The following is a 57,671-nucleotide window of genomic DNA, read 5'->3' on the forward strand; positions in this document are numbered from 1 at the left end:
CGCCGACGACCCCGATCTCCGCGCACGCATCGACGGCACGGTCGCCTACGTCCTCGCTCAGACGGGGGAGCCGGCAGCCGCCGAACAGCTGTGCCGCGAAGCGCTCGGCCGGCCCGGTCTGCGGAGCGAGACCATCGCGGTGCTCAGCGGACAGCTCGGCACACTGCTCATGCACGGTGGTCGGCTGGCCGAGGCGGAGATCGAACTCAGCCGTGCGATCGACACGATCAGCGCGATCGGAGACGAGACGACCGAGCTCGCCAACTGCCTGATGAACCGCTCGGTGGTGCGGATGCAGCAGCGCGAACTCGAGACCTGCATCGAGGATCTGCAGCGTGCGGTGGCCGTGTACGAGGCGAACGGCGACGAGGAGCCACTCGCCGAGGCCAGGCACAACCTCGGGTACGCGGCCCTGCTCGGAGGAGACCTCGTCACCGCGCTCACGCTCATGACACGTTCCCGCCCGACGCTCGCCGCGATCAGCGATCTCGCTGCAGCCATCAGCGACCTCGATCGCGCGGAGGTGCTGCGCGACGCGGGACTCACCACCGAGGCCGAAGCACTCCTCGAGCAGGTCGCCGCCCAGTTCGGTACCCAACGGATGCGACAGGCCAGAGGCGAGTCGGAGTTCCATCTGGCTCGCTCTCTCCTGCGTCATGATCCTGCCGCAGCCGAACGCGCAGCACGCACCGCAGCGCGACGCTTCACCGCGCTCGCGAACGACGGGTGGGCGGCCCGAGCAGAGGCGGTGCGGCTGGAGGCGCAGCAGCGAGCGAAGCCGCATCTCCGCATCGACGACGCGGCGTTCGCGCGGACGGCGAAAGCCCTCGAACGGAGCGGCTTCCACACCGAGGCCACGGGGCTGCGGCTGAGTGCACGCCGTGATGGCTCCGGCCGCCTGCCGCGAATCGCCGACACCGCCCCGACACCGCTGCGCATCCGCGCCCAGGAGGTGCGTGCCGCGCGCGCCGCGGCTGCCGGCCGTGACCGCGACGCCCTGCGCGCCGCCGCCGACGGCCTCGAGCTGCTCACCGCCTGGCAGCAGGCGTTCGGCGCCCTCGACCTCCAGGCCTCCGTCGCGATGCACGGCAGCGATCTGATGTTCGCGGGGCTCTCCGCTGCGGCGCGATTGCGCGACCCCGCCACGCTGTTCGAGTGGTCCGAGCGTGCGCGCCACCTCAGCCAGCAGGTCGCCCCGGTGCGACCCCCACACGATGAGTCGCTCGCGGTGGACCTGGCCGAGCTGCGGATGCTGCGCGCCGAGCTGGCCGGGGGCGACTGGACGACGGATGCCAGAGTGCGGGAACTGCGCGACAGGGTACGCGAGCGGCAGTGGGCGGCGACGGGCTCCGGCGGCACCAGAGAGCGGCTCGGGCTCGCGGAGGCGACGGCGCTGCTCGCCCCCGACCTGGCGGTCCTGTCATACATCTTCACCGGATCCGACCTGCAGGCCGTGGTCGCGACATCGGCCGGCGCGACCATCGTCGACCTGTCGTGGCGGCGGGTGCAGACGGCGCTCGACGGCCTCCGCGCCGATCTCGATATGGCCGCGCTGACGCGTGGGGGACTGATGGGCGCGGTCACCGAGCGGGCGCTCACCTCACGGCTGGCGGTCCTCGACGCGGAGCTGCTCGACCCGGTGAGGTCCGCCGCGCCGTCCGCAGCTCGCTTCGCGATCACGGTGCCCGGTGTGCTCGGCGGCGTTCCCTGGGCGATGCTCCCCGGAATCTCCGGCGTCCCCTTCACCCTCGCGACGTCGGCCTCCCGCCTGCTGGGCGTCCCCTCTCGCACGACGACGGCACCGTCGATGATCGGCTTCGCCGCCGGGCCCCGGGTAGCGCGCGCCGCCGACGAGATCGAGCGCGCGGCGGCGACCTGGCGGGGAACCGGCCGCACTCCGCGAATCCTGGTGCCTTCGGACGCGACGGTCGCCGCCGTCACCGAGCTCGCAGCGGCCACCGACGTGCTCCACATCGCGGCTCACGGCAGGCACGCGGTGGACAACCCCCTGTTCTCCGGTTTCGAGCTCGCGGACGGCGTGCTGTTCGGCTACGACGTCGACCTGATCCCGAAGGTCCCGTCGACCGTGATCCTGTCGGCGTGCGAGCTCGGGCGCTCCTCGGTGCGGTGGGGCGAAGAGGCGTTGGGCATGACGCGGGTGTGGTTGCACGCGGGTGCCGACTGCGTGATCGCCGCCCCCGTCGCCGTTCCGGATGACGTCGCGGCCGAGCTCCTCAGCGCCGTGCACACCGGCCTGTCCGAAGGTGCCGCACCGGCCGTCGCGCTCGCGCGGGCATCCGCCGAGACCGGCCTGAGCGCCCCGTTCCAGTGCCACGGCAGCGGATTCTGAAACTTTTCCTCCATTCGATGTATCAGAAGGGAGGCCGCTCGCTCCTGTTCTTCGGAAGGTGCCATGCGAAGGGCCTCGAAGGGAGAGGCGCGAGGGAGGCGCAGTCGGATCTGGGGATCATGCGCACTGGGGAGCGCGAACACGACACGGACACCATCTGCTCGAGGATGATGCGGCAGGCCGCCGCGGCACCCTCAGAGGGCCTCGACGATCTGGGGACGTCGGGGCCCTTGGGGTGTGCCGGGGGAGCGACGCTCTTCAGAGCTCGAGGAAGTCGCCGAGCCAGACGCGTACCGAGGCCAGGCATTCCTCCGTGACCTCACCTGCCGTCCCCGTGAGGCGGTCGCGGGAAAGCGTGCGAGGTTGCTCGGTCATGATCCACGACGGCCGGTCCAGTCCGCTCGGCCCGTCCACGACGACGTGATTCGGCCAGCCCCGGTCGGTCGTCGTGATCGGCAGCACGATGGCCAGCGTGGTCACGGCATCCAAGTATCCAGCCGAGGCCACGGCTTCTGCAGCATGCGATTGCTTGTCGGCCGCAGCCGTCCGTTCGATCGCATGCTTCAGCGACTGCAGTCTCCGACGGCGGTCCTCCGCGTCGGCAAGGTGAGCGAGATGCGCGCCGAGAGTGAGACCGTCACGCGCGGCCTGCTCCTTCAGCCGGTCGCGCAGGTCGTCGCTCACCTTGATCGTCGTAGTCATACTTTGAGTATGACCGCGCTCCGTGCGGCGGCGTCAGGCGACCAGCACCGCGTATCCAGCCGCGCGGAGCGCTGCGAGCACCTCGGTGTCAGCCCCGGCGTCGGTGATCACGGTCGGGAAGAGCTCGACGCCGCCGACGGTCGAGAACGCCTCGACGCCGAGCTTGCTGCCGTCGGTCACCACGACCGCTCGGCGCGCGCGTTCGGCCATCATCCGGTTCACCGCGGCCTCGCGCTCGTCCTGTGTGGTCGCACCGGCGACGGCGTCCATCCCGTTCACACCGATGAAGGCGATGTCGAGCCGCACTCCGCGCAGCAGCTGCTCCACGAACGGACCGACCAGTTCGTAGCTGCGCGAGTGGATGACGCCACCGGTGACGACCACCTTGATGTCGGGGCGCGTGGCGAGCTGGGCAGCGATGTTCACGGCATTCGTTACCACGGTGATGCCACCGCTCCCCGCGAGGTCGTCCCGTGCGGCCAAGGCAGCGGCGATCGCGGTCGTGGTCGTGCCGCCGGAGAGCCCGACCACCATGCCGGGTGCGACCAGGCCGGCGGCGGTCTGCGCGATGCTGGCCTTCTCATGCGTGCGCAGGTGGCTCTTGTAGCGGATGGGCAGTTCATAGGCGACCGTCTGCGCTACCGCACCGCCATGCGTCCGGGTGAGCAGGCGCTGCTCGGCGAGCGTATCGAGGTCGCGACGCGTGGTCGCCGACGAAGCCTCGAACTCCTCGACGAGCTCTTCGACCGTCACCTCGCCCTTCGCAGCCAGCAGGTCGAGGATCGCGTTCAGCCGGGCGGCCCGCTTCATCAGGCCACGGCTTCCGTCGTCTGCAACGCGAACAGCCGGAGCATGCGCGCGGCTTCGTCCGCGAGGGCATCGCGGGCCGGCGCGAGGTACTTGCGGGAGTCGACCAGGCGCTCGTCCGCGTCGAGCTTCTCGCGGACGGCGCGCGTGAAGTAGCCGTTCAGGTGCGTGGAGACGTTGATCTTGGTCATGCCGGCTCGCACGGCATCGGCGATCACGGCATCCGCGACACCGGACGATCCGTGCAGCACCAGCGGCACGGGGAGAGCCTCGTGAAGGCGCCCGATCAGGTCGAGGTCGAGAGAGGCGGTGCGGTCGGTCATCGCGTGCGAAGAGCCCACCGCGACCGCGAGAGCATCCACTCCCGTCGCTGCCACGAATGCCCGCGCCTCGTCGGGGTCGGTGCGCACACCGGGCGCATGGGCTCCGTCCTTGCCCCCCACCTCGCCGAGCTCACCCTCGACGTACACGCCGGCCTCGTGCGCACGCGCCGCGACCGCCGCCGTGAGCGCCACGTTGTCGTCGTAGGGCAGCGCCCCGCCGTCGAACATGACCGAGCCGAAGCCCAGCGCGATGGCCTCGTCGACGAGCTCCGGCCGCTCGGCGTGGTCGAGGTGCACAGCCACGGGGGTCTGCGCGCGCCGTGCCACCGCGAGAGTCGCCAGGGCGATGGGTTCGAGCCCACCGTGATAGTCGGCGCAGTTCTGGGAGATCTGCAGGATGACGGGGAGCTGTGCGAGCGCGGCTGCCCGAACCAAGCCCTCCGCCGTCTCGAGATGGATCACGTTGAAAGCGCCGATGCCCGTGCCGGCAGCAGATGCCGCGGAGACGAGGTCGCGAGCGGAGACGAGGGTCACGAGGGGTCCTTCCGGAAGGATTCAGGGTCGGGGCGCGAGATGCGCAAGTGCTGTTCGAGCTCGGTCCAGCGTGAGGAGATGTCGCCCGCGAGTGGCGTGAGCACCGCGGCGGCGGACCATGCCGTGGCACGGCGGAGGATCTGCTCGGGGTCGCGCACCCCGGCGGCGTACAGCACGGCGCACGCTGCGACACCGGCATCGCCCGCACCCGTCGGGTTGCCGGAGAGCGGCTCGTCCAGGCGCGCGTGCACGAGCTCGGCCGCGGTGACGGCGAGCATGCCCTCGGCGCCGAGCGAGAGCAGCACGAGCTCCGCGCCCCTGGCGATGAGGGATCGGGCTCCGTCGACCGGGTCCGCGATGCCGGTGGCCTCGACCAGCTCGGCCGCATTCGGCTTGAGCACGCTTGCTCCGGAGTCGGCGGCGAGCAGCAGAGCAAGGCCGGAGGTATCGACGATCACCGGCACGCCGGCATCCCTTCCCACCGCGATGAGCATGGGGATCAACGACTCGGGCGCACCGGGCGGCAGACTGCCGGAAACGACGAGCACCCGGGTGCCCGCGAGCCGTTCGACCACCTCGGCAAGCAGTGCCGCCCACTCCACGTCGGTCGGATTCACGCCGCGTTCGTTGATGATCGTGGTGTCGCCGAGTGCCTCATCGACCACCGCGATGCTGCGACGGGTCTCGGCGGCGACCGGCACCAGGGCGTGCGGGACGCCGCTCGCCCGCAGCTCCTCCGCGAACTCCTCGCCGACCCGACCGCCCACGGTGGTGACCGCGAGCACCTCGGTCCCTTCGGCATGGGCCACGCGGGCGACGTTGAGCCCCTTGCCACCCGCGCGCGCCGCTCCGGGGTCCGCGCGGTGCGTTCCCCCTTCGACGAGTCGGTCGACGCGCCAGGTGAGATCGAGTGCGGGGTTGGGGGTGACGGTGAGGATCACGTGAGCTCCCGAGCTCGAAGCGCGGCACCCAGCAGACCCGCGTTGCCGGAGAGCTCGGCCGGGACCAGAGCGGGGATGCGGTGGAAGCTGAGGCGCGCGGCCAAGCGCGTGCGCAGCTCGTCGAACAGGGCGCCGCCGGCACGCGACAGCCCGCCTCCGATCACCACGGCCTCCGGCGCCACGACGGCGGTCAGCTGAGCCAGCGACATCGTCAGAGCGTCGAGTGCCGAGTTCCAGATCTCCGCAGCGGTCTCATCGCCCGCGGCCGCGCGCGCGATCACGTCCTTCGCCCCCTCGGGGGAGATTCCCGTCGCCTCCTGATAGCGACGGGCGATGGCTCCGGCCGAGGCGACGGCTTCCAGGCAGCCGCGAGCGCCGCACGCGCAGATCGGCCCGTCCGCGATCGGGGAGTGCCCGATCTCGCCCGCATATCCTCCCGCGGTGTACGGGACGCCCCCGACGAGCAGGGCACCCGCGATCCCGGTTCCGATCACGAGCACCACCGCATCGGCGTAGTCACGCGCACCGCCGAGTCGTCGCTCCGCCCAGCTCGCCGCACGCACGTCGTGATCGAACGCCACGGGGAGCCCGAGACGCTCTGCGGCCAGATCGCGCAACGGGGAGTCGTGCCATCCGAGATTGCTCGCGAACACCCCCAGCCCGGCATCCGCGTCGACGATCCCCGGGACGACGAGCCCCACGGCCTGCGGCACGACGTCGGGGTGCGCGGCGCGGAGCTCTCCCGCCAGCACCTCGAGGCGGTCGAGGAGCACCTGCGTGCGATCGCCCTCGGCGATCGGCGTGGGCGTGCGGCGCAGCCCGAGAGCCGTGCCGTCGGCATCGAACAGGGCCGACTTAATGTCGGTGCCGCCCACGTCGAACGCCAGCACGGGCGCGCCGCCGCCGAGAGTCCGCACGGCGGCGAGCTTCTCCCCTGCGGCATCCCGCTCGACGTCGGGGACGTCGGTCGTCCCGTCAGCTCGGGTCATGGTCGGCTCCGGCGGCGGGTTGCGTCATGCATCCAGGATGACGGATCGCGTGAGGTTGCGGGGCTGATCGGGGTCGAGGCCTCGGGCGACGGCCCGGTCGAGTGCGGTGCGGTGCAGGCGCACGAGGTCGGCGAGCGGGTCGATCGCCCGCTGCTCGAACCGGGCACCGGTGGCCTCGACCTGCGCCGAGAGGCCGTCGGGCGCCTCGCCGAACTGCCAGGTGACGCGGCCCGGGGCCGCGATCGCGATCGGACCGTGGCGGTAGTCCATCGACGGGTACGCCTCCGTCCATGACTGCGACGACTCGCGCAGCTTCAGCGCGGCCTCGTGGGCGAGGCCGATGGTCCAGCCGCGACCGAGGAACGTGTACTGCTCCGCGTCGCGCAGCTCGTCGTCGCCGTCCTCGGCGAGCACGGCCTCGGCGTCGGCGATGGCGCCGGAGAGGTCCTCACCGAGCGAGGCGCGGAAGAGGGCGAGGGCCGTGGTGGCGAAACGGGTCTGCACCACCGACTTCTCGTCGGCGAACGGCAGCAGCACGGCGTCGTCGACTAGCGAGACCAGCGGCGAGTCCGGGTCTCCGATCACGCCGACCGTGGGGATGCGCCCCTTGATGCGCTCGACGAGCTCGAGCACCTCGCTGGTGGTCCCTGAGCGGGTCAGGGCGACGACGGCGTCATACCCGCGGTCGAGGAAGGCCTCGGATGCCGCGTACGCGTCGGTCTCGCCGTGGCCGGCGGACTCGCGCAGCGCCGCGTACGACTGCGCCATGAACCACGAGGTACCGCAGCCCACGACGGCGATCCGGGCACCGGAAGCGGGGAGCAGCTCCTGCTCGGCCTTCAGGTCTGCGGCCCGAGTCCACATCTCGGGCTGGGAGTTGAGCTCTTCGCGCATGTGTGCGCCGGGCAGCGATTCAGTCATCGAGGTGCCTTTCTGGCGATATGTTGCATACTTGTGATCGTTTCAAGCTTGATTCGATCATAGTATGGCGTCGAATCGAGTCGTCAACAGCTTTACCTTGATTTGTTTGTTCTCCTGACAAATAATCGGACAAGTTCCACCCGAGCCCCGGCTTGAACGATCGCGGTTGCCTCCCGGCGAAGCGGTCACCCACGCACTGTCGCGTGATGTGCTTGCGACTGTGCACCACACCCCCTCCCGACGCGGCCCCGCCGCCGAGGGTTCGGACATCACAGTGAGGAATGCAATACACATGAAGAAGTCACTGCGGTTCGGCGCCGCCGCCATTGCGGCCGTCGCCACGCTCTCGCTCGCTTCGTGCGGGTTCGGCGGTTCTTCCGGCGACAGCGGCGACGCGGAAGGATCCACCACGCTCGACCTCCTCGTCCCGAGCTACTCCGACGGCACCAAGGCCAACTGGGAGACCGTGATCGACGGGTTCGAGAAGGCCAACCCCGACATCAAGGTCAAGCTCGAGGTGCAGTCGTGGGACAACCTCGAGAAGGTCGTCTCCACCAAGATCCAGGCCGGCGAGGCACCGGACATCTACAACGGCGGGCCTTTCGCGGGTTTCGTCGGCGATGAGCTGCTCTACCCGACGAAGGACGTCGTCTCGGACGACACCTACTCGGACTTCCAGGAGTCGTTCCTCAAGAACGCCGAGGTCGACGGCACCGCGTACGCCCTGCCGCTGATCGCCTCGGCTCGCGCCCTGTTCGTCAACAACGCGCTCCTCTCCCAGGCCGGTGTCGAGGCGCCGACCGACTGGGACTCGCTGCTCGACGCCGCGACCAAGGTCTCCGCGCTCGGGGGCGGAGTCGCCGGATACGGCATGCCGCTCGGATCGGAAGAGGCTCAGGCCGAGGCCGCCGTGTGGCTGTGGGGCGGCGGCGGATCGTTCGGCGACGCGTCGGAGATCACGATCGACACCCCGGAGAACCTGGTCGGAGCCGAGCAGATCAAGAAGATGATCGACGCCGGCGCGACCCAGGCCGACCCCGGGTCCACCCAGCGCTCCCCGCTGATGGACATCTTCATCCAGGGCAAGATCGGCATGCAGGTCGGCCTCCCGCCGACGGTCGGCCAGATCGAGGAGAACAACCCCGACCTGGACTACTCCATCGTCCCGATCCCGACGAAGGACGGCTCGCCGTTCACGCTCGGCGTCATGGACCAGCTGATGGCGTTCCAGAACGACGACGACAAGAAGGAAGCGATCACCAAGTTCTTCGACTACTACTACTCGGCAGACGTGTACGTGCCGTGGGTGCAGGCCGAGGGCTTCCTCCCCGTCACCAAGTCCGGCGCCGAGCAGCTCTCCGGCGAGGAGGCCCTCAAGCCGTTCCTCGACGTGCTGCCCGACGCGCAGTTCTACCCGTCGACGAACCCGAAGTGGTCCGCCGCCGACGGTGCGTTCAAGTCGCTGTTCGGCCAGCTGCAGTCGAAGCCGGCGCAGGACGTGCTGACCGAGATCCAGGCACAGGTCGACGCGGGCTGAGCCCGCTGATCGGAGAGGTTCGGGTACCCGAATGAGCCAGAAGACAGAGTCCTCGAACCTCGCGGGGGCGGCGAGCAGCCGCCCCCGCACTCCGAAGACCCCGGATGCCACGCGCGGCAGGCCGGGCGGAAAGGACCTCCTCCAGGCGCTGCCCTGGATCGCACCGGCGCTGCTTCTCATCTTCGGCGTGGTGCTGTTCCCCGCCGGGGTGATGTTCTTCAACTCCACGCGCGACATCTCCCTGTCCGGCCTCGACAAGGGCTCGGTGGGCTTCGACAACTTCGTGACGGTCTTCACCTTCACCGAGTTCTGGCCGATCTTCTTCCGCACGATCGTGTGGGTGGTCGCGGTGGTGACCCTCACGGTGGTGATCTCGCTCGGTCTGGCGCAGATCCTGAACAAGGCCTTCCCCGGGCGTCAGCTCGTGCGCATGGCCGTGATCGTGCCGTGGGCCGCCTCCGTCGTGATGACGACCATGGTGTTCTACTACAGCCTCGAACCGTACTTCGGCATCTTCAACAAGTTCCTCTACGACATCGGGCTCTCCGACGACGCGGTGGGCTACGGCTGGACGAAGAACCCTGCGACGGCCTTCACCTGGTCGATCGTGATCGCGATCTTCGTGTCGCTTCCCTTCACCACGTACACGATCCTCGCCGGGCTCCAGTCGGTCCCGGCCGATGCGATCGAAGCCGCGAAGATGGACGGCGCCGGCCCCGCGCGCACCTACTGGTCGATCGTGCTGCCCCAACTGCGCAGCGCCCTGGCCGTGGCGATCCTCATCAACATCATCAACGTGTTCAACTCGCTGCCGATCCTGAAGGTGATGACCGGCTCGATCCCGGGTTACGGCGCCGACACGATCATGACCCTGATCTTCAAGTACATCGAGCTGCAGAAGAAGGTCGACGTCGCGAGCGCCCTCTCCGTGGTGGCGTTCCTCATCGTCATCGTGATCGTCGCGGCGTACGTGAAGATCGTCAAGCCCATGAAGGAGGTCTGATCATGACCGTGACCGAGACCGAGCTCGTGACCACCGCGGGAGGCCGCGGCCGCCGCACCACCCCTCCGACCCCCGGACGCAAGCGCCGCTACACCGAAGACCAGGTGACGCTGCCCCGCGTGATCCTGCGCACGGTCGCCGGGTTCCTGGTGCTCGCGATCTTCGTGCTGCCGTACCTGATCATGTTCTTCGGCTCGGTGAAGACCAAGGCGCAGATCCGGTCCGTCGATCCCACCTACCTGCCGACCGAGTGGCACTGGGAGAACTACATCTCGATGTGGTCCACCCCCGAGACGCCCCTGCCGTACAACCTGATCTCGACCATCGTCATCGCCGTGTTCGCGACGCTGCTCGTGCTGCTGGTGTCACTTCCGGCGGCGTACTACACGGCACGCTTCAAGTTCCCCGGCCGCATGGTGTTCCTGTTCCTCGTGATCGTCACACAGATGCTGCAGCCGGCCGTGCTGACCTCCGGCCTGTTCCGCCAGTTCACCGTTCTCGGACTCGGCGACACCTGGATGGCGATGATCTTCATCAACGCGGCGTTCAACCTGTCGTTCGCGGTGTGGATCATGCACTCCTTCTTCGCGGGCATCCCCAAGGAGGTCGACGAGGCCGCGCAGATCGACGGAGCCGGACGCTTCACCGTGCTGTTCAAGATCAACCTGCCGCTGGTGTGGCCGGGCATCGTCACCGCGATCGTCTTCACGTTCGTCGCGTGCTGGAACGAGTTCGCCGCCTCGCTGGTGATCCTGTCGACCGACAAGAACCAGCCGCTGTCGGTCGCCCTGACCAAGTTCGTCGGTCAGTACGAGACCAGCTGGCAATACGTGTTCGGCGTCTCGATCGTCGCGATCCTGCCCGTGGTCATCCTGTTCATGCTCATCGAGAAGCGCCTCGTCGGCGGACTGACCGCCGGCAGCGTGAAGTGACCGCTGATGCACATCAGATATGACCCCGAAGTGGATGCCGCTTACCTCACGGTCGGGCGCGAAGTGCAAGCGGGGGAATCTGTTGCACAAGTACCGGAGATTCGAAACCCTCACGGAGTGGGGGAGATCATCCTTGATTTCGATGCAGATGGGCATCTTCTCGGTATCGAGATCCTTCAGGCATCGAAACTTCTTCGATCAGATGACCTTGATCGGGCCAAACGCATCTCGAGCGAACCTTCCTGATGACGTCTAGGTAAACCGCACGCGGGTCCACAGCAGGGTCGTCGCCGCCTCATCCCGGAGGTCGCGACGGCCCTGCCCTTTTCGGAACGAGTGCCCTAGCTGCGCGACGTGGATGCGGCGCGCAGCTGCTCCGGGTTCCACCGCACACCCAAGGCCGAGGTCAGGGCGGCCTGCGCCGCCCCGGCCGCGAGCGACACGCGAGGATCGGCGTAGCGCACCGGCACCTGGGCGGTCCCGCGAGCGGGGTACTCGGTCTCTTTCCGCACCCTGTCGAGGAAGCGCGGTCCGAGCTCGGTCGCGGGTCCCCCGATGACCACCTCGATCGGATCGAGCAGAGCGCTGATGAGCTTGACAGCCCTGGCCAGTGCACGTGCGCCCTCGTCGAGCTGCTCTTCGTCGGCCTGCGCGGCGAGCGCACGGATCTCGGACGCGTCCATGGCGTCGGAGAACTCCTCGCCCAGCATCGCGCCCAGGGCGGCGGCCGACTCGAGGCATCCGCGCTGACCGCATCGGCACGCACGGGCCGCCTCGCCGAACACGACCTGCACGTGCCCGATCTCCCCCGCACGGTCGCGGGGCCCCGGTGCCAGCTCGCCGTCGAGGGTGACGGCCGCACCGACGCCGCCACCGAGGTGGATGAAGAGCCGGTAGCCGGACGGCGACTCCTCCATGCCGGCTTCGGCGATGGCCTCAGCGTCGACGTCGTTGATCAGCAGCACCGGCGCACCGAGCACCCGCTCGAACCGCTCCGCGAGGGGGACGCCCTGCCACTTCAGCTGCACGCTCTCGAGCACCACACGTCCGTCGGTGGTGCCCGGCAGCTGCACGCCGGCGGCGAGGAGTCGACCGCCGAACTCCGCTGCCACGGTGGCGACGGCATCGTCGAGGGTTCGGTCGCGGTTCTCCACGGAGTAGTTCACGCGTCGGCCGTCCACTTCGGTGCCGTCGAGCGCGACGAGGGCGATGTCGGCATGACGAGGCTGGATCACCAGCACAAGGATCACGTGGTGACCCGCGTCGACGCTCAGGGTGGTCGCCCGCTTGCCGCCGGTGCTCGCCGCCTGCTCCCCCTCGACGATCAGCCGGTTCTCGATGAGCTCGGCCACCAGCGAAGACGCGGTGGCGGCGGTCAGACCGGTCGAGCGCGCGATGCCCGCGCGCGTCTGCGTTCCCGGGTTCCGGAAGACCAGCTGCAGTGCCCGCCGCAGGTTCGCGCGCCGAACGGACGCCTGGGTGTCGAGGCCGTCATCCGTGCTCAGCATGTGTTCCCGTTTCCGAGGCTCGCTCCTTGCGAGCTGTTGACAGATCGCCGCGCGATCCGTAGTCTCTCCCTAAGTTTATTCATTGAACTTAGTTGGTCAATGAACCTCATGCTCCGGACGGGCGAGTGCTGCACACACCGTCGCCCGTCCGGCACCTCCTTCTCAGCGGCTCTCGGCCGCTTCGGTGTGGTGGCGGATGACCTCCGCGACCACGAAGTTGAACCACTTCTCCGCGAACTCCGGATCCAGGTGCGCCTCCTCGGCGAGGGCACGCAGTCGTGCGACCTGCTGCTCCTCCCGGTTCGGGTCCGACGCCGGCATCTCGTGCTCCGCTTTCAGATGCCCGACCTGCTGGGTGGCGCGGAAGCGCTCCGCCAGCATGAAGATGAGTGCGGCGTCGATGTTGTCGATGGTGGCACGAAGACGGAGCAGTTCGGCCTTCGGGTCTTCGGCGGCGGTCATGCCCCCTACTCTAGAGCCGCGTGACAACCTGGTTTCGATCCGGGCCACCGCTATCGTGAGCACATGAGCAACGAAGAGTCGCCGGAAACCGCGCCGCACGACGAGGACGCACCCGCCACCGCTCCCGCCGCACCGACCCCCGGGCGCCGTCGGCACTCGGCATCCGACCCCGCCGCCGCGGTGATCGCGTCGGCGGCCGACTCGCCTCGTCCGGTCGTGATCGAGCCGACGACGCCGAGCCGCTCCTTCTGGACGCGCATCGATCGTCCGTTCGTGTTCGGGTTCCTGGTGACTCTCGGCGGCCTGGGCGCGATCGTGATCGGTCTCGCGCTGTCGAACCTGTCCACGGTGCTGATCTACATCGCACTGGCGCTGTTCGGTGCGCTCGGACTCGACCCCGCCGTGCGCTTCCTGGAGCGCCGCGGTCTCTCCCGCGTCATCTCGGTCGTCATCACGATCCTCGCGCTCATCGTCGTGTTCGCCCTGGTGATCTGGATGATCGTCCCCGTGGTGATCGATCAGATCGTGAGCTTCGTGCAGTCCGTGCCCGGCATGATCAAGGACTTCACCCACAGCGACATCTACGCGACCCTGGAAGCGCAGTTCGGCGATCAGTTCCAGGACCTCGTCGCCCAGGTGCAGTCGTTCCTGACCGACTTCGGCAACCTGGCCACGATCGGCGGCGGCGCCCTCGCCGTCGGCGCCTCGATCGCCACCAGCATCTCCGGCGCCATCGTCGTGCTCGTCCTCACGCTGTACTTCCTCGCATCGCTCCCCACCATGAAGCAGGGGATGCTGCGTCTCGCCCCGGCCCGCGACCGGGCTCGCGCCGGAGACATCGCCGACCAGATCACCGACTCGGTGGGCGGTTATGTGATGGGGATGGTGATCCTGGCGTTCTGCAACGCGACGCTGGCCTTCCTCCTGTACCTGTTCCTCGGACTGCCGTTCCCGCCGCTGATGGCGGCGATCGCCTTCTGCATCACGCTGATCCCTCTGGTCGGCTCCGTGCTGTTCTGGATCCTCGGCACCTGCCTCGCGCTGTTCACCAACCCGATCGCCGCCCTGGTCTTCGCGGCGATCTACCTCGTCTACATGCAGATCGAGGCGTACGTGATCACCCCACGTGTGATGAACAAGGCGGTGTCGGTCCCCGGTTCGCTGGTCGTGATCGGGGCCCTGGCCGGAGGCACCCTGCTCGGTCTGCTCGGTGCCCTGGTGGCGGTACCGGTGACCGCGTCGATCCTCATCATCATCAAGCAGGTCCTCGTGCCGAAGCAGGACGCCAGGATCTGACCCCGCAACGACGAAGCGCCCAGACCCTGTGCGGGTCCGGGCGCTTCTGTCTGTGCGACTCAGCTGAGGTCGTTGTCGGACAGCCACTTCTTGGCGATGTCCTCCGCCGACTTCTGGTCCACCGTGCTCTGCACGTTGAGGGCGACGAGCTCTTCTGCGGTGAGCTTCTTGCTGACCGCGTTGATCACGTCGGAGATCTCGTCGGCGACGTCGCTCGAGGCGATCGGCACGACGTTCGAGGCCAGGATGATGTTCTCCGGGTCTTCGAGCGCGACGATGTCCTCGGTCTGGAACGCCGGGTCGGCCGAGTAGATGTCCGCCACCTGGATCTCACCGGCGAGCAGGGACTCCAGCGTGGTCGGGCCGGTCGCGGAGAAGCCGAGGTCGACGCCGTACACCTCCTTGGCCTTCGCGGGGCCGTAGGGGCGCTGCTCGAACTCCGGTGCTGCACCGATCGTGACCGGGGTGGTCACCTTGGAGAGGTCGCCGATCGTGGTGAGGCCGTTCTCCTCGGCGAAGCTCTTGAGCACCGTGTAGGTGTCCTGGTCGGAGGCTTCGGCGTAGTCGAGAGCGGTCAGGCCGTCGGGCAGCGCGTCCTTCAGGGCCGCGTACACGTCGTCCGGGCTGGTGGCGGTCGCGTCCTTGTCGAGGTACTCGAGCAGGTTGCCCGTGTACTCCGGGAACAGGTCGATCGCACCGGACTCGACGTCGGGCATGTAGGCGTCACGCTGGCCGATGCTGAACTGTCGGTCGACGTCGAAGCCTGCGCCCTCCAGCGCCTGGGCGTAGATCTCGGCGATGATCTCGTTCGAGTAATAGGCCTGCGAGCCGATGACGATGGTGTCGTCGCCGGAGCTCGATCCTTCGCTCGGGGCGTCGAGCGGGTTGCTGTTCGCGCAACCGCCGAGGACGAGCACCGCGGCGAGCGCGGCTCCACCGGCGAGGGCGAGACGTGACTTCCGTGCTGTGAACATGGGGACTTCCTCTTCTCTGGGACAACGGGGGTGAGGCTGTGGAACGTGTTTCGGCTGTGGTGTGTTTCAGGCAGTGGCCGGTGCCGGTGTGGCGGCGGCTGCGCGGGAGCGGCGCTTCGTGGTCGGCGCTCGCAAGCCCGCGGGAACGGCGGCGTGCTGGAGGAGGGCGAAGATCAGGTCGACGACCAGCGCGAGCACGGCCACGAGGATCGCGCCGCCGAGCACCTGGTCGAACTTGCGCAGGGGGATGCCCTGGATGATCGGCCAGCCGAGGCCGCCAAGGTTCACGTACGCGGCGATGGTGACCGTGGCGATCACCTGCAGCAGCGCCGCCCGGATGCCACCGACCAGCAGCGGGAGTCCGAGGGGCACCTCGACCTTCCAGAACACCTGCCACTCGGTCATGCCCATCGAGCGCGCGGAGTCGAGCACGCGACGGTCGATGGCCTCGAGCCCGGTGTAGGCACCGGCGAGGAGGGAGGGGATCGCGAGGAGCACGAACGTGATGATCGCGGCCTCGGGCACCCGCAGCACGCCCAGGATCAGCACGAGCAGCACCATCAGGCCGAACGACGGGATGGCGCGCGCCGCACCCGACACCGCGACGGCGATCTCGCGGCCCTTGCCGGTGTGGCCGATGAGCCACCCGAGCGGTATCGCGATGACGCCGGCGATCAGCACCGAGATCAACGTGTAGTACATGTGCTGGCCGAAAAGGACCGGCAGCGAGTAGGTGCCCACCCACCGGTCGGGGGAGAAGAGCCAGGCGAAGGCTTCCGTGAAGACGTTCATGCGGCTGCCCCCAGTGCGGCGGTCTGCTTCGCCGCGGACGGCGTCTTGGCGGCGCGCGTCCAGGGCATGAGGGCACGGCCAAGGAGCATGAGCAGCAGGTCGATGAGGAGGGCGATCACGACGACGGCGATCACTCCGGCGAAGACCTCGGCGAGGATGCGTCGCTGCAGACCGTTGGTGAAGAGGTAGCCGAGGTTGGTCACCCCGACCAGGATGCCGACCGTGGCGAGGGAGATGGTGCTCACGGCTGCCACGCGGAGACCGGCGAGCACCACGGGGCCGGCGAGCGGGAAGTCGACCGTCCAGAATCGGCGGAAGCCGCCGTATCCCATCGCGGTGGCCGACTGGCGGATGGCGGGGTCGACCGAGTCGAGGCCGTCGGACACGGCCCGCACGAGGATCGCGACCGCGTAGATCGTGAGGCCGATGATGAGGTTCACGGGGCTGCGGGCGGGATAGCCGGCGATCGAGGGGAGCAGGATCAGCAGCGCGAGGGAGGGGATCGTGTAGAGCAGTCCGGTGAGGACGATGACCGGCCCCTTGACCAGCTGATAGCGCCACGCGACCCACCCGAGGGGCAGCGACAGCACGAAGCCGAGCACGATCGCGATCGCACTCTGCTGCAGGTGGATGGCGGTCAGCTCGAGGATGAGGCCGATGTTGTCGACGATCCAGTTCACGGAGCGCCCTTCGTCACGCTCTCCTCGCTCAGGAGCGCGTCGGTCACCGCATCCGGCACATCGACGATCGACCCCTGGGTGCGCCCCTCGGAGTCGACCACGACCGTGCCGCGGGGAGTCTGCTTGAGGTGCAGGGCGCGGCGACCACGGTCGGCGCCGATGAACGCCGAGACGAAGTCGTCTGCGGGGTTCTCGATGATCTCGCTGGGGCTGCCGACCTGCACGATGCGCGCGCCCTTGTCGAGGATGACGACCTGGTCTCCGAGCAGGAACGCCTCGTCGATGTCGTGCGTGACGAACACCACCGTCTTGTCGAGCTCATGCTGCAGCCGCAGGGTCTCCTGCTGCAGGTCGGCCCGCACGATGGGGTCGACCGCGCCGAAGGGCTCATCCATCAGCAGGATGTTCGGGTCGGCCGCGAGGCCGCGAGCCACACCCACGCGCTGCTGCTGACCGCCCGACAGCTGGCTCGGGTACCGCTCGGCGAGTGCCTGGTCGAGACCCACCGTGTCGAGCAACTCCCGTGCGCGCTTGTGGGCGGCAGCCTTCTTCACACCGGTCAGCCGCAGCACCGTGGCGACGTTGTCGATGACCGTGAAGTGCGGCATGAGGCCGGAGTTCTGCATCACGTAGCCGATGCGTCGGCGCAGGGCCACCGGGTCACCCTGGAGCACGCTCTCGCCGTCGATCTCGACCTCGCCGGAAGTCGGCTCGACCATGCGGTTGATCATGCGGAGCAGAGTGGTTTTGCCGCAGCCGGACGAGCCGACGAACACCGTGGTCTTGCGCGAGGGCAGCACGAGGCTGAAGTCGTCGACGGCGAGGGCGCCGCCGGGGAAGCGCTTGGTGACGTTGCGGAACTCGATCATGGGCTGGTCTCCAGTCGGTCGATCGATGTGCGAGCGGACGAGTCTGTGCTCTTCTGATACTTACGGGGCTCTTCAGATGCCTACGGGGCTCTTCAGATGTCTACGGGCCGACCTCGACGCGCGGATCGAAGGCCACGAACCCGGAGAAGTCCTTGCCCACCCGATCGAAGGCGGAGGGGTAGGGGTTCGGATACGACCACGCGTAGTCGGTGTGGAGCTCACCGTCGGTCTGCACCGAGTAGTACTGAGCAGCTCCCTTCCAGGGACAGGTGTAGGGCGTGGGGCTCTCGACGAGCACTCCGGGCGTGATGGACGCCGGCGGGAAGTACCAGTTCCCCTCGATGCGGGCGAGATCGCTCTCGTCAGCTTCGGCGATGACGGTTCCTGCGAGTACAGCCTTCATGGTCCTGCCTCCTCGGATGTGGGTATGAGCGTATAAGACGGGTGCGACATCGTGGGTGAGGGTTGCGCCGCGCTCGTCAATATGAGAAACAATCCGGATCCTGTTCGACGCGATCACTCGAACGGATTGCCCCTGATCGCGGGATCAAGCCCTGACGTCCATCAGGCGGAGTCGCGGCCGTAGCCCTCCAGCAGTCGCAGCCAGATCTCGCTGATCGTGGGGTACGACGGCACCGCGTGCCAGAGGCGGGCGATCGGCACCTCGCCGACGATCGCCACGGTCGCCGCGTGCACCAGTTCCGCCACCTCGGGTCCGACGAACGTCGCACCGATCACGACGTCGCGGTCGGTGTCGACCACGAGTCGCGCCTGGCCTTCGAAGCCGTCTTCGTAGAGGCTCGCGCCGGCGACCCAACCCAGGTCGTAGTCGACGGCCTTCACCGCGATGCCGGCCTTCGTCGCCTGGGCCTCGGTGAGCCCCACCGACCCGACCTCGGGAATCGAGAACGTGACCTGCGGGACGGCGGCCTGGTCGGCGGTCGCGACGTGACGGCCCCACGGGGCGTCGTCGACGTCTTCGCCCTTGGCACGGGCGACGATCACATCGCCGGCAGCGCGCGCCTGGTACTTGCCCTGGTGGGTGAGGAGCACGCGGCCGTTGACGTCGCCGACCGCGTAGAGCCAGTCGGATCCGGGGACGCGGAGCGTGTCGTCGACGTCGATCCAGCGACCGGGTTCCAGGCCCACGACGTCGAGGCCAATGTCACCGCTTCGGGGAGAGCGACCCGTCGCGGCCAGCACCTCGGTCGCGGTGATCTCCTCACCGTCATCGCGGGTGATGGTCACGCCGTCCGCGCCGCGACGGACGGATGCGGTGCCCGTGCCGGTGCGCACGTCGACGCCGAGCTCCTTGAGGCCCGCGGCGACGCGTTCGCCCGCGAAGGGCTCCATCCCGCCGAGCAGACCGCTGCGGGCGATCACCGTGACCTTCGAGCCGAGTGCGGCATAGGCGGTCGCCATCTCGACGGCCACGACGCCTCCGCCGATAACGGCCAGGCTCTCGGGCAGCTCTTCGGCGCTGGTGGCCTCCCGGCTCGTCCACGGGGAGGCATCGCGGAGACCATCGATGGGCGGGATGACGGCATCCGAGCCGGTGCTGATGGCGACGGCGTGCCGGGCCGTGAGCACGCGCTCGGCGCCATCGGCATCCGTCACCGTCACTTCGCGCTCACCCGTGATGCGGCCGTGGCCGCGGGCCAGGTCGATGCCGGCCGAGTCGAGCCATTTGACCTGACCGTCGTCGGACCAATTGCTGGTGAACGAGTCGCGGCGGTCGAACACGGCGCGCACATCGAGCTTTCCGGTCACCGCCTGGGACGAACCGCCCACGTGCTGCGCGGCACGGAGCGCCTGCGCCGAACGCAACAATGCCTTCGACGGCATACACGCCCAGTAGGAGCATTCACCTCCGACGAGCTCGCTCTCCACGATGATCGCGGTGAGTCCGCCCTGCACGGCTCGGTCGGCGACGTTCTCGCCCACCGGTCCACCGCCCAACACGATCAGGTCGTATTCGTCGGTCTTCTCCGCAGTGTTCATGCGTCGCACCTCTCCGTGAGCCGATTACGTGGCCCAGTCTCGCTCATGAGCAACGCCGAGTCACGGGTGAGTTGTTCCCTGCGGCGTGGCGTCGGCGGACGAGATGGCGCTGATCTCAGCGCAGAGGGAGGTCGAGCGCCTCACGCATCCGTCGCGCCAGACGCAACACATGGTTTCGACGACCGATCGTCGATGGCAACGGAACTCGCTTGCCCTCGACACGCTCGAGCTCGATCATCCGAACCGAACCCACGAACGGGAGCCAGCCCACACCCGCTCCTCCGGCTCCGTAATAGAGCTGCATGTCGACGGCCACGATCTCTCCCGATCTGAAGAGGCGTCTGCGAAACCAGGTGCACACGACAACCGCGCCTGGCTCCACCCACACCCCGAGGAAGAGCGATCGTACGAACGCAGCCGCCGCAAATAGACACACGCATGCACCGATCCACCACGACGAAGTGCCCCAACTCACGGCGACCGTCAACACACTCGCAGCGCTACCCCAGAGCAAACTGCCCACTCGAGCACCTGCCGCCGAGCCCGCTACCTTTTCCAACTTCACCCATTGCTTCTCCGTGGCGACTTCTAACGGACCTGTTGGGAGGACCGCCCTTCGCATCCCGATCAACGTCAGGTGAACTCGGCTTGAGCGCACGCCCCCAGACGAGCCCGCACTGGCAACTAGCAGAAGGACCACTGCGCCATGCGTGATGCAGTACTCGACGATTGCTCGCCGACGCTCCACTGGCAGGCTGAGTGGCGTCTAATCGCGTGCGGTCTCCAGGGGGGAAGAATCCCCCATCAGCTTCGCGAGCTCGTGAAGCTCCCGCGCCCGAGCAGGTTCACCGTTCTCGAGCATCATCACCGCAAGATTGTGAGCGCTGTGGCCATCACCGCTGGCTATACCCGCCCTGTAGGCGGCCTCAGCTGCCTCGAAGTTCCCCGGCTCCTCGGCGAGGAGATTGCCAAGCAGAAGCGCTGCTCCGTACACGTCCGCGCGAACCAACCGCTCCAAGAGCTCGCGCGCTTCTGCCACCTTTTGCTGAGCAAGGAGAAGCTTCGCCAGCGGTACCCCAAACTCTTCGGACTCCGCAAGGCCACGCTTGAGCAGATGCTCAGCCTCACTGAACCCAACTGAGTCCCCCCCGCTTAATAGACTCTCGCCCAGGAGCCCTGCCAGACGTGCGGCATCTCCGGCGTTCGCAGAGATCGCCTTTCGTAACCAGAGCGTGGCTTCTTCGTGGTCACCGATCCAATTGAGACCTTCGCCGAGCGCTGCGAGCGCTGAACTCGAGCCGCCGCTCGCGGCTTCGCGGAACATCGAGATCGCGAGACGTTCGTCTACGTCCCAAACAGCGGCCGCCAGTTCGAACAGAGTGTTCGGGGTAGTCCCCGCGCTGAAATCGACTTCCTCAAGATCGACTGAGGGAATCAATGCTCGCATGACCGTCTGATCGAAGTCGCCTTTATCGCTTCTGACGGCGCGCAAGAAATCCAAGTACCGCCCCGCGGCGAAAGCACGCTCCGCCGCACGTCGATCCGACTCCATCAAGCCACCAAAGATAGCGAATAGTAAGCATCCCTAAAACGACGGCCAGCAGCCCAATGATCAAATTCGGGAGAATCGTGCCAGCATGAACGAGGGTCAAGTTCACCACCCCCATCCGACGTCTGCACTGCGAGAGATTGTTAATACGACCGCCGCGGCATCAGCGATATCAAGTCATTGCGCTCCTCGCATCTCACACGGGGTGTCATGAACAGTTCCCGAGGGATATAGCCACCTCCCGTCAAGCTTCGCGGCACCCTCAGTCCTGAATATCGCCGAAATTCCGTTGAGTTCGTCTTCCGAATCACCGGTGTCGACGAATATGAGCATCTTTGCGTTCTCGACAGGAATTGCGGAGTCGTATTCGACCTCAAGACCCGCTGGAGGATTTGACAACGAAAACTCATCAGCCGGCTGGAACTTGAAATCGCCCTTTGCCCGAAGCGCGACGAAGTCCTCACGCCCCGGGGTAAACGTCGCGTAGTTGATTTCAAGATATTGGAAGCTCCCCGTTGGCTCCCCGCACCAGTGAAAGACGTACCCCCCGTCTCTCACCGTCATTGACATCGGTCGTTCGTTCCCCGCGCTCCAGAGGCACCCCGAAAGCCCGACCGCCGAGAGCAAAATGAACAGGGCGGCGAAACCTCGCTTGTTAGCACTCATATCCGCCTCCTCCTAGGTTCGCATCCATCTCGAAGTAGTTACGACATGCGCGATCCTCACTCCGAAGAAGGGACTTCAAAGTCTCCCCGGCATACGCCAGAGAGAACTCCGCCCCCCCACCCTGCCCACTGCTGTGCGTGTCTGAGTTCATGGTTCAAGAGTTCGGGTCTCCTCAGAACAGTACTGGTTGGCCGGTCTGTCAAGAAGACATCGCCAAGTGTTGTCCCTCCGCCGCCCGGGCTGACGAAGCTCCCGCACACGATCAGGCCATTGCTTGCCCGCTTCCAGTCTGCTTTGCCAGCTAACGCCACCCTGAGCGCAGCTATCGTCAACGTCGAGTTCGCCTTTGCGCGAAAATTCGCGTCCACGGAAGCGCGCTGCGTGCGCTTGAGAGCTTTCGTGACCTTATTAACTCCAAAGGATCCGATCAACGAGTTTAGTCGTCCATCACCACCCGTCGAGGGCGCGAAAGACCATTTCCTCCCACTAAGGTCGGTCCGTTGATGGGATCGGTCGGCCAGGAGTAGTCGTTCGCCCCACCGCCCTCGATCGGGTCGACCTGCAGGAACCGCCCGAGAGCGGGGACATACAACCGCACCCCCATCTCCACCACCAGCGCCGAACCCGCCGACTCCGCGGGCTTCAACGCCCCCTGATGCCAGAGGGTGTTCCCCGCGACCTGCCCGGTGCCATCCGACGCGACCGTCCCGATCGCGAACGTGACCGGGTCCACCGGCTGACCGAACGGATCCCACAACAACAACCCGCTCGTCGCCGTCCCGGTGCGCGTCACCAAACCGTGCCCACCCAACCCGGGGAACGACCACGTCACCACCCCCGCCTGGTTCGTCCACGACACCCCACCCGGCAGCCCGACACTCCGCGTCAAACCCGCGCCAGACCTCTGCCCCCACGCCGCATCACCACCCGCCGCATACAGGTAGCTCGTCGTCACCGCCGGCTCCGCACCCGCCGGATCGATCGTCCGCGATGCCATGCGCCCGGTCGCGTCCCGCACGATCCGCACCGTCGTCCCATCGTCATACGTCGTCCCGATGTGCCGGTTCGCGGCGTCATACGAGAACTGCATGTCACCCAGACGAACCGTGTTCCCCCGCCCGTCGTACACGATCTCCGACGCCGACAGACCATCCGCCTACGCGTGCGGCGGGATACCCGTATCGGCGACATCCCAAGGATCATCGGGATCGAATCTCGTCATTTGCTTCGCCTCGGCCCCAAACAGAATCAGTTCCAGCTGACGACGAAGGTGTCTGGGGCTCCACTCGACTTCAAGCCCGTTCAAAAATTCATCCAGCCACGCCGAAACTCTGGCGAGGTCACCCCAACAGACGACAACGTCTGTTGGGTCCGGGCCCCCAAGTTCGACAAACTCGGGATTGAACGTGATCTCTACGAGAACTCCATCGTCACCTGGAATGGACTCGAACCTCGCATAGAACGAGTTGGAGCTGCCACGCCGGACAAAGCCGATCGCACCTTCTCTTATGATCCGCTGAATCAACGCTTCCTGACTATCCTCGGCCATTCGCTCACTCCAACCAGACGTGAAAGTTGTGGCGTACGCCGTTCCTCCCAAAGTTTACTTTCGGTCTCCCTGTTTGGGACACGCCAGGACCTCGCACCCACCGACCCGACGGGCCAGTTCTCATCCGAGTAGCATGACTCGAAAGCCGCTCCGTCGCTCGACTACCTTGAGACCAGACCCTGCCGGCCCAAGCAGCCGCCCGCGGAGAAGCGATCATGTCCCGGGCCGCTCCGGCAACGCTGCGCGTGTACTTCGATGCTCGAACAAGAATTTGACCTGCCTTCACGACATCCGTTGCCACCTTCGCGACCCGAACTGCGAACGTCGCTGCTCGCGCAACGAGCATCGCTCCCGCTAGAGGCGCTCCTACGCCCGTCGCCAGCAACGCAACCGAAAGCACGGTCAAGCCGATGTCAAGCGTCAACCCCCAATCCCATTCGCTCCCACTGAGGTCGTGTCCGTTGATGGGGTCGGTCGGCCAGGAGTAGTCGTTCGCCCCACCGCCCTCGATCGGGTCGACCTGCAGGAACCGCCCGAGAGCGGGGACATACAACCGCACCCCCATCTCCACCACCAGCGCCGAACCCGCCGACTCCGCGGGCTTCAACGCCCCCTGATGCCAGAGGGTGTTCCCCGCGACCTGCCCGGTGCCATCCGACGCGACCGTCCCGATCGCGAACGTGACCGGGTCCACCGGCTGACCGAACGGATCCCACAACAACAACCCGCTTGTCGTCGTGCCGGTGCGCGTCACCAAGCCGTGCCCACCCAACCCGGGGAACGACCACGTCACCTCCCCCGCCTGGTTCGTCCACGACACCCCACCCGGCAGGCCCACACTCCGCGTCAAACCCGCACCAGACCTCTGCCCCCACGCCGCATCACCACCCGCCGCATACAGGTAGCTCGTCGTCACCGCCGGCTCCGCACCCGCCGGATCGATCGTCCGCGATGCCATGCGCCCGGTCGCGTCCCGCACGATCCGCACCGTCGTCCCATCGTCATACGTCGTCCCGATGTGCCGGTTCGCGGCATCGTACGAGAACTGCATGTCACCCAGACGAACCGTGTTCCCCCGCCCGTCGTACACGATCTCCGACGCCGACAGACCATCCGCGACAGTCGTCGCACCCGGGACCGCCCCCGTGACTGTCGAGGACAGTAGCCTGTCCGCCCAGTCGAAACAGGACGTCGTCGTGGTGGTCACGGCCGCCTGACCCGGCGCCGTCCACACATCCGTCGAACCCGTCCGGTTGCCGGACATGCCCGCCGCCGCATTCGGACCACACCCACCCGACGACCCGAACCCATAGGTGAGCTTGTGCCCAGGAATGGTCGCCGACACCAGCCGCCCCGCGGTGTCATACCCGTACGTCGACGAATACGACGTCGAACCCGTCGACGATTGCTGCTTCACCACACGGCCCGACTGCGAACGCACAACGGCGTCCGACACGACCTGACCGCCGACCAGCCACTCCTGGCCGATCACCCGCTCCGCCGCATCACGGCTGACGCTGTTCAACGCCGAACCATCCGGATACGCGATCTGCTTCAACCGCTGCAAAGCGTCATACGTCACCGACGCGAGCTGCTGCCCATCGACCGTGACCGTCTTCACCTTGCCGTCGGCGTCATACGTGTACGCCGTCACCGATGCCGCACCATTGGCTGGGGTCGTCGAGATCTGCGTCACACGCCCGGAAGCGGGATCGTATGTGGGCGTGGTCACCGTGCCCCACACGTCCGTGTAGCTCACGACCCGACCGAGCAGGTCTGAGACGGTCGTGATGGTCGAGCCGTTCGGCGACCCTGCGACCGCTACCCCGCTCGTGACGGTGGTGTATCCACCGTTCGTCACCCGTCTCGACTCCGTTGTCGTGCTCGAGATCGTCGCCACGCCCGAAGGGCCGGCGACCGTCGTGGAGATCACCTTGCCCCGGCCGTCGTACCCGGTGCACGACCACGCTGTGTCGCCGCTGGTCTTCGTCCCCACCGTGCGACCCCACGCGTCATACGCGTACTCCGTGGTGATCGGCGTGCCCGTTGCCGGGGTCGGTCCCGTCGTGGACTTGAGGAGACCGAACTGTTTGGTCCCCGCCGGAAGGCCGCACACAGCCGGGGCGCTGTTGATATCGCCGTAGTAGGTGCTGGTGCTCTTGGCCGTCGCCGGTGCGCCTGCTGCCCCACCGGCGGGGAGCGTGCGGGTCAGACGCCTGAGCCACCCGGCCGCACCGGGCTGCTCGAACGTCGTCGACGTCGTCAGCGCGAGGCCGTCGGGGTCGGAGCCTTCACCCCTCCGCGAGCGGCCAGTCCGCGGCGGTGACGCCTACGCCACCGCTCTCGCAGGCTCCCGCACCCGCACACCGTCGGCGAAGGCCCGCGGGTAGGCGCGCCGGAGTGCGACGACGACGAGCGTGGCCGCGGTCACCTTGATCAGATCGCCGGGCAGGAACGCGAGGCTCGACAGCGCCGTGGGTCCGAGGGGCACGCCGGTCACGAGAGCCTGCACGGGGATGCCGAACGCGTAGACCACGAACACACCGCCGACCAGTGCCGCGATCGCGGAGCGCCACCAGGTGAAGCGCCCCGTGCGCATGAGCAGGCCGATCACGACGACGCCGGCGATCCAACCGATGAGGTACCCGGCGCTCGGGCCGACGAACACTCCGAGTCCTCCACGACCGCCCGCCAACACGGGCAGCCCGACGGCGGCGAGCACGAGCACGAGGAGGATGGCGAGAGGCGCGAGGCGCGGACCCAGCACGAGCCCTGCGAGCATGACACCGAGGGTCTGCGCGGTGATGGGCACGCCGGCGGGCAGGGGCACGATCACCGCGCCGAGCACGATGATCAGGGCGGCGAACACCGCGATGCGTCCGAGCGATGCGCTGGTGTCTGTGGCGCGCGACGTTGTCATGAGTCCTCCTGAACACCGTTCACCTGAACGGTGTTCATTACAATAGGGACGCCATCCTCTCCACGCAAAGCCACCCCAGGAGCCACCACGTCCTTCTCCCCGATGCTGCGCCGTGTCGCCGTCGAAGACCCCGCTCGGCCGGCGATCGTCGACCACGATGCCGGCGTGACCTACGGCGAGCTCCACACGGAGTCGCGGCGGCTTTCGGCGTCTCTCGAGCGCCTGCTCACAGCCCCCTCGGCGCGGGCGGATGCACGCGGTCTTTCGACGCCACGGCCCGTCGTCTCCATCTGTCTGAGCCGTGCTTTCGACACCGCCCGCGCCGTCGTCGCGATGGAGGTGGGCGATCGCATCCTCAGCGTGGTGGATGCGCACTGGCCGGTGTCGCTGCAGACGCAGCTGATCACATCGACCGGCGCGGTGGCGGTGATCACTGATGTCACCGCGCTGCGAGCCGCGCTGGATGCGAGCGGCTGGCCGGGTCTGATCCTCGGGCTCGCTGACCTCGAGAACTCCGGATCACTCGCCTATGCCGACCCCGATGATCCTGCCGACGATGCCCCATTCCTGCTGCTCACCTCATCCGGTACGACAGGACGACCGAAGCCCTTCCTCAAGACCCGCGCGCAGTACACCGCGAACATCGATGTCTCGCGCACATATCTGGGTGCGAGCAACCGCGTCGCGACCTTCGCACCGGGCCCGATGTCGTACAGCCTGACTCTCTACACACTGTTCGAGGTTCTCGCCTCCGGCGGCGAGCTGCACGTCGCCGACCGTCTCGACGACCTGTGGCTCACCCTCCGCGCGCGGGACGAACGCATCACGCGAGTGGTCACTGTTCCGGCGGCGGCTGCCGCCCTCGCCGACGCCGCGAGGCGCAACCCGGGAAGGTACGACGGCATCGAGCTGATCGTCACGGGAGGCGCCGCGCTCTCGGCGTCGGCTCGAGCCAGAGTGTCCGACGCACTCCCCCGCACCCGGACGCTCAGTTACTTCGGCACCGGCGAACTCGGCTTCATCGGCGACGACCGCGCCGGCGACGGACGCATCCGGCTCTACCCGCAGGTGGAAGCCCGGGTGCGCGACGACGACGGCGATGATCTGGCACCCGGCGAGCTCGGCACGCTCTGGGTGCGCTCCCCCTCGTGCTCGACCGGCTACCTGCCGGGAACGACTTCCGCGTCGTTGACGGATGCCGACGGCTGGGCGAGCGTGCACGATCAGGGGCGGCTGCGTGGCCGGGACTTCTCGTTCGCCGGCAGAAGCGGAGATGTCGTCACCACCGGCGGGCACACCGTCGCCCTCGACGAAGTGGAACGTGCATTCGACGGGATGCCGGGCCTCGGCGACATCTGCGTGATCGCCGAGAGTGACGATCACCTCGGCACGCGGATCACCCTGGTCGTCGAAGGCGATGCGCCACCGGCAGCGACATTGCGCACGTGGGCGAGGGACCGACTCCCTCCGGCATCCGTGCCACGCCGCTGGCACCGCCTACCGGAGTTCCCACGAACCTCCGGCGGCAAGATTCGTCGCACCGCGGTCGCCGATCTCGTGGCGTTCGGGCGGAGGCCATCGTGAGCGTCGAGAGGTCTGTCGTCGTCACCGGGATCGGCGCCATCACCCCGAGTGGTCTCACCGCGCCGAGCATGTGGGCGTCAGTCCGCGCCGGACGAAGCGGCATCACGCGGCTTCCGCCTGAGCTCGAAGGTTCCGGGCCGGTGCAGGTCTGCGGAGTCGTCGGCGGGTTCACCGCCCCCGCCGACCTGCCGACACCACTCGTCCGCCACCTCACTCCGATGCAGCAGTGGGCGATCACCGCCGCTGATGAGGCGATGGATGATGCGGGCACAGGTGACCTGCCGTGGAACGCGGATGCCGCGCAGGTGATCATCGCCACGGGATCAGGGCCGGTCGACGCGGTGACGGAGGCAGCCGGCACGTTGCGAGAGGCCGGTCGGCGCCGGGTGCCGCCGAGCCTCGCCGTCTATGGAACCGCGGATGCCGTCGCCGGGATCCTCAGCCGTCGATACGGATTCCTCGGACAGACCCACGCCGTCACAGCGGCATGCGCGAGCGGCGCCATCGCGATCGGCGAAGGCCTACGGCGCATCCGTCACGGATACGCCGATGCGGTGCTGGTCGTCGGGATGGACGACTGCCTCGGTCCGCTGCATCTCGCGGCGCATGCGAACCTGCGCTCGGTCGTCACCGGATTCGGCGATGACCCCTCATCGGCCTCCCGCCCCTTCGACCGTGCGCGGAGCGGTTTCGTCATGGCCCAGGGCGCCGCCGCGGTTCTGCTCGAGGCCGCAGACCTCGCCGACGAACGCGGCGCACGCCCTCTCGCGACGGTCGCCGGGTTCGGTGCGACCAGCGACGCCCACCACGCCACGGCACCGGATCCGGCCGCCGCGGGAGCGACCAGGGCGATCAACGCCTGTCTCGCCGATGCCCGCACGACCGCATCCGCAGTCGATCATGTCAACACCCACGGCACGGGCACGGTGCTCGGCGACGCGGCCGAGCTCATCGCACTCGAGCAGGCGCTGGGAGCGAGGGCACCGTCGGTTCCGCTCACGGCGACGAAGTCCACCACCGGGCATCTGCTCGGCGCAGCAGGCGTCGTCGAGACAGCGATCGCTGCGATGACCCTGCGCGACCAGGTGCTGCCTCCGACGATCAACCTGACCGACCCCGACGCGGAGGGCTGGGACTTCGTGCGCGACCAGGAGCGACGGCATCCGGTCCGCACAGTGCTGTCGACATCGTTCGGCTTCGGGGGTCACAACGCGGCGCTGCTGCTCAGGCTTCCGAGGTGAACTGCGCCCGTGCGGCTCCGTTCGCCTCTCCTCCGCGGCGAGGTCACCGCGGAGACGGCACCAGCACGACCTTCCCTCGCTTCCCCGCTCACGCTTCTCCCCCCGGCCGTGTCCCGCGCCGTTCAACGGCCGCGCTCACCCGTGGAGCGAGCACCGCCGCCGCGATCGCGATCACCGCAGCCAGGGCGAACACTCCCAGGAACGGGTCCGCGGTGGCCAACGCCGTGAACAGCGTCCCCGTGATGGCGAGCGCCATGGCACTGCCGAACGAATCGGCGACCGTCATCGCGCCGCTGTTGAAGCCTTGATTCTCCGGTGTCGACATCGCGAGCGTCAGCGCGCTGGTACGTGGGCTCATGAGCCCCATCCCCAGACCCGCCACGATCCAGGCGACGGCGAGCAGTGCGGCGTCCGCCCTGATGGCTGTGATCGCGACGGTCAGCACGATGCCGACGAAGACCAGGATCGTGCCGATGCGCACCGCCGTCACGCTCGAGAGGCGAACGCCCATCCGCCCCTGGACCGTCGCCGCGACCGACCACGAGAGCGCACCTCCGGTCAGGGCGAGCCCCGCGAGGGTCGGCGACAGGTCATAGCGATCGGTGAGCAGGTACGGCAGGTAGATCTGCGCGCCGAAGAACGCGGCAGCTGCGAGCCCGCGGACGAGGATGACCGAGGGCAGCCCCCGCTGCGCGCGGAAGGTTCCGCGGGGAACCAGCGGGCGAACCGCGATCAGGGCGACGATCACAGCGACGACCGCCAGCACCGGGCCGACACCGGGGATGTCGCCGACCAGGTTCAGCGTCAGCACCGCGGCCGCCGCCAGAATCGACCAACCGAGGCGGCCGTATGCCCACGGTGTCGTCGCATCGCCGTCGCTCGAGAGACCGCGAAGGGCTGGAATCACCATCAGCAGCGCCACGAGCACCAGGATCACCACACCGAGGAAGACCCAGTGCCAGCTCCAGAGCTCGGTCACGGCTCCCGCGACCGTTGGTCCGATCAGCGAGGGGATGACCCACGCAGCCGCGAATCCGGCGAAGATCGCGGGGTGCAGCTCCTGCGGGTAGACCCGGGCGACGACGACGTACAGTGCCACCATCAGGCCGCCGCTGCCGAGACCCTGCGCGAACCGGCCGGCGACGAGGACCTCCATGCTCGGGGCGAGACCGGCGATGAGCAGCCCCACGATGAACATCGCGACCGCGGTGTACAGCGGGGCGACCGGCCCCCGACGATCGGCCCAGTTTCCCGCGATCACCATGCCGATGACCCCGGTGGCGAGAGGACCGGCGAACGCCAGCGCGTATAGCCGTTCGCCGCCGAGGTCGGCACTCACGGTCGGCATCACCGTCGTGACCGCCAGGGACTCGAACGCCCCCAGGAACACGAGCGCGCACGCGCCGATCGTGATCCACACGTATTGGCTGCTCATGATGCGAGCTGCGGCTGCATCCGGCGTCGCCGCCTGCTCGGTCTCCGAAGTCATGATGACGACAGTAGAACCTCAAGTGAGGTTGAGGTCAAGAACGGATCTCGCGATGCCTCAGCGCACCGGAAGGAAGTGCGTCGGCGTCGGGACCTGCGCTTCGTGGCGGATACCGAGCGGCGCGCCCGTGCGCTCGTCGAGGTCGATCAGAGTGATGGTGTCGGAGCGCTGCCCCGCGACGAGCATCTTGCCCTCGTGGACGAGGTGGTGACGCGGCCAGTCGACGCCCGAATCGGCGAGCGCCACCGACTCCAAGGCCTCGCCTCCGCCGCGCACCCGCAACGCCGCGATCGTGTTGCTTCCACGCAGGGCCGTGTAGAGGAACTGCCCGTCGCGAGTGCGGGCGAGCTCGGCGGGGAAGTCTGTGCCCACTTCGGCGATCGGGCTCGTCAGCGCCACCGACACGACGCTCCAGGTGCCGTCGGCCGCGCGCGCGAGCGTGAACACCTCGCACGAGTACTCGGTGACCACGTGCAGGTGCCCGCTGGGGTGCAGCACCATGTGCCGCGGTCCGGTGCCGAGAGGCAGAACCACCTCGTGGTCGAGCACCAGCCCGCTGCCGCTCTGCCGCCAGAACCGCACGAGGTCGAACCCGAGGTCGGTCGTGGCGACGCGTCCGTCGGGGAGGAACACCGCGGCGTGCGCATGCGAGACACGGTCGCCGCCCATGCCGTACGGGTCCACCGCCGCGACGCCGTCTCCGGGAGGGGTGGGAGCGGGAGCATCGGGATCCGCGTCGTCCCCGAACAGGGCCTCGCGGAGTGCCGCCGCCGCATCCGCCTTCGCGGGGACGATGCGCCCCTCCGCGTCCAGCCCGAGTCTCACGACACGACCGTCGCCGTAGCAGCTGGCGATCAGCGCCGAGCCGTTCGGGGCGACCGCCACATGACACACGTACTGGCCGACCGGCGCGGGCGCACCCAGCGGGGCCAGCACACCCTCACCCGCACGGACGAACGCCTGCACCGCGGAGTCACCCTCCAGTGCCGCGTAGACGATGTCGAGGGTCGGATGCTGCGCCAGCCAGGACGGCGACGGAACCTCCACCGCAGTGCCACGGTAGGCGAGGGTGGATGCCTCGCGGCCCTCGTCCCCCGCGAGCAGGCCGATGCCCTCGGCCGAACCGTCCATCGCGGGGCCGTAGCCGCCGAGCCAGAAGCGCGTCATCGGGTGCGGATCAGTCGAGCAGGTCGTGACGGACGATGACCTGGTCGCGCTCCGGGCCGACACCGATCACCGAGATGCGCGTGTTGCTCATCTTCTCGAGCGCCAGCACGTAGTCCTGCGCCGTCTGCGGCAGGTCCTCGAAGGTCCGAGCGACCGAGATGTCCTCACTCCAGCCGGGGAAGTACTCCAGGATCGGCTTCGCGTGGTGGAAGTCGGTCTGGTTGACCGGCACCTCGTCGAATCGCTCGCCATCGACGTCGTAGGCGACGCACACGGGGATCTGCTCCAGGCCCGTGAGGATGTCGAGCTTCGTGAGCACGAGGTCGGTGATGCCGTTGATGCGCGTGGCGTAGCGCGTGATGGGGGCGTCGTACCAGCCCACCCGGCGCGGGCGGCCGGTCGTGGTGCCGAACTCGAAGCCCTGCTTGCGCAGCCACTCGCCCTGCTCGTCGAACAGCTCGGTCGGGAACGGACCCGAGCCCACGCGGGTCGTGTAGGCCTTGACGATGCCGACGATGCGGTCGAGCGCACCGGGACCGACGCCGGAGCCCGTCGCCGCTCCTCCGGCTGTCGCCGAAGACGAGGTCACGAACGGGTAGGTGCCGTGGTCGATGTCGAGCATCGTGGCCTGGCCACCCTCGAACACCACGACCTCATCGCGGTCGAGCGCCTCGGCGATCAGGTAGCCCGTGTCGGCGACCATCGGCCGCAGCCGCTCGGCGTAGGAGAGCAGGTCTTCCACGATCTCGTCGCACGTGACCGCACGGCGGTTGAAGACCTTCACCAGCAGGTGGTTCTTCTGGTCGAGAGCGCCCTCGACCTTCTGGCGCAGGATGTTCTCGTCGAACAGATCCTGCACCCGGATGCCGACACGGTTGATCTTGTCGGCGTACGCCGGGCCGATGCCGCGGCCGGTCGTGCCGATGTTGCGCTTGCCGAGGAACCGCTCCGTCACCTTGTCGAGCGTGCGGTGGTACTGCGTGATGATGTGCGCGTTGGCGCTGACCTTCAGCCGCGAGACGTCGATGCCACGGGCGGCGAGCGCCTCCAGCTCGGAGAACAGCACCTCGAGGTCGATGACCACGCCGTTGCCGATCACCGGAGTGACGCCGGGCGACAGGATGCCGGAGGGCAGCAGGTGCAGCGCGTACTTCTCGTCGCCGACGACGACGGTGTGTCCGGCGTTGTTGCCGCCGTTGAACTTCACCACCCAGTCGGTGCGCTCACCGAGCAGATCGGTGGCCTTGCCCTTTCCTTCGTCGCCCCACTGCACGCCGACGATAACGATTCCTGGCATGGGTAACCCCCTGGCTTTCGCCGGGTTTGCACCGGCCGATGAGCTGGCCCTCTTCGGGCCGTCCCATCCTATCGAAGGGTTCCTCGACGGCCCTCCGGCCGCTCGACCGCTCCGGTCGCGATATGACAGCCTCGGCGGCCGTTGAAGATGGAATATCGCGACCGGAGCGGTCGTCGTCCGAAATACGACGGGGGATGGCACTCGCGCGGCTCGCTCGATGTCGGACACCCCTGCCAGGATCGGAGGATGCCAGCAGCCGCATCCGGCGACCCCGAGATCACCTCCGACGGGATCCGTGCCGACGACGGAGCACCCGAGAAGCCCCGGATGCCCGCGAACCCCGGGACGCCGAAGAAGCCGGGTGCGCTCGTCCTCGCCGCCGCACTGGTCACAGTGGTGCTGTGGGCGTCGGCGTTCATCGGCATCCGCGGAGCGGGTCCGCACTACGACCCGGGCGCTCTGGCGCTGCTCCGCATGGCCGTCGGCACGGCCGTGCTGACGATCATCGCGATCCGACACGGCATCCGCATCCCCGCCCGACGCCACTGGCTGCTCATCGCGGTCTGGGGCATCGGCTGGTTCTGCGTCTACAACCTCGCGCTCAACAGCGCGGAACTGACCCTCGATGCGGGCACCGCTGCGATGGTCGTTAACCTCGCACCCCTCATGGTCGTGGTGTTCAGCGGACTGTTCCTGCGTGAGGGATTCCCGAAGCCGCTCGTGATCGGCGCACCCATCGCCTTCCTCGGGGTCGTGCTCATCGGCATGAACTCCACCTCCGGCGCCGGCCCCGACATCACGGGACTCCTGCTCGCCCTCCTCGCCGCTGTCATGTACGCAGGCTGCACGCTCGTGCAGAAGCGTCTGCTCACCTCGGGTGTCGACGCCACCACCCTCACGTGGCTCGGCGCGGGGGTCGGCACCGTCGCGCTGCTGCCCTGGATCGGCAACCTCATCGGCTCGCTCCAGACGGCACCGCTCGATGCGACGCTCTGGGTCGTCTACCTCGGCATCTTCCCCACGGCGATCGCTTTCACGACGTGGGCGTACGTTCTGCAGCGCAGCACTGCGGGGCAGACGTCGGCCACCACCTATGTCGTGCCGGCAATCGCGATCCTGATGTCGTGGGCGATCCTGGGGGAGGTGCCGACGCCGCTGATGTTCCTCGGCGGCGCGCTCTGTCTGCTGGGCGTGCTGATCACGCGTCTGCGGTGGCGGCGACGCGCCTGAGTCATCGCCCCCCACCGCCGCGGCCCGCGAGTGACGCTACAGTTTCGCTCGGAGGCGAAATGACGACCTGGTGGCCCTACGTACGACTGGCAGCATCGGTTCTGGCCGTGGCGGCGATCGTCGCCCAGCTGGTGCGCACTCTCGAGATCGCCCTCAGCTCGGAGACCGCGTGGGGCTCGCATCTGCCCACGGTCGTGGCGAACTTCTTCAGCTTCTTCACGATCCTCTCCAACGTGCTGGCGGCCGTGGTCCTCGCCATCGGCGGCATCTGGGCTCTCGCGAACCGGAAGACCACGTCGGCCGAACCGCGGTGGCTGGCGGTGCTCCTGGTGTGCGCCAGCACCTACATGATCGTCACCGGCGTCGTCTACAACACGCTGCTGCGCGGGATCGAGCTGCCCCAGGGCTCGACCGTCCTCTGGTCGAACGAGGTGCTGCACGTGGTCATCCCGGTCATCATGCTCGTCGACCTGCTCTTCGCGCCTCGCCGTCGGGCGCTCGGCTGGAGTGCGGTCGGGATCGCCGCGATCTTCCCGATCGTGTGGGTCGCCTACACGCTGATCCGGGCGAACCTCGTGATCGCGCCCGCGACAGGCGAACCATGGTGGTATCCGTATCCGTTCCTGAATCCCCACCTCAACGGCGGCTACGGGGGCGTGGCGCTCTGGGTGCTGCTGATCGCCGCGATCATCATCGCCACCGCCGCCTTCGTGGTCTGGGTCGGCCGGTTTCGGGGCACGCGCGACACCGCGTGACGATGCCCCTCCCCTCCACAGACGGAGGGAAGGGGCATAGACCGAGAGGCTCAGACTGCGGCGAGCGCCTCGCGGTCATCATCACGCGGCTGACCCGCGATGATCCGTGTCGTCTCGGTGGCGTCCGGATCGACGTCGAGATAGCGCTCGAGCGAATCGTCGAGCTCTTCGAGCCACGGCGTGTGGTGCACGACGGCGATCGTGCCCGTCATGACCGACTCGTAAGTGCGGTCGCGATAGCCCACGATGTCTTCCTTCTTGTCGTGCTTCCACGCGAGGAAGATCTCCACGACCCGGTCGATGTCGAACTCCGGGTAGTCGGTGAGCTGGAGGAGATCACGGATGTAGTCGGCCTGGAAGCGGATCTCCGCCGCGGCCGAGTCGATGCGGTCGAAACGGGCGCGCCACTCGGCGATGGAGGCCGCGCGCTCCTGCTCGTCGGGCAGTTCGAGACGGCCGAGGATGAGGTCGCGCACGTACCAGGCCTGCACGTCGAACATGTTGAACGTGAACCACTGGTCCTGCGCGCCCAGGTAGGTCAGACGCGGATTCCCCTGCCACACGACACCCCGGTACAGCCCTTCGGGGTAGACGTTGTTGGGCGACGACAGGGCCAGGTCATCGGGCAGGAACGGGTACTTGTGCAGATATCCCGTACACAGGATGACCGCGTCGACATGCTTCGAGGTCCCGTCGGCGAAGAATGCCGTGCTGCCCTCGAAGCGCTCGACGACCGGACGCTCCTCGATGCCTTCGGGCCAGTCATAGCCCATCGGTGCCGAACGGAAGCTCGCCGTGACCGAACGGGCACCCATCTTGAACGCCTGGCTGCCGATGTCCTCCGCCGAGTAGCTCGACCCGATCACGAGCACATCGCGATCTGCGAAGGCCTCTGCGCCTCGGAAGTCGTGGGCGTGGCTGATGTAGCCGGGGAAGGTCTCGATCCCGGGGAAGTCCGGCACGTTCGGGAAGGAGAAGTGCCCGGTGGCGACGATGACGCGATCGAACTCCTCGACGTGCGACCGGCCGCTCGGCAGATCCTCACTGGTGAGGGTGAAGACCTCGCGCTCCTCGTCGAACTCGATCCAGCGCACCACGGTCTGGAAGCGGATCAGCTCCCGCACATCGCTCTTCTCCAGGCGTCCGGCGATGTAGTCCCACAGCACGGGGCGCGGCGGGTACGAGGAGATGGGACGGCCGAAGTGCTCGTCGAAGCTGTAGTCGGCGAACTCCAACGCCTCCTTCGGGCCGTTCGACCACAGGTTCCGGTACATGCTCGAATGCACGGGTTCCCCGAACTCATCGAGTCCTGTGCGCCAGGTGTAGTTCCACTGTCCGCCCCAGTCGGCCTGCTTCTCGAAGCAGACCAGCTCAGGGATCTCCGCCCCCGCGCGGGCTGCGGATTCGAAGGCCCGCAGCTGTGCCATGCCCGAGGGGCCGGCGCCGATGATCGCTACTCGTTCTCTATTCGTCACGTATCGTCCTCACACTTGCGTCATATATCGATGAGCGGCCGCATCCGAGCGAGGAACAGGTCTGTCCCGGTGGGAGCGGAAAGCTCGACCGACCCGGAAAGCGGCTGCTCTTCGACGTTAGCAGGGCCGGTGATCGGCCCCGGAAGCGACTTCGATCACCGGTCCGACTAGTCCTCTCCCGTCGAGGCAAGAGGACCTCCTGTCGATCTGGACCATCTGGATCTCGCATATCGAACGCTTCAGATCGGCGGGTTGCTCCGTGTGGATGAAGTGCTAGATTCGGTCGCGTGAATCCGATTGAGGCGTCTTTATACACACGCGGCCCGCTACGCGCAGTGATCGACCTCAACGAAACATGCAATCTGAAGTGCGACTATTGCCACGTCAACGCGGGGTTCATTCCGAAAGACGGCGTCGGCCCGACGCTGCCTCAGGCGCACTTCCGCTCCATTCTTGATGAGCTCAGCGAGATGGGCACTTTCGAAGTCACGCTCACCGGCGGCGAAGTGACGACGATGAAGGATTTCCACGAATACCTCGACATCGTGGCCGATTATCCGCGCCTGACGTTTCAGATCATCACCAACGGCACGCTCCTGATGCCGAAGATGTTGAACCACATCGTCGGCTCAGGGGTCAGGCGCATCTCGCTCTCCCTCGACGGCGCAGAGGCGGCGAACGACAAGCACCGGGGCCAAGGATCATGGACCCGCGCCGTCCGAGGAATGCGGGCGGCGATCGAGTCCGGCATCACGGTGAACATCATCTCCGTCCTGACGAAAGACAACTTCCGTGAGTGGCGGAGCTTCGTGACGGACATGAAAGCGCTCGGCGCGTCGTCGATCGATCTCAGCCCGATGTGCCAGCTGGGGAGAGCACAGTCGTTGGACAGTGCCGCCCTCGACCTTCAGGATCTGCAGTGGTTGGAATCGGGTTTCCGCGCCTATCAGGATGATCTCCCCGAGAAGTCGACCAGCGTCAGGCTCAACCTGGGTTCGACGCGAGTCGGGCAGTGGGACGGCGAGCCCGCCCCGATCCACATCGTCCAGGACATGTATCCCGGAACTCAGATCGTCTTCCGTCTGAGCGGTACGACGACGTCGAACCGCATCATCGGCAAGAGTCAGGTGCTCGGGAACCATTACACATCCTCGGTGCGCGAGATGTGGAGTTCCTCCCACTCGGACAGACTTGCCTCCTTCCTGAACGCTCAGCAGGACGCCTCGCAGAATCTCACCAGCTACTACGGCATCAGCGTGCTCGCCCCGGAACGCGTCATCGACGCCGAGCTGCAGGCACTCTCCACCCCCGCCGACGGCTCTGCCGAGATCAATTGGAATGCGGATGAGTACCTCATCAGCGCCGGTATCGAGAGGAATGTGAACAACCGATGATCGAAGACTCCCTTGCACAGGAAGCCGGCGTGCCGTGGGCCGCACCGAGGCTCCGGTTCGACGATGTCAAGGGAGACCTGCAGAGCGTGGTCGAGGGTGACCAGTGGACCAGGGGGATGTACACCCGCATCCTCGAAGACCGCCTAGGGGATGCCGTCGGACGGTACTGCGTGCTGACCTCCTCCGGCACCTCTGCGCTGATGGCCAGCCTGTTCCACGCGGCCGATCGCGGAGGCAGGAGAGTGGCGGTGCCCGACTTCGGCTATCACGCTGCTGCGCGGGCGGCGGCCCTGTCCGGCTCGACGCTCCATCTTCTGGATTCCTCGGCCGATACGCCGACGATCGACGCCGCAGCCGCCCTGAGCCTGAACGCCCCCATCACCGTGGGCATGCACTACATGGACATCCTGTTCAGCTCGTCGCTCGGAGATCTGCGAACGAAGAAGCGTCTGCTGATCGAGGATTCGGCAGCAAGTCTGCTCGTCCAGGACCGCGATCGTCGTGCAGGGACTCTCGGAGACATGTCTGTCATCAGCCTGCACGCGAGCAAACCGATCGCGGCCGGCGAGGGCGGGGCGATCTTCGTCGACGACCGCCAGGAAGCGGATGCCCTACGGCGGATCGTGCAGAGAAACGGTCTCATCGAGTCCACCACGTACAAGGTGGGAAGCTCCCAGTCGCTCAACGCCAACATCAGCGAGCTCAACGCCGTTCTGGGTGCCGCTTCGCTCGCACGGGCGCAACGCCATCTTCCCGACTTGGTGTCCTTGCGAAAGGACTTCATCTCCGCACTCGGTGCGGTGCTCGACGAGTCGTTCCCTGCGACGACCGTCCTCCGGTCGACCGATGCCGACTTCGGTCCGGTGTCGCTTCTCATGGAGAACGAGAGCCAGCGGGATCACGTGCTGCGCACCCTGCGCTCTCGGGGCATCCAGGCACGCGCGATGTGGTTGTACGCGGCCCATGATGACCCCGCGATACGCGCTGCGGTCGAGGGACCGATCGCGACGTTCCCCCGGGCGGACGACTGGCGACGCCGCCTCCTCAACCTCCCCTTCCACTGGGGGTTCACCTCTCAGCACTCGCGAACGATTCTGGAGGCGTTCGAGAGCATGTCGACGGAGACCCCCTAGCCGCATGTTGCGGATGCATCTGCTCCGGCTCCTCTTCCGGAGCAGTCACGTTCGCTTCCGATCGCCTACGGGAACCGCCAGATTCGCACCATTGAAGGCGGCGCAGCTGCGCGAATCCGCCTACGTGATCGCGTTCACCGCCGACGGGTCGCATGTGCTGCTCGCACCACGAGACGACGGTGCAGGGCTGGAGATCCCCGGAGGCGGACGGGACGCAAGGGAGTCGATCCGGGATGCGGCCCTGCGTGAGACTTTCGAGGAAACGGGCGTCACGATCGCGGGCGAGCTGAGAAAGCTGCTCGTGCATCTCGATTGGTTCTTCGACGAGTCCGATGGACGAATGTACGTCTCGAAGCAGCATTTCTTTATCGCATCGCTGCCGCCAAGAACACCTGTCAGCGACCAGTCCCTGCTCACCGAGACAAGCTCTGCCGGAGATCACCTGAATCCCAATGATGCAGACGTGATCGCGCTTGCATTTCAGAAGAGACTGTAATCGGGTGACCTTTCGCAAGAGCATCCTCTACTTTCGACCCCATTGCGATCGACATCCGCTGTGGTAGCGTCGCAGGCGTTGACCAGCTGTTGCTATAAGAGTTTGAAAGGTACGCATCATGAAGACGATCTCGAAAACCCTCGGAACCACCGCTGTCGCTGCCGGCGCGCTCGCACTCTCGGCTGTTCCGATCACGGTGCAGGCCGTGGTCAATTCCTCTGATGTCCCCAGCGCGGCCAACCGGGCAGGGCAGACGTCCGGCACGTCCTCCGTCGGTCCGACGGTGACGAACGGCCAGCACGTCACCACGCTCGCCGACCGGAAGATCATTCCGTAAGCAATCGTCAAGCTCGTCCCTCCGGTGGTAACCGCCCCCAGCTCCACGGCACTGACGCAGGCACTGTCGGCCGCGAACGAAGCCGTCACCGAGTACTCGATTCGCGAAGGTGTGAATCCTGCATTCGCGCTCCTCGTCGGCAGCGTCCCTACGGGTCTCGCCAACAGCAAGAGCGACATCGACGTCTTCCTCGTCACCCTCGACAACCCCGGCGGAGCCGCTGGGGGTGAATTGTATGCGAATCAATTCACCATCGGGGACAAGCGCGTCGATATCGAGACCTGGACGATCGGAGAGTTTGGCCGAACCGTTGCGCGTATTGTCGATGCTCTCCGCGTCGGGCAATCGCGAGTGCACGCGCTGGGGGAGATGAGATCACCCGATTTCGACTTCCTCAGTCGCGTGGTCTCCGCTGTCCCTGTGATCGGCGAAGGCTTCTACTCGTCGTGGGTGAGCGCGAACCTCCCCCGAGAGGGAGAGTACGAGCAGGTGCTGTCTGCACGATTCGCTCTCGAGGCCGCCGCAACGCTGGAGGATGCCGAAGGTTTCGCGGAGGCCGGGAACCGGGACGGTCTTGGATTCTCCGCCTCTCGGGCCACCAACTTCGCCGTGAAGTCGTGGGTGGCAGCGACCGGCGATGTGTACTTCGTCGACAAGTACGCCTTCACCCAGGCAGTTCGGCAGGGTATGCCCTCGGAGCAGTTGGCGCGCGCGCGAAGATTCGGTCAGTACGAGTGGATTCGTGAATCGGATCCGCGGTTCATGGAACTCCAGACGTTCCTGCAGGATTTCCTCATCGCCAGCCAGATCCTGTCCAACCGATTCCCGGTCGACCGATCGACCACGACTCCGAGCTTCCGCTCGAATCACATGCCGATTCAGATCGCGGACGGAGTTCTCCTGAATGAGGAGGGGAAGAACCATGTGCTGCTCTCCGTCGTCGCCGCGAAGGTCTGGCAGGCGCTGATCACCGGCGACGAAGCGTCCCTTCCTCCTGCGGACGTCGATCTCATCAGACCGCAGCTTGAGGCTGCCGGAGTGATCGAGCGCATCTAGACGGCGCTCGGGAAATCGTTCATCTGAACGCCGAACAACAAGAGGGATAAAAGCGTGAGCGGATACATCGTCGAACTCGAAGGCACGGACGGCACAGGGAAATCGACCGTCGCCGGCTCGCTGGCCTCGGAGCTCGGCGGGACGGTCTTCTCGCGCGTCACGGCAAACGCGGACACGTCGCTCGACCGCCTGACCCGAAGCGTCGGCACCTTCTTCGGTGAATCGCTGGACGATGTACCGGCGTTGGAGGTGCTCGCCCTTGCCGCCATCACTCAAGACGCGGCCATCCTCGAGAGTCAGGTCCTCCCCCACGTGCGCGCAGGTGGGGTCGCGGTTCTGGACTCGTGGTGGTTGAAGACGTCGTGCCGTTTCGTGATCGAAGCGGAGAATCTCGGCTATGAGCAGAGCCGCATCCACCGGATCGCCGGCTGGATCGACGATCTGGCCTACTGGCGCACGTGGCCGGATCTCACCGTCTACACCGCCGTCCTCGAACTCGACGACTCGACTGTGCGCGCACGTTACGAGCAACTCCCGGAGGAGCGGCGTGACATCGTCATCGGCAGGGACGGACGCAATTCCGTCGACCCCGATGAGTTCGTCGACTTCGTCTCACGCATACGACACCTCATCAGGAAGAAGTCGGAGGGGATCGATACATCGCGCACGTTCATGAACACCTCGGACGATCACGGTATCGCTTGCTCGAACGCGATCGCCGAGTGGATCCGCCTCGCGCAGAACGCAGACGGTTCCGGTGCGAGTGGTCATTGACTCCCGCAGCACCCTCGTCATCGATTTCGACGGGGTCATCGTCGATTCCGAGCCGATTCGGCGACGAGAGACGGAACGCTCGCATCGAGAGGGCGCGCCGAGGCAACAGACCTACGCACGCATCCAGGCCCTCATCATGCAGACGCCCCCGCGACCGGAAGCCCTCTCCTTGATCGCGCGTTTCCCCACGAAGGACATCGTGATCGCCACGAACAACCTCTCTGCCAACGTCCGCGAGTATCTGGATGCGTGGCTGCCCTCGCTCTCTGCCGCGTCCATCTTCAGTCGCCTCGACCTCGGCTTGGCCAAGGAGACCGAGGACTTCTGGCGACGGCTGGGAGCGATCCTGAATCGCCCCTCCGACACACTCCGCGTTTACGACGACAGCGCGGACGTCTGCGCGATCGCTGCCAAGGTCGGCATGCAGGTTCACCGCGTCGAGACCGGGGTGGCCGGATGAACGACGGCGCAGCTCCTCGCGTGCTCGTGGCCGGCGGGGCCGGTTTCCTCGGGAGCCATAGCGCGAAACGTCTGCGCCGAGATTTCCCCGAGTCCGTGATCACTGTGCTCGATCGCGAGGAAGGTCAGAACACCGACATCCGCGTCGACCTGACCGACGACCGAGCAACCATCGATGCCCTGAGAGACAGCGCGGACTACGACTGGGTGCTCAACTTCGCCGCTCTCTCTTTCGTTCCGTCGAGTTTCACCGAGCCTCGTCGGTACCTGACGAACAATGTCCTCGCCACCCAGAACCTCCTGGACGCTCTGAGCACGGGCGGATTCCGCGGGAAGCTCCTGCATTTCTCGTCGTGCGAGGTGTACGGAGACGCCACGAGACCATCGACGAAGGCACCGCTGGTGCCGAAGAGCCCCTACGCCGCGAGCAAGGCGGCTCAGGAGCTGGTGCTTCGTGCCCACCACATCGCCTCCGGGGGCGCCTACGCGGCGACCATCATGCGGCTCTACAACATCTATGGGCCCGGGCAACAGCACAATCGGCTGTTGCCGTCCGTCGTCCACGCGGCCGCGACCGGCGAGTCGCTCGCGCTGTCCGGGGACGGCGAGCAGACGAGAACGTTCCTGCATGTCGACGACCTCATGGATCTGCTCGTCTCCGTGGTCACGGCTGACGCGACGCGCACCGCTGAGGAGCTGCGGATCTACAACGTCGCTGGACCCGACGTGTTGAGCGTCAATGATGTCGTCACCCTCGCCCGGCGAGATGCCGCCATCCCCACCGTGACGGCGCCCAGCACTCCGGCAGCGTTGCGAGTGTCGGTGGGGGACCCGATGAACGTCATGGACGATTTCCGGTGGAGCCCGTCGAGGACGGTCGCGGATTTCATACGGAAGTCGATCTCAATTGTTGTCTAATCCGAAGAAGTGGGGATAGATCGTGCGTCTGGGAATCTATGGTCTCGGTCAGGTCGTGTTGGAGAGGCACCTCGATGAGCTACGCGCTATCCCGGAGATCTCCGTCACCCACATCGCGACGCGGGACAGCGCGCGCTTCTATCGTGCGATGGAGACCTACCGTGGAGACATGACCCGCGTGGGGTCCCTCTCCGCGCTCGCAGGCCACCCCGACATCGATGCCGTGCTGATCGCGACCCCCGCGTCGGATCTCCTGTCATCGGCGGAAGTGGCGCTCCGAGCCGGCAAGCTGGTCTACCTGGAGAAGCCTCTGGGCGCGTCCTACGCCGATGCCCTGCGCATCACCGCATTGGAGGGCGCCCGGGATCGAATGGTGGTCGGCGACAACTTCTATTTCCAGGAGAGGTTCGTCGCGGCCATCGGCCACACGCACGCCGCATGGCTCCCGGAAAGCACCTCGGCCGATATCGTCGATTATCTGAGAAGGGGAGATCGGGTCCGCTTCCGGTCCGACATGGATCTCTTCAAGGAGCATATCGTCCACCCCCTGGCGGCGCTGCACAGGCTGGGCCAGCCGGTGCTCGACGCACATGTGCGATCTGCCCGGGTCATTCGTGACATCGAGATCGGACAGATCGTCGACATGCACCTCGTGTCCGGCGAATGGAACGGCACGATTCGAAGTGTCATCACCGACGCCTGGTCGCGAGACAGATACGTCTTCCGCGGCGAACGCGGCGAGGTCGTCATCGAGCATGTCCATGACTTCGAAACGGCAGCTCAGCTGGGCAGGAGCGTCTACAACGACTTCCTCGATGTCGACGGCGACTCGGTGCCATTGCGCTCTCCCGCCCCCAGTGGCATGTTCGAAGCCTGGAACGTGCTTCTCGGGCTCTCGGCCGGAGACCGCAAAGCCACCGCCGAGGCTCACCGCGTGCTCGAGGCGAGCCTCAACGCCGTTCGCATACGGGATGAGGCGCTTGCCCTGCTTCACGAAAGCAGCTGAGTTGCCTTCGGTCAGCATCCTCGGCTCGAGTGGAGCGGGCAAGTCGGTCATCCTCGATCGCTGCGCCGAGCTGGGCCCTCTCGCCTCCGGGCACGGCGAGTATTCGGTGGTCGGCATCGCGTGCCACGAGTGGGAAACCTGGGAGAGCTTCCTCACCGATCCCGGGCGTTACGCCTTCGCAAACCAAATGGAAGCACTGCGCAAGACCGTCGACACTCTCGTCTGCGTCGAACGACTCAGCGGCCCGTTCGATTACGTCGTGACCGATGCCTCGCCGATGCGCGTGAAGATGTACACGGAGATCATGTTCGACGTCGATCTTCTGTCACCGGAGGAGTTCGGCCGATGGCAGTCCGAATACCGTCACCAGCTCACGAGAATTCCTCGTTCCGCGGCGTTTCTGTATCTGGTTCTGGACACGGGAGAACGGGCCCTCCGAGATGGTGCGGGAGGACACGATGGACGCTGGTCCAACGGCGATCAGCTGAAGGCACTCCTCGACGCACGCTTCGACGATCTGCTCGCTGAGCGGCGAGCGACCGGCGAGCTCGGCGCCACGGTGGTCGCGTCGGCGACGCCGGCCGAGATGCTCGCGGACTTCCGGAAGCGACTTCTCGAGGATGCGCGGACCCGACACGATGGTCGAGCACGGGAGTAGACGAGATCATCCGCTGGATGTACGACGCCGGCACTCAGGGCCGATGCCCTGTGCTGCGGCCCCGTCCTAGCGTGGAAGACATGTCAACCACCGTCTCCCCTTCAGCCCTGTCCGCCCCTGCGACCTCGACCGCGAAAGGGACGGTCAGTCTCGTTCTCGGGATCTGCTCTCTCTTCGCCGGCTGGACCTTCTTCGCGCCGGTCATCGGACTCATCTTCGGCATCCTCTCGCTGCGTCACGAGCCGCAGGCACGCACCAGGGCCGGCTGGGGAGTCGCCCTCAACGCGATCGCCATGAGCCTCTGGGTCATCACGCTCGTCGTCGTCCTCGCATTCGGAGGGGTCGCGGCCGTCGCGACGATGTTCGGCCAGTGAGGACGTGTGCCGCATGCATGACCCTTCGACGGATGCAGGGGGTCTGCACGACGAAACCTCCTGCATCCGCGATCGGTTCATGCAGGTGAGCGGAGCGTGATCGTCAGACCGCGCACAGCCGGCCGCTCCGTCGTTGCGATTACGCTGGTCCGCGGGGGACGGCCGCGACGCGGGTCCCCGAACGAGGGAGCCTACCGATGACCGAGTCCTCCACGCCGGACCTGCAGACGATCTCCGCACCGCCGCCTCCGCCCGGCCCCGCGCAGACGCACCCGCCGACACCTCCCGCCGCACCCACCAACGCCGCGCCCACGGACGCCGAGATGGCCAGGGCCTCCGAGGTGCTGCGAGTCATCTCGACCTCGTACTCCGCGAAGATGGTCGGCCAGGACCGTCTGCGCACCAGCCTGCTCGTCGCCCTCATCGCCGGCGGCCACATTCTGCTCGAGAGCGTGCCGGGACTCGCCAAGACCACCGCGGCGAGCACCCTCGCCGACACCGTGGAGGCGCAGTTCAAGCGCATCCAGTGCACCCCCGACCTGCTGCCGAGCGACATCACGGGCAACCAGATCTACGATGCGGCGACCGGCTCGTTCCGCACGGTGCTCGGCCCCGTGCATGCGAACTTCGTGCTGCTCGACGAGATCAACCGCTCCAGCGCCAAGACGCAGAGCGCCATGCTCGAGGCGATGCAGGAGCATCAGACCACGATCGGCGGAGAGATCCACCACCTGCCCAAGCCGTTCCTGGTGATCGCGACGCAGAACCCGATCGAGCAGGAGGGCACGTATGAGCTGCCCGAGGCGCAGATGGACCGCTTCCTGCTCAAGGAGATCGTCGAGTACCCGAGCCCCACCGAGGAGCTCGAGGTGCTCAGCCGCATCGACTCCGGCGTGCTCGACCCCGACCGGCACGTGACCAGCGCCGTCAGCCTCGACGACGTGCACCTGCTGCAGGATGTCGCGAGCCGCATCTACGTGGACCCCGCGATCCGCAACTACATCGTCTCGATCGCCTACGTCACCCGCAATCCCGCGCCGTACATCGGCGAGGAGCGCGCCCGCTTCATCAAGTACGGCGCGAGTCCGCGCGCGAGCATCGCCTTCCTGCAGGCCTCCCGTGCGCTGGCCCTCCTCAAAGGACGCGCGCACGTGCTGCCCGAAGACATCCGCGAACTGCGGCACCTGATCCTCCGGCACCGCGTGCTGCTGACGTTCGAGGCCGACGCCGAGGGCATCCGCAGCGAGGAGATCATCGACCAGATCTTCGCCTCGGTCCCGACCCCCTGACCCGGCACCTCGGGACTCATCGCCACATGCCCAGCCTGATCACGCAGGTGAAGAGCAAGCTCTTCATCCATTCGACGCGCAAGTCGCTGCACGCGCTCGACGGCGCCTACGCGTCGTTGCTGCGCGGACGGAGCCTCGACTTCGAAGACCTGCGCAAATACGAGTACGGCGATCAGGTGCGCGACATCGACTGGCGTGCGACCGCCCGACTGGGGACGCCCCTCGTGAAGCGCTCGCGCGCCACCCGCATGCACACCGTGCTGTTCGTCGTCGACACCGGGCGCTCGATGTCGGCCCTCGCGGCGGACGAGCAGTCGAAGAAGCAGCTCGCGATCCTCGCGACGGGTGTGCTCGGCGTGCTGACGCTGCGTCACGGCGACGACTTCACCACTGTCTACGGCGACTCCGCGAAGGTGCGCCGCCTCGCACCGGGACGCAGCGAGGGCGCTCTCGAACACGCGCTGCGCACGATCGACAGGGCCGTGGACGAGAGCAGCGCCCCGAGCGACCGCGATGCCCTGCTCTCCTTCGTCACAGGCACGATCGCCCGCCGCATGATCGTGGTGGTGATCACCGACGAGGCTCCCCTCACGAGCGAGACCGAACGGATGCTGCGCCGACTTCGAGTGCAGCACGACGTGCTGTGGCTCACGCTGCGCGATGCCGAGCCCGTGCTCGATCACGCCACGGGGCGCATCCGCAGGGACGTCGACAGCCGATGGCAGGTGCCGGGTTTCGTGCAGGGCGACCGCGAGATCGTGCAGGAGCTGACCGCCCAGCGCGACGCCGAAGCCGCGTACCTCGACGACCTGCTCACCCGCATGGAGATCAGCCACTCCACGCTGGACGGGCAGGACCATGCCGTCGCCCAGCTGCTGACGTTGCTGAACCGGAGGTCGAATGCCCGGCTCTGACGACCTCTACCCGCCGGCCCAGTACGGCTGGGGGTGGCTCCTGCTCGCGATCGGCATCCTCGCGCTGCTGGTGCTCGGTGCGTGGCTGTTGATCGCGCTCACGCGACCCCGTCGCACCCTCGCCACCGCGGACCCGAATGCCGGGCAGGCTCCGCTCATCATCGACGTGCTGTCGCAGCTGCGCACCGAGTACCTGGCCCGGATCCAGCAGATCGAGACGGACTACCGGGAACGGCGCCTGTCGGCGCGGCAGGCGAACGTCGAGTTGAGCAGGGTCGTGCGCGCCTTCGTGAACGAGTACAGCGGCCTGGAGGCGCCGGTGCTCGCACTCGACGACCTGGTGGCGCGCGGCGTCCACCCGGCTCTCATCGACGCGCTGGGCAGGCACTACTATCCGAGCATCTTCCGACCCGGCCCGGTGATCGACCCCGTGGCCGGCGCCGAAGCGGCGAGGACGGTGGTGCGCACATGGCACTAGCGAACATCTGGATGCTGGTGGGCGCGGTCGCCGTCGTGCTGGTGGCGCTCGCGATCGGGCTCGTCCTCGGACTCCGACGGGAGGGGCGTGCCGGGGCCGGAGACACCGCCCGCGTCGCCCGCGCCGAACGCCTGCGCACACTGCCCTCGTTCCGCCGTGCCCTGACGCGAAGGGCACTCGCGTTGTCCGGCGTCCTCGCGCTCGGCGCGGCAGCCGCGATCGTGTCGGGGGTGGTTGCCGCGCGGCCGATGTCGGCGCAGACCGTGCAGCCCGTCAACACGAGCCGCGACATCATGCTGTGCCTCGACGTCTCCGGCTCCATGACCGAGGTCGACGTCGAGGTGCTGAACGTCTTCGACGAGCTGTTGGACAGCTTCGAGGGGGAGCGCATCGGCCTGACGATCTTCAACAGCTCGCCCGTGCAGATCTTCCCCCTCACCGACGACTACGACTTCGTCCGCGAGCACCTGGCCAGCATGACCGAGAGCTTCGACTTCGTCGACCAGGTTCCGGAGCACTGGATCGGCACGCTCAACGGCAACGGCGCCTCCCTGATCGGCGACGGCCTCGCGGCGTGCGCGATGGGCTTCGACCACCCGGACGATGAGCGTTCGCGCTCGGTGATCTTCGCCACCGACAACGAGGTCAACGGCGCCTCGATCGTGACGCTGGAGGAAGCCGCCGCCTACGCCGCGTCGAAGGACGTGCGCGTCTTCGCACTGAACCCCGTCCAGGGCAAGGACGCCGATGTGAGCGCCGAGCTCAGCGCGGCAGCAGAGGCGACGGGGGGCGCCGCGTTCGGGCTGCGCGACACGACCACCGTCTCCGACATCGTGGACCAGGTGCAGGAGCAGGAGGCGACCGAGCTGCGCGGAGAGGCGCAGGTGGTCTGGACCGACACCCCGAACCTGTGGATCGTGGTGCTCTGCCTCAGCGTGCTCGGGTTCGTCGTGGTGCTGTGGAGGGTGCGACTGTGATCTTCCAACCCGTGCTCAACCCACTGCTGATCGCGCTGCTGTGCGCACCGGTCCTCGCCGTCGCCGTCTGGGTGCTTGTCCGTGCGCCGAAATCGGGCGGCGTGCCGATCACGGACGGGCGCGCACTCGCCGGGCATCGTGCGCTGTGGGCCATGCGGCTGCTACTGGTGCTCGCCTGCGTCGCGCTCCTGCTTCGTCCCGGCATTCCCGGCGGAGCCACGCAGACCCTCGCGACCGACACCGACATCGTGTTGGTGGTCGACACCACGGCGAGCATCGTGGCCGAGGACTGGGGCGACGGGGAACCGCGGCTCGACGGCATCCGCGAGGACGTGCGCGCGCTCGTTGAGGAGTACCCGGGGGCACGCTTCGCGCTCATCACCTCGGATGCCGCCGCCCAGCTGCGGGTTCCCCTGACCACGGACACCACCGCGCTCTTGGGTTCGCTGCAGGTGCTGCGCCCCGAGGTCACCAGCCAGTCACGCGGAAGCTCGATCGGCATCGCCGCTCCGCTGCTTTCCGAGACGCTCGCGTCGGCGGCCGAGTCGTCTCCCGACCGCTCGCGCATGGTGTTCTACTTCGGCGACGGAGAGCAGACGGTCGACACGCCGCCGGAGTCGTTCAGCGCAAGCGAGAAGTACACCGATTCGGGAGCCGTGTTCGGCTACGGCACAGCCGAGGGCGGGCCGATGCGCATCACCACGGGCGGCGTCTCGGATCAGGGAGGCGACTACATCCAGTACCAGGGCGCCGATGCGCTCTCGGTGATCGACGAGTCGACCCTCGAGACGATCGCCGACGACCTCGGTGTGGAGTACTCGCATCGGACGGCGGACACCGCGCCCGTGCTTCCCGCTGCCCCGTCCACCACCACCGACTACGCCGATTCGGGCGAGGTCGGCAACGTCATCGAGCTGTACTGGATCGCCGCGCTCGTCGCCCTGGCCATCCTGGGCGTGGAGCTCGGTCGGGCGACCCTGCTGATCGCGCGACTGCGGCATCTCCGTGCTCCTCGGTCCGACGCAGCAGCGCGATAGCGAGCAGCCCTTCCATCTGGAAGCTGACACTCAGCAACCTCCGGATATCGGATGCTATTGTTTTACACGTCGCGGACTATCTCGGACGCGACGGGGGTTCGCAGATGCGATCCGACCGCGGAGTCACATGAGCTTGGGGAAGCTCCCGCGGTCGTTTCACGCTGCGATGTCATGTCGACTCTCACGTCGGCATCAGATCACTGGGGAAGCAAAACATGGGGAACAAGCGTGTTCTGAAGCGCGCCCGAAAGACCGTCATCGCGACGGTCGTCGGAGCCTTGGTCGTCAGCGGGCTCGTGTCGTTCGGTGGTGGAGCCGCCGTGGCTGCCGACGCACCACCGACGTTGCCACCGCTGCTGCAGCGTGATGACAACGTCGTCACGTCGGATCCGATTCCGACGGTGCAGATCGACAACGGGTACGTCTGGGCGCAGACGACCATCGGCTCGACCGTGTACGCCGTCGGCAAGTTCGACAACGCCCGCGAGCCGAAGGCGAAGCCCGGCACCGCGCTCACAGCACGGTCGAACGTGCTCGCGTACGACATCAACACCGGCGCGCTCCTTCCGTTCGCCCCCACGGTCAACGGGGTGATCAAGGCCGTCGCCGCCTCCCCCGACGGCAGCCGCATCTACATCGGCGGCTCGTTCAACAAGGTCAACGGCAAAGACCGGTGGAACATCGCAGCCATCGACGCGAAGACCGGCGAGCTCGTGCCCGGCTTCATCCCCTCCATCGGCGGATCAGGCGTCTACGCGCTGGCGACTTCGGGCACGAGCGTCTACGCCGGCGGTCTGTTCTCGCAGGCCAACGGCACCGCGCGGAAGAACCTCAGCGCGTTCAACACCGCCAACGGAGCACTCCTCCCCTGGGCACCTCAGACCGATCAGCAGGTCGACGCCCTCGTGATGGACCCGGCCGGGATCGACACGATCATCGGCGGACGCTTCTCGCAGATCAACGGCGACACGGGGCTGCGCGGCATCGGTGCCGTCGACAAGGTCACCGGCGCAGTCGACACCGCATGGGAGCTTCCCGACACGGTCAAGAACGGTGTGGGCACGGGCCCTTCCGCGGGAAAGTCCGGAATCTTCGGCCTCGCGACCGATGCCACCGGGGTCTACGGCACAGGCTGGGCGTACGCGAACGCCGATGTCGCCAACCTCGAAGGGACGTTCGCTGCTGAAGCCGGGACGGGCAAGGTCCGCTGGATCGCGGACTGCCTCGGTGACCACTACGGCGTCTACTCCACCGGCAAGGTCATCTACACCACCAGCCACACTCACGCCTGCGGCACCATGGGCCTGCACCCGGAGCAGTCCCCGCGCACACACCGCTACTCCGAGGCCTTCACCGCCGATGCGCGCGGGACGCTCGGAACTCAGCCGGCGACGCCCCAGTACAAGGACTGGGCCGGAACGCCCGCGCCCTCTCCCTACGTGTGGACGCCCGACTGGGCTGTCGGTACCACGACCGGACTCGGCCAGGCCGGGTTGTCGATCACCGGCACGGGCAACATGATCTCCATCGGCGGCGAGTTCCGCTCCGTCAACAACGGACAGTTCGAAGGGCTCGTCCGCTTCTCGACCACGCCTCCCGAGGGCCCGAAGGACGGACCCCGCCTCTCCGGCGAGAAGTGGGTGCCGACCGCGACTTCGCTCGTCCCCGGCCGCGTGAAGGTCACGATTCCCGCCAACTGGGACCGTGACGACCTCACGCTCACATACGAGCTGCGCCGCGCCGGCTCGACCACGCCGTTGTTCACCACGAAGATGGACTCCACCTGGTGGAACCTGCCAGCGGTGACCTTCGAAGACACGACAGCGCCGGCAGGTTCACAGCAGCAATACACGTTCACGGCCACGGACAGCAACGGCCACACGGTTTCGAGCAAGACGACGACTGCCACGGTGGCCGAGTCCACTCCGGCGTACTCCAACGCCGTGCTCGCTGACGGCCCCGAGTTGTACTACCCATTGGGAACCGTCGCACAGGATGTGGCGGGAACGAACAGTCCGATCCTCCGCTCAGGAGCAACTCCTCAGTCGTCAGGTGTGCCGAAGGGCGTAGCCGGTGCGACAGCCCTCGACGGCACAGTGACCGGGCGAGTCGACACGACCACGAAGGTCGCGGCGCCCTCGTCGTTCTCGGCCGAGCTGTGGTTCCAGACCTCGACGACCAGCGGCGGGTTGTTGTTCGACTTCCAGAGCTCGGCCACCGTGCTCTCGAAGAACTTCGACCGAACCGTCTACATGTCAGACGACGGCCGCCTGAACTTCGGGGTCTACAACGACGGCACGAAGGTTCTCACGACCGCGACGGCATACAACGACAACCGCTGGCATCATGTCGTCGCGTCGGTGAGCCCCGACGGAATGAAGCTCTTCATCGACGGGAAGCTCGACGGACACCTCCCCGGAGTGACCAAGGCGCAGGACTACAACGGCTTCTGGAAGATCGGCAACGGCAACCTGACCGGCTGGGCGAACGCACCGAAGACGACTCCCCTCCTCGGCAACGTCGATGAGTTCGCGGTCTACCCGTATGGCCTGACCGCGGGACAGATCAAGACCCACTACAGCGTCGGAAACGGCTCCACAGCCCCCGTCGCCGCCTATACGGCAACGGCGACCGGGCTCGACGCGGCCTTCGACGCGAGCTCCTCAGTACCCCCTGGCTCTACGACGATCGCGGAGTACCGATGGGACTTCGGTGACGGTTCGACCGCGGCCGGCAAGACTGCGGCGCACACTTATGCGGCGCCCGGAACCTATGAGGTCAAGCTGACGGTCACCGACAGTCAGGGACTCGTGGGATCCATCAAGAAGCCGGTTGTCATCCAAGGAGCCAACGTGGCGCCCACCGCATCGTTCGCACTCTCCGCGTCGGCGCTGACCATCACAGCCGACGCCTCGGCATCGTCCGACTCCGACGGCACGATCAAGAGCTACAGCTGGAACTGGGGCGACGGCACGACCGGCGAGGGCGCGGCGGCGAACCACACCTACGCGACGGCAGGCACGCGCACCGTCACCCTCACCGTGACCGACGACCTGGGCGGCGTGGCAACCACCACCCGGGAAGCCATCGTGACGGCTCCCGCAGCGCTCGCGAGCGATGAGTTCGAGCAGCCTTCCACTCGCGGCTGGGGTTATGCCATCGTGGGCGGCGCCTGGAAGATCGCAGGTGGAACGACGACGACGACCACAGTCGCCGACGGTTTCGGGAAGCTGAATCTGGCCGCAGGCGACACCCGGCACGCGACGCTGAACACGCCGTCGATTCCGAGCCCGGCTCTGGAGACGACCTTCCGCCTCGACCAGGCTCCCGCCGCGGGTGGTGCCTACATCGGCGTCATCGCACGGGACTCGACCGCCGGGAAGTACCTCGTTCGCGCGTGGCTCCGCCCCGACGGAACGATCTGGCTCGTCGCGCACCGCGACGGCACCGTGCTCGCCACCCAGGCCGTGTCCGGGCTCGCCTTCGCGGCGAACACCTCGTACACGCTCAAGGTCACGGTGACGGGCACAGCACAGGCGTCGATCAAGGCGAAGATCTGGGCGACCGGAACGACAGAGCCGACCGACTGGCAGCTCAAAGCGACGGACAACACGCCTCTGCAGCCGGGGGGTGGGGTGGGCCTGAGCGGCAACCGCTCCGGTAGCTCGACTGCCGCGGCAATCGTGTCCTTCGATTCCTTCCGCGTCACCGCGGCCGAGTAGCGCTCGGGGACGGGCATCGTCCCTCCTCATGATTCAGCCGGCCTCGGCACCCGAGGTCGGCTGAATCGCATCCTGAGGATCCCCGGATAGGATGTTCAGCGCTTCGTCCTGCCGCTTCGGGGACCAGAATCCTCGCGCTGAGCAGTCGTCGATCGGTAAGGGGGTTGGGCGTGACAGATCCGTCGGCACCCTCGACGACCGAGGTCGGACCCTCGACCACCACCGCCCGGGCGGCCGACCGCGCCGCCGCCCTTCTCCGGTCCAACCGCCACCGTCGCCGCGTCCGCCGCTGGGTGGCGATCGGGACGATTCCGCTCACACTCGCCGCGCTTCTCTTCGTGGGCAAGCTGCTGAGCATGTACGCCTTCGCGCACCAGGCCATCACCGCCTACGTCGTCGACGACTTCGCCGGCGCTGAGGCCTCCGCGCGTGGACAGGACTTCCTCAACTGGTTCGAGCCGTACAAGGCGCCCTTCAACATCGGCACGGCACTCGGTGCGGCCGAGCAACTCCCCGAAGCCCGTGTCCAGCTCGAAGAGGCGCTCGACCTCGCGACCGGCCTCGAAGTGTGCGCGGTGCGGATCAACCTCGCGCTGATCATCGAACGCATGGGCGATGCGGCCCGTGCGGACGGCGACGGCACGGGCGCAGCGGCGCTCTACGGCGAGGCGCTCGGAATCACCGTCGACACCCCGGAGGAATGCCGCAGCGACGAGGCACAGCAGCAGTCCCCCGACCCGCAGCGCGACATGTCCGACTCCCTCGACGGCACGGCGGACCGGCTGAAGCAGAAGCAGCAGGAGGAGCAGCAGCCCCAACCGCAGCCACAGACCGGCGAGAAGGAGCAGCCCTCCGAGGACAAGCTGAAGGGCCTCCAGGACAAGCTCGAGCAGGGCACGCAGGAGCGTGACCAGCAGCAGGGCGACGACCCCGGTGGCTCGGGGACGGAGAAGCCGTGGTGAGCGACCACGAGAGGCAGCGCGCTCGCTACCTCTCGGGCACCGAGGGCGCTCCCCCCGTTCCTCCGCCCGGGGGGTATCGCGGGGCGCGTCGTGAGGCCTGGGGATCGACGCCCGCCCCGCCCGTGGCGGTTTCCATGCCTGCGGAGGAGTCGAAACAGCCCGCGAACGCCCTCGGCTGGATCGCCCTCACCGCATCCATCCTCTTCGCGCTCATCCTGCTCGGCACCTTCGTCGCCGGCGGCACCGACCTCCTCTACGGGGTCACGATGCTCGCACTGCAGCTCGTGGTCGCCGGCGTGATCATCGCGGCGCTTTTCTCCGTGCGCGGACGGAAGCTCGGGGCGATCGGCCTGGTCATCGCGATCCTGTTCAACGTCGCGACGGTCGGCGGCATGAGCGCACTGCAGACCTCGGCCTCGGGCAACTACGAGGGCACGAAGACGGCCGCCCAGAGGCACGCGGAAGCCTATCCCGGGATCAAGGGCACCGATCCGCAGAAGGCGTTGTCTCAGCAGTCGCTCGACGAGGTGCGTGCGCAGACTGAGACGCTGTTCGCCGACATCCGGGCGCGACTCACCGACGAGTTCGGCTTCACCTGGACGCAGGTGGGCGATGAAGACCTGCGCCCGGAGCGCAACGGCTACGGCGGGGAGTCGATGCTGGTCGAGTTCACCTCCGCCGCCTGGGCGACCAACGAGCCTGTCCAGGGCTACGACCGAAAGCGCGCCGTGATGGCCGTGATCAGTGAGGTGGTCGTCGACCACGGGCTGTGGGACCTGTACTCGTTCAATGATCCCGCGGTGTCGGGCATCGACCCCGCGATGATCGCGAAGCTGTACGGCAGCGACGACCCGCGCACGCAGACCACGTGGGAGTACTACACCGAGAACTTCCCCGACCCTCTCCGCTTCTACGCCACGATCAATGACCTCTCGAACGATTCGAACGGCGGCTTCCGCACGGCACGGGAGGCGCAGAACGCGCGCACCGGCGAGCCGCTGGAAGGGCTGCAGCTGACGGCGATCGCGAGCGGGGTGCTCAGCGAGGCGGATCGTGCCGAGTTCCAGGAGAAGCTGAAGGACTACCCCGGCTTCGAGTGAAGCGCTCGACGGCCGTTCAGGAGCCGAGGGTCAAGAGCATCCGCGCCACCACGTACCTGGCGTGGCCGCGGGACGTGCGCGGGTCATACCCGAGCGCATCGACGAGCACGCTCAGGCGTTCCTGCACGCTGGAGTGGTGCCGCCCGAGCCGCGCGGCTGCGGCGCGCACGCTCCGTTCCTCGCTGACGGCGTCGAGAAGCTCCCGACTGCGCTCATCGAGTGCCGCGAGTGCCGCCGCATCAGGGTGGAGGGGCCCCCGCCCCGCAGCCTCGGCGACGAGCAGCAGACCACCGAGGTCGGCGGCATCGACCACCGGCTCCTCCGGGCTGGTCAGTCGCACGGCCACGAGCGCCGACGCCCACGACGCGGGAAGACCCTCCGCCGGGCCGACGATGCCGAGCCCCAACCGCAGGTCGACACGGTGCGGCCAGGCATCGACGGGCTGCATCTCGGCGTCGAGGATCGTCGCTCGCGTCAGGCCGTGCCGGGTGGCGACGACAGCCGAGGGATGCACCGGCAGCGGAGCGGGGTCGGGAGGAGAGGCGACGAGCCGCAGGGAGTCCGCAGCGATGCGGAGTCGAGGCAGTGCCGCTGCCCTCTCCTCCGCACCGGCATAGGAGCTGATGGCGAGTTCGACCGCGCTCTCGGGGCCGACCGATCGGCGCGCCCTGATGATCCCGAGGGCGAGACTGAGCCGTTCCAGGATCATCGCGTCGTTCGTGTGCGCATCGCCTTCGCGCTCGATCCAGGCGACCGCATCCGGTCCGCTCTCCCGTACCGGCCAGGAGTGAGACGGCTCGACGGGATCGATGCGCACCCCGTCGGCCCGCACGCGCATGATCTGTCTGCCGTCACGCTGTCCGACGGTCGCGCCGCTCAGCACCGCCGCACCTCGCAGCATGCTCTCGACTCCCACGGAGCGGGCGACGAGGGCGTCGAAGTAGGTGACGACCTTGAGCGTCTCGCTCGCATCCGGGTCGAGGGCGGTGAGACGCCCCAGCAGATCTTGCATGTCGGGCTCCATCGCACGGGGATTCCACCCTATGGGGTGGGAGTTCCCTCTTCCGGTCGACGCGGGCTCAGGATAGCAGCCGGTTCACCCAGTCGTCGCGGGCGGCGAGCATGGCCTGCGCGACTGCCGTGTGCGGAGCGAACATGTCGAAGCCGTGGAACCCCCCTGCCCAGACGTGCAGTTCCGCCTGCACCCCGGCCTCCCAGAGCTTCGTGGCGTAGGCGACGTCCTCGTCGCGGAACACCTCCGCGCTGCCGCAGTCGATGAAGGCGGGCGGCAGCCCGCTCAGGTCGGTCGCGCGCGCCGGGGCGGCGTACACGGAGACGTCGTCCGTCCCGACGCGGTCGCCCAGGAGCGCGGTCCACCCCGTCACGTTCGAGCCGCGGTCCCAGACGCCGATCCCGTCGATCTGGTGCGTCGACACGGACTCGTCTCGGTCGTCGAGCATCGGGTAGATGAGCAGCTGGCCGATCAGTTCGGGGCCCTTCCGATCGCGGGCGAGCAGGGCGGTGCCCGCGGCCAGCCCACCCCCGGCACTGCCGCCGCCGATCAACAGCCGGGAGAGGTCGATGCCGAGCTCCTCGGCGTGCTCCGCGGTCCACAGCAGGCCCGCGTAGCAGTCCTCCACCGGGTACGGATCCGGGAACTCGGGGGCGAGCCGATACTCGACGGTGACGATCACGCCGTTGAAGCGCTCCGCCCAGTCGAGGAAGCCGGCCACGCCGAGCCAGCGGTTGCCGATGATCATGCCGCCGCCGTGCGTGTGGAAGAACCCGGGGCCGGTGCCGGTCCTGCCCTCCTTCTCGATCACGGAGACGACGATCTCATCGCCACCATGACCCGCGATCGAGACGTCCCGTCGGGTGAAGCCGCGGTCGGCGAGCACCGCGAAGATCTCGTCCTCCCCGCTCACCGGCGACTGGCGCAGCAGCGGGATCATCTCTGCCGTCAGGGTCGGCGGCAGCTGGTCGGCGACGAGGGCGAGAGCGGCCTCGAGCTCGGGATCGAACGGCGGTCGCGCCAGGGTCGTGT

Annotated in this window: 56 protein-coding genes (2 of these 56 only partly in view); 29 read left to right on the forward strand and 27 right to left on the reverse strand. The window is 67.3% G+C overall.

All coding sequences use genetic code 11. The features are described 5' to 3' along the window. A protein-coding gene (locus HDC31_RS18560; RefSeq protein ID WP_179516406.1) for a CHAT domain-containing protein crosses the window boundary here: on the forward strand, window positions 1–2,350 show its 3' portion. It extends 101 nt beyond the left edge of the window; the window shows 2,350 of its 2,451 coding nt (coding positions 102–2,451); its start codon lies off the left edge, out of view; it ends in the stop codon at window positions 2,348–2,350. Window positions 2,351–2,608: 258 nt separating this feature from the next. Here the strand turns inward: HDC31_RS18560 and HDC31_RS18565 are convergent, their stop codons facing one another. From HDC31_RS18565 to HDC31_RS18590, 6 genes are read right to left on the reverse strand one after another with little or no spacing between them, the layout of a single operon-like run. Beyond that, window positions 2,609–3,052: a type II toxin-antitoxin system PemK/MazF family toxin gene (locus HDC31_RS18565; protein WP_113681733.1), complete on the reverse strand. Its 444-nt coding sequence runs from the start codon at window positions 3,050–3,052 to the stop codon at window positions 2,609–2,611. 33 nt (window positions 3,053–3,085) lie between these two features. Continuing rightward, entirely contained in the window at window positions 3,086–3,862 is a 777-nt protein-coding gene (locus tag HDC31_RS18570; protein ID WP_058630848.1) for a DeoR/GlpR family DNA-binding transcription regulator, read from the reverse strand. After that, window positions 3,862–4,716 (reverse strand): class II fructose-bisphosphate aldolase, encoded by an 855-nt coding sequence (locus HDC31_RS18575; protein WP_113681734.1) that lies wholly within the window; start codon window positions 4,714–4,716, stop codon window positions 3,862–3,864. The genes HDC31_RS18570 and HDC31_RS18575 overlap by 1 nt, the downstream gene beginning before the upstream one ends. Next, on the reverse strand, window positions 4,713–5,657 hold the full coding sequence (locus tag HDC31_RS18580; protein ID WP_179516407.1) for a 1-phosphofructokinase family hexose kinase: 945 nt from the start codon (window positions 5,655–5,657) through the stop codon (window positions 4,713–4,715). The genes HDC31_RS18575 and HDC31_RS18580 overlap by 4 nt, the downstream gene beginning before the upstream one ends. After that, window positions 5,654–6,646, reverse strand: coding sequence for an ROK family protein (locus HDC31_RS18585; RefSeq protein WP_197429162.1), 993 nt, complete (start codon window positions 6,644–6,646; stop codon window positions 5,654–5,656). Before HDC31_RS18585 ends, HDC31_RS18580 begins: the two co-directional genes overlap by 4 nt. Window positions 6,647–6,670: 24 nt before the next feature. Then, a complete protein-coding gene (locus HDC31_RS18590) occupies window positions 6,671–7,567 on the reverse strand; it encodes an SIS domain-containing protein (protein ID WP_179516408.1) in 897 nt (298 codons plus the stop codon). Between the two features lie 292 nt (window positions 7,568–7,859). Here HDC31_RS18590 and HDC31_RS18595 point away from each other — a divergent pair, with 292 nt between their 5' ends. The 4 genes from HDC31_RS18595 to HDC31_RS18610 are packed head-to-tail and all read left to right on the forward strand — an operon-like array spanning window position 7,860 to window position 11,285. Further along, window positions 7,860–9,104 carry an extracellular solute-binding protein gene (locus HDC31_RS18595; RefSeq protein WP_061015807.1) on the forward strand — a complete coding sequence of 415 codons (1,245 nt, stop codon included), beginning with the start codon at window positions 7,860–7,862 and terminating at the stop codon, window positions 9,102–9,104. A 31-nt stretch (window positions 9,105–9,135) separates the two neighbouring features. After that, a complete protein-coding gene (locus tag HDC31_RS18600) occupies window positions 9,136–10,107 on the forward strand; it encodes a carbohydrate ABC transporter permease (RefSeq protein ID WP_046748081.1) in 972 nt (323 codons plus the stop codon). Between the two features lie 2 nt (window positions 10,108–10,109). Beyond that, on the forward strand, window positions 10,110–11,039 hold the full coding sequence (locus HDC31_RS18605) for a carbohydrate ABC transporter permease (RefSeq protein ID WP_171011063.1): 930 nt from the start codon (window positions 10,110–10,112) through the stop codon (window positions 11,037–11,039). A 6-nt stretch (window positions 11,040–11,045) separates the two neighbouring features. After that, window positions 11,046–11,285 (forward strand): DUF2283 domain-containing protein, encoded by a 240-nt coding sequence (locus HDC31_RS18610; protein WP_113681145.1) that lies wholly within the window; start codon window positions 11,046–11,048, stop codon window positions 11,283–11,285. A gap of 95 nt (window positions 11,286–11,380) precedes the next feature. On the opposite strand, the gene HDC31_RS18615 is transcribed toward HDC31_RS18610, so the two are convergent. Continuing rightward, window positions 11,381–12,547 (reverse strand): ROK family protein, encoded by a 1,167-nt coding sequence (locus tag HDC31_RS18615; protein ID WP_113681146.1) that lies wholly within the window; start codon window positions 12,545–12,547, stop codon window positions 11,381–11,383. A gap of 162 nt (window positions 12,548–12,709) precedes the next feature. Next, window positions 12,710–13,009 (reverse strand): chorismate mutase, encoded by a 300-nt coding sequence (locus HDC31_RS18620; RefSeq protein ID WP_021200128.1) that lies wholly within the window; start codon window positions 13,007–13,009, stop codon window positions 12,710–12,712. A gap of 63 nt (window positions 13,010–13,072) precedes the next feature. Here HDC31_RS18620 and HDC31_RS18625 point away from each other — a divergent pair, with 63 nt between their 5' ends. Continuing rightward, window positions 13,073–14,305 carry an AI-2E family transporter gene (locus tag HDC31_RS18625; RefSeq protein WP_061015811.1) on the forward strand — a complete coding sequence of 411 codons (1,233 nt, stop codon included), beginning with the start codon at window positions 13,073–13,075 and terminating at the stop codon, window positions 14,303–14,305. A gap of 59 nt (window positions 14,306–14,364) precedes the next feature. Here the strand turns inward: HDC31_RS18625 and HDC31_RS18630 are convergent, their stop codons facing one another. From HDC31_RS18630 to HDC31_RS18690, 13 genes are all read right to left on the reverse strand, one after another. Beyond that, window positions 14,365–15,279 carry an ABC transporter substrate-binding protein gene (locus HDC31_RS18630; protein WP_113681708.1) on the reverse strand — a complete coding sequence of 305 codons (915 nt, stop codon included), beginning with the start codon at window positions 15,277–15,279 and terminating at the stop codon, window positions 14,365–14,367. 66 nt (window positions 15,280–15,345) lie between these two features. Next, a complete protein-coding gene (locus tag HDC31_RS18635) occupies window positions 15,346–16,071 on the reverse strand; it encodes an ABC transporter permease (protein WP_061015814.1) in 726 nt (241 codons plus the stop codon). Then, entirely contained in the window at window positions 16,068–16,751 is a 684-nt protein-coding gene (locus tag HDC31_RS18640; protein ID WP_113681709.1) for an ABC transporter permease, read from the reverse strand. Before HDC31_RS18640 ends, HDC31_RS18635 begins: the two co-directional genes overlap by 4 nt. After that, the gene (locus HDC31_RS18645; RefSeq protein ID WP_113681710.1) at window positions 16,748–17,620 is read right to left on the reverse strand and encodes an ABC transporter ATP-binding protein; all 873 of its coding nucleotides are present in this window, start codon (window positions 17,618–17,620) and stop codon (window positions 16,748–16,750) included. The genes HDC31_RS18640 and HDC31_RS18645 overlap by 4 nt, the downstream gene beginning before the upstream one ends. 100 nt (window positions 17,621–17,720) lie before the next feature. After that, entirely contained in the window at window positions 17,721–18,023 is a 303-nt protein-coding gene (locus HDC31_RS18650; protein ID WP_061015819.1) for a DUF427 domain-containing protein, read from the reverse strand. Window positions 18,024–18,184: 161 nt separating this feature from the next. After that, entirely contained in the window at window positions 18,185–19,621 is a 1,437-nt protein-coding gene (locus HDC31_RS18655; RefSeq protein ID WP_113681711.1) for an NAD(P)/FAD-dependent oxidoreductase, read from the reverse strand. Between the two features lie 115 nt (window positions 19,622–19,736). Continuing rightward, complete coding sequence (locus HDC31_RS18660; protein ID WP_147251356.1) at window positions 19,737–19,937, reverse strand: hypothetical protein; 201 nt, start codon at window positions 19,935–19,937, stop codon at window positions 19,737–19,739. 450 nt (window positions 19,938–20,387) lie between these two features. After that, the gene (locus HDC31_RS18665; protein ID WP_147251357.1) at window positions 20,388–21,122 is read right to left on the reverse strand and encodes a lipopolysaccharide assembly protein LapB; all 735 of its coding nucleotides are present in this window, start codon (window positions 21,120–21,122) and stop codon (window positions 20,388–20,390) included. A gap of 225 nt (window positions 21,123–21,347) precedes the next feature. After that, window positions 21,348–21,836 (reverse strand): hypothetical protein, encoded by a 489-nt coding sequence (locus tag HDC31_RS18670; protein WP_113681715.1) that lies wholly within the window; start codon window positions 21,834–21,836, stop codon window positions 21,348–21,350. 436 nt (window positions 21,837–22,272) lie between these two features. Further along, entirely contained in the window at window positions 22,273–22,926 is a 654-nt protein-coding gene (locus tag HDC31_RS20445; protein WP_179516409.1) for a hypothetical protein, read from the reverse strand. A gap of 66 nt (window positions 22,927–22,992) precedes the next feature. Continuing rightward, a complete protein-coding gene (locus tag HDC31_RS18680; RefSeq protein WP_113681381.1) occupies window positions 22,993–23,385 on the reverse strand; it encodes a hypothetical protein in 393 nt (130 codons plus the stop codon). Between the two features lie 4 nt (window positions 23,386–23,389). Continuing rightward, window positions 23,390–25,381, reverse strand: coding sequence for an RHS repeat-associated core domain-containing protein (locus HDC31_RS20535; protein WP_179516410.1), 1,992 nt, complete (start codon window positions 25,379–25,381; stop codon window positions 23,390–23,392). 333 nt (window positions 25,382–25,714) lie between these two features. After that, window positions 25,715–26,305, reverse strand: coding sequence for a biotin transporter BioY (locus HDC31_RS18690; protein WP_113680356.1), 591 nt, complete (start codon window positions 26,303–26,305; stop codon window positions 25,715–25,717). 102 nt (window positions 26,306–26,407) lie between these two features. Between HDC31_RS18690 and HDC31_RS18695 the strand changes: the two genes are divergently transcribed. Then, window positions 26,408–27,889, forward strand: coding sequence for a class I adenylate-forming enzyme family protein (locus HDC31_RS18695; RefSeq protein ID WP_113680355.1), 1,482 nt, complete (start codon window positions 26,408–26,410; stop codon window positions 27,887–27,889). Further along, window positions 27,886–29,130: a beta-ketoacyl synthase gene (locus HDC31_RS18700; RefSeq protein WP_179516411.1), complete on the forward strand. Its 1,245-nt coding sequence runs from the start codon at window positions 27,886–27,888 to the stop codon at window positions 29,128–29,130. The genes HDC31_RS18695 and HDC31_RS18700 overlap by 4 nt, the downstream gene beginning before the upstream one ends. Before the next feature lie 88 nt (window positions 29,131–29,218). Here the strand turns inward: HDC31_RS18700 and HDC31_RS18705 are convergent, their stop codons facing one another. Genes HDC31_RS18705 through HDC31_RS18715 form a run of 3 tightly spaced genes read right to left on the reverse strand, consistent with a single transcriptional unit; the run spans window position 29,219 to window position 33,083 of the window. After that, entirely contained in the window at window positions 29,219–30,619 is a 1,401-nt protein-coding gene (locus tag HDC31_RS18705; RefSeq protein ID WP_371861824.1) for an MFS transporter, read from the reverse strand. 57 nt (window positions 30,620–30,676) lie between these two features. Next, window positions 30,677–31,786 (reverse strand): beta-propeller fold lactonase family protein, encoded by a 1,110-nt coding sequence (locus HDC31_RS18710; protein ID WP_113680354.1) that lies wholly within the window; start codon window positions 31,784–31,786, stop codon window positions 30,677–30,679. 10 nt (window positions 31,787–31,796) lie between these two features. Further along, the gene (locus HDC31_RS18715) at window positions 31,797–33,083 is read right to left on the reverse strand and encodes an adenylosuccinate synthase (RefSeq protein ID WP_058630871.1); all 1,287 of its coding nucleotides are present in this window, start codon (window positions 33,081–33,083) and stop codon (window positions 31,797–31,799) included. Window positions 33,084–33,329: 246 nt separating this feature from the next. Here HDC31_RS18715 and HDC31_RS18720 point away from each other — a divergent pair, with 246 nt between their 5' ends. Further along, window positions 33,330–34,313: a DMT family transporter gene (locus HDC31_RS18720; RefSeq protein WP_257022337.1), complete on the forward strand. Its 984-nt coding sequence runs from the start codon at window positions 33,330–33,332 to the stop codon at window positions 34,311–34,313. Between the two features lie 59 nt (window positions 34,314–34,372). Continuing rightward, a complete protein-coding gene (locus tag HDC31_RS18725; RefSeq protein ID WP_113680353.1) occupies window positions 34,373–35,068 on the forward strand; it encodes a Pr6Pr family membrane protein in 696 nt (231 codons plus the stop codon). Between the two features lie 50 nt (window positions 35,069–35,118). Here the strand turns inward: HDC31_RS18725 and HDC31_RS18730 are convergent, their stop codons facing one another. Beyond that, the gene (locus HDC31_RS18730; RefSeq protein ID WP_258546242.1) at window positions 35,119–36,543 is read right to left on the reverse strand and encodes an NAD(P)-binding domain-containing protein; all 1,425 of its coding nucleotides are present in this window, start codon (window positions 36,541–36,543) and stop codon (window positions 35,119–35,121) included. 335 nt (window positions 36,544–36,878) lie between these two features. Between HDC31_RS18730 and HDC31_RS18735 the strand changes: the two genes are divergently transcribed. The 19 genes from HDC31_RS18735 to HDC31_RS18825 all read left to right on the forward strand — a co-directional run bounded on the left by HDC31_RS18735 (window position 36,879) and on the right by HDC31_RS18825 (window position 55,627). Beyond that, window positions 36,879–37,937: a radical SAM protein gene (locus HDC31_RS18735; RefSeq protein ID WP_058630874.1), complete on the forward strand. Its 1,059-nt coding sequence runs from the start codon at window positions 36,879–36,881 to the stop codon at window positions 37,935–37,937. Continuing rightward, window positions 37,934–39,070, forward strand: coding sequence for a DegT/DnrJ/EryC1/StrS family aminotransferase (locus HDC31_RS18740; RefSeq protein ID WP_058630875.1), 1,137 nt, complete (start codon window positions 37,934–37,936; stop codon window positions 39,068–39,070). Before HDC31_RS18735 ends, HDC31_RS18740 begins: the two co-directional genes overlap by 4 nt. A 91-nt stretch (window positions 39,071–39,161) precedes the next feature. Beyond that, window positions 39,162–39,566, forward strand: coding sequence for an NUDIX hydrolase (locus HDC31_RS18745; protein ID WP_058630876.1), 405 nt, complete (start codon window positions 39,162–39,164; stop codon window positions 39,564–39,566). A gap of 118 nt (window positions 39,567–39,684) precedes the next feature. After that, window positions 39,685–39,903, forward strand: coding sequence for a hypothetical protein (locus tag HDC31_RS18750; protein WP_058630877.1), 219 nt, complete (start codon window positions 39,685–39,687; stop codon window positions 39,901–39,903). 24 nt (window positions 39,904–39,927) lie between these two features. After that, window positions 39,928–40,959 carry a hypothetical protein gene (locus HDC31_RS18755; protein ID WP_058630878.1) on the forward strand — a complete coding sequence of 344 codons (1,032 nt, stop codon included), beginning with the start codon at window positions 39,928–39,930 and terminating at the stop codon, window positions 40,957–40,959. 54 nt (window positions 40,960–41,013) lie between these two features. Further along, window positions 41,014–41,733, forward strand: coding sequence for a hypothetical protein (locus HDC31_RS18760; RefSeq protein WP_058630879.1), 720 nt, complete (start codon window positions 41,014–41,016; stop codon window positions 41,731–41,733). Then, a complete protein-coding gene (locus HDC31_RS18765) occupies window positions 41,717–42,193 on the forward strand; it encodes a hypothetical protein (RefSeq protein ID WP_058630880.1) in 477 nt (158 codons plus the stop codon). Before HDC31_RS18760 ends, HDC31_RS18765 begins: the two co-directional genes overlap by 17 nt. Then, entirely contained in the window at window positions 42,190–43,110 is a 921-nt protein-coding gene (locus tag HDC31_RS18770) for an NAD(P)-dependent oxidoreductase (RefSeq protein WP_113680351.1), read from the forward strand. The genes HDC31_RS18765 and HDC31_RS18770 overlap by 4 nt, the downstream gene beginning before the upstream one ends. Before the next feature lie 22 nt (window positions 43,111–43,132). Next, on the forward strand, window positions 43,133–44,116 hold the full coding sequence (locus HDC31_RS18775) for a Gfo/Idh/MocA family protein (RefSeq protein WP_058630882.1): 984 nt from the start codon (window positions 43,133–43,135) through the stop codon (window positions 44,114–44,116). Between the two features lies 1 nt (window position 44,117). Beyond that, window positions 44,118–44,774, forward strand: a complete 657-nt coding sequence (locus HDC31_RS18780) for a deoxynucleoside kinase (protein ID WP_061018800.1) — start codon at window positions 44,118–44,120, stop codon at window positions 44,772–44,774. Between the two features lie 80 nt (window positions 44,775–44,854). Further along, a complete protein-coding gene (locus HDC31_RS18785) occupies window positions 44,855–45,148 on the forward strand; it encodes a hypothetical protein (RefSeq protein WP_046748057.1) in 294 nt (97 codons plus the stop codon). 197 nt (window positions 45,149–45,345) lie between these two features. After that, complete coding sequence (locus tag HDC31_RS18790) at window positions 45,346–46,437, forward strand: AAA family ATPase (RefSeq protein WP_374939226.1); 1,092 nt, start codon at window positions 45,346–45,348, stop codon at window positions 46,435–46,437. Window positions 46,438–46,463: 26 nt separating this feature from the next. Continuing rightward, window positions 46,464–47,351 carry a DUF58 domain-containing protein gene (locus tag HDC31_RS18795; protein ID WP_113680350.1) on the forward strand — a complete coding sequence of 296 codons (888 nt, stop codon included), beginning with the start codon at window positions 46,464–46,466 and terminating at the stop codon, window positions 47,349–47,351. Further along, window positions 47,338–47,829: a hypothetical protein gene (locus tag HDC31_RS18800; RefSeq protein ID WP_058630886.1), complete on the forward strand. Its 492-nt coding sequence runs from the start codon at window positions 47,338–47,340 to the stop codon at window positions 47,827–47,829. Before HDC31_RS18795 ends, HDC31_RS18800 begins: the two co-directional genes overlap by 14 nt. After that, on the forward strand, window positions 47,820–48,806 hold the full coding sequence (locus tag HDC31_RS18805) for a VWA domain-containing protein (protein WP_257022341.1): 987 nt from the start codon (window positions 47,820–47,822) through the stop codon (window positions 48,804–48,806). The genes HDC31_RS18800 and HDC31_RS18805 overlap by 10 nt, the downstream gene beginning before the upstream one ends. Further along, window positions 48,803–49,843, forward strand: coding sequence for a VWA domain-containing protein (locus HDC31_RS18810; RefSeq protein ID WP_113680348.1), 1,041 nt, complete (start codon window positions 48,803–48,805; stop codon window positions 49,841–49,843). Before HDC31_RS18805 ends, HDC31_RS18810 begins: the two co-directional genes overlap by 4 nt. A 215-nt stretch (window positions 49,844–50,058) precedes the next feature. After that, on the forward strand, window positions 50,059–53,565 hold the full coding sequence (locus tag HDC31_RS18815) for a PKD domain-containing protein (protein WP_113680347.1): 3,507 nt from the start codon (window positions 50,059–50,061) through the stop codon (window positions 53,563–53,565). Window positions 53,566–53,735: 170 nt separating this feature from the next. Further along, a complete protein-coding gene (locus tag HDC31_RS18820; protein WP_058630889.1) occupies window positions 53,736–54,527 on the forward strand; it encodes a hypothetical protein in 792 nt (263 codons plus the stop codon). Further along, entirely contained in the window at window positions 54,524–55,627 is a 1,104-nt protein-coding gene (locus HDC31_RS18825) for a hypothetical protein (protein ID WP_257022343.1), read from the forward strand. The genes HDC31_RS18820 and HDC31_RS18825 overlap by 4 nt, the downstream gene beginning before the upstream one ends. Window positions 55,628–55,643: 16 nt before the next feature. Here HDC31_RS18825 and HDC31_RS18830 read toward each other — a convergent pair whose 3' ends face one another. Beyond that, entirely contained in the window at window positions 55,644–56,639 is a 996-nt protein-coding gene (locus tag HDC31_RS18830) for a hypothetical protein (RefSeq protein ID WP_227751223.1), read from the reverse strand. Window positions 56,640–56,706: 67 nt separating this feature from the next. After that, window positions 56,707–57,671 carry the 3' portion of an alpha/beta hydrolase gene (locus HDC31_RS18835; RefSeq protein WP_046748190.1) on the reverse strand. Its footprint extends 7 nt past the window's final position, so only the last 965 of its 972 coding nucleotides appear in the window; the start codon falls outside the window, past its right edge; its stop codon occupies window positions 56,707–56,709.

Source organism: Microbacterium sp. JAI119 (genome assembly GCF_013410135.1).
Classification (GTDB): Bacteria; Actinomycetota; Actinomycetes; order Actinomycetales; family Microbacteriaceae; genus Microbacterium; species Microbacterium oxydans.

Excerpts from the sequence above, each read along its gene's own strand:
- HDC31_RS18565 (WP_113681733.1), bottom strand. The coding sequence starts at position 3,052 with ATGACTACGACGATCAAGGTGAGCGACGACCTGCGCGACCGGCTGAAG.
- HDC31_RS18570 (WP_058630848.1), bottom strand. The coding sequence starts at position 3,862 with ATGAAGCGGGCCGCCCGGCTGAACGCGATCCTCGACCTGCTGGCTGCG.
- HDC31_RS18585 (WP_197429162.1), bottom strand. The coding sequence starts at position 6,646 with ATGACCCGAGCTGACGGGACGACCGACGTCCCCGACGTCGAGCGGGAT.
- HDC31_RS18590 (WP_179516408.1), bottom strand. The coding sequence starts at position 7,567 with ATGACTGAATCGCTGCCCGGCGCACACATGCGCGAAGAGCTCAACTCC.
- HDC31_RS18595 (WP_061015807.1), top strand. The coding sequence starts at position 7,860 with ATGAAGAAGTCACTGCGGTTCGGCGCCGCCGCCATTGCGGCCGTCGCC.
- HDC31_RS18600 (WP_046748081.1), top strand. The coding sequence starts at position 9,136 with ATGAGCCAGAAGACAGAGTCCTCGAACCTCGCGGGGGCGGCGAGCAGC.
- HDC31_RS18605 (WP_171011063.1), top strand. The coding sequence starts at position 10,110 with ATGACCGTGACCGAGACCGAGCTCGTGACCACCGCGGGAGGCCGCGGC.
- HDC31_RS18610 (WP_113681145.1), top strand. The coding sequence starts at position 11,046 with ATGCACATCAGATATGACCCCGAAGTGGATGCCGCTTACCTCACGGTC.
- HDC31_RS18615 (WP_113681146.1), bottom strand. The coding sequence starts at position 12,547 with ATGCTGAGCACGGATGACGGCCTCGACACCCAGGCGTCCGTTCGGCGC.
- HDC31_RS18620 (WP_021200128.1), bottom strand. The coding sequence starts at position 13,009 with ATGACCGCCGCCGAAGACCCGAAGGCCGAACTGCTCCGTCTTCGTGCC.
- HDC31_RS18625 (WP_061015811.1), top strand. The coding sequence starts at position 13,073 with ATGAGCAACGAAGAGTCGCCGGAAACCGCGCCGCACGACGAGGACGCA.
- HDC31_RS18630 (WP_113681708.1), bottom strand. The coding sequence starts at position 15,279 with ATGTTCACAGCACGGAAGTCACGTCTCGCCCTCGCCGGTGGAGCCGCG.
- HDC31_RS18635 (WP_061015814.1), bottom strand. The coding sequence starts at position 16,071 with ATGAACGTCTTCACGGAAGCCTTCGCCTGGCTCTTCTCCCCCGACCGG.
- HDC31_RS18645 (WP_113681710.1), bottom strand. The coding sequence starts at position 17,620 with ATGATCGAGTTCCGCAACGTCACCAAGCGCTTCCCCGGCGGCGCCCTC.
- HDC31_RS18650 (WP_061015819.1), bottom strand. The coding sequence starts at position 18,023 with ATGAAGGCTGTACTCGCAGGAACCGTCATCGCCGAAGCTGACGAGAGC.
- HDC31_RS18655 (WP_113681711.1), bottom strand. The coding sequence starts at position 19,621 with ATGAACACTGCGGAGAAGACCGACGAATACGACCTGATCGTGTTGGGC.
- HDC31_RS18670 (WP_113681715.1), bottom strand. The coding sequence starts at position 21,836 with ATGAGTGCTAACAAGCGAGGTTTCGCCGCCCTGTTCATTTTGCTCTCG.
- HDC31_RS20445 (WP_179516409.1), bottom strand. The coding sequence starts at position 22,926 with ATGCAGTTCTCGTATGACGCCGCGAACCGGCACATCGGGACGACGTAT.
- HDC31_RS18680 (WP_113681381.1), bottom strand. The coding sequence starts at position 23,385 with ATGGCCGAGGATAGTCAGGAAGCGTTGATTCAGCGGATCATAAGAGAA.
- HDC31_RS18690 (WP_113680356.1), bottom strand. The coding sequence starts at position 26,305 with ATGACAACGTCGCGCGCCACAGACACCAGCGCATCGCTCGGACGCATC.
- HDC31_RS18695 (WP_113680355.1), top strand. The coding sequence starts at position 26,408 with ATGCTGCGCCGTGTCGCCGTCGAAGACCCCGCTCGGCCGGCGATCGTC.
- HDC31_RS18705 (WP_371861824.1), bottom strand. The coding sequence starts at position 30,619 with ATGACTTCGGAGACCGAGCAGGCGGCGACGCCGGATGCAGCCGCAGCT.
- HDC31_RS18710 (WP_113680354.1), bottom strand. The coding sequence starts at position 31,786 with ATGACGCGCTTCTGGCTCGGCGGCTACGGCCCCGCGATGGACGGTTCG.
- HDC31_RS18715 (WP_058630871.1), bottom strand. The coding sequence starts at position 33,083 with ATGCCAGGAATCGTTATCGTCGGCGTGCAGTGGGGCGACGAAGGAAAG.
- HDC31_RS18720 (WP_257022337.1), top strand. The coding sequence starts at position 33,330 with ATGCCAGCAGCCGCATCCGGCGACCCCGAGATCACCTCCGACGGGATC.
- HDC31_RS18725 (WP_113680353.1), top strand. The coding sequence starts at position 34,373 with ATGACGACCTGGTGGCCCTACGTACGACTGGCAGCATCGGTTCTGGCC.
- HDC31_RS18740 (WP_058630875.1), top strand. The coding sequence starts at position 37,934 with ATGATCGAAGACTCCCTTGCACAGGAAGCCGGCGTGCCGTGGGCCGCA.
- HDC31_RS18750 (WP_058630877.1), top strand. The coding sequence starts at position 39,685 with ATGAAGACGATCTCGAAAACCCTCGGAACCACCGCTGTCGCTGCCGGC.
- HDC31_RS18770 (WP_113680351.1), top strand. The coding sequence starts at position 42,190 with ATGAACGACGGCGCAGCTCCTCGCGTGCTCGTGGCCGGCGGGGCCGGT.
- HDC31_RS18785 (WP_046748057.1), top strand. The coding sequence starts at position 44,855 with ATGTCAACCACCGTCTCCCCTTCAGCCCTGTCCGCCCCTGCGACCTCG.
- HDC31_RS18790 (WP_374939226.1), top strand. The coding sequence starts at position 45,346 with ATGACCGAGTCCTCCACGCCGGACCTGCAGACGATCTCCGCACCGCCG.
- HDC31_RS18795 (WP_113680350.1), top strand. The coding sequence starts at position 46,464 with ATGCCCAGCCTGATCACGCAGGTGAAGAGCAAGCTCTTCATCCATTCG.
- HDC31_RS18800 (WP_058630886.1), top strand. The coding sequence starts at position 47,338 with ATGCCCGGCTCTGACGACCTCTACCCGCCGGCCCAGTACGGCTGGGGG.
- HDC31_RS18805 (WP_257022341.1), top strand. The coding sequence starts at position 47,820 with ATGGCACTAGCGAACATCTGGATGCTGGTGGGCGCGGTCGCCGTCGTG.
- HDC31_RS18815 (WP_113680347.1), top strand. The coding sequence starts at position 50,059 with ATGGGGAACAAGCGTGTTCTGAAGCGCGCCCGAAAGACCGTCATCGCG.
- HDC31_RS18830 (WP_227751223.1), bottom strand. The coding sequence starts at position 56,639 with ATGCAAGATCTGCTGGGGCGTCTCACCGCCCTCGACCCGGATGCGAGC.